This is a genomic window from Streptosporangium jomthongense (assembly GCF_042650425.1).
Lineage (GTDB): Bacteria > Actinomycetota > Actinomycetes > Streptosporangiales > Streptosporangiaceae > Streptosporangium.
The window spans coordinates 1-54,392 of record NZ_JBHSBC010000058.1 but is presented as its reverse complement, the minus strand read 5'-3'; the positions used below and the strand labels follow the sequence as shown (position 1 = coordinate 54,392).

57 protein-coding genes (1 of these 57 running past the window's edge) are annotated in these 54,392 nt (G+C 69.3%); 27 read left to right on the top strand and 30 right to left on the bottom strand.

Going from position 1 to position 54,392, the window contains the following annotated elements:
* On the bottom strand, window positions 1–504 hold the start of the coding sequence (locus ACFOYY_RS41010; protein WP_386196890.1) for a ferric iron reductase. 783 nt of this gene lie to the left of the window's left edge; only the first 504 of its 1,287 coding nucleotides appear in the window; the start codon lies at window positions 502–504; the stop codon falls past the left edge of the window.
* On the bottom strand, window positions 501–1,649 hold the full coding sequence (locus ACFOYY_RS41005; RefSeq protein WP_386196888.1) for an alanine racemase: 1,149 nt from the start codon (window positions 1,647–1,649) through the stop codon (window positions 501–503). The genes ACFOYY_RS41010 and ACFOYY_RS41005 overlap by 4 nt, the downstream gene beginning before the upstream one ends.
* A gap of 406 nt (window positions 1,650–2,055) precedes the next feature.
* Between ACFOYY_RS41005 and ACFOYY_RS41000 the strand changes: the two genes are divergently transcribed.
* The 3 genes from ACFOYY_RS41000 to ACFOYY_RS40990 all read left to right on the top strand — a co-directional run bounded on the left by ACFOYY_RS41000 (window position 2,056) and on the right by ACFOYY_RS40990 (window position 4,515).
* Window positions 2,056–2,268, top strand: a complete 213-nt coding sequence (locus ACFOYY_RS41000) for a hypothetical protein (RefSeq protein ID WP_386196886.1) — start codon at window positions 2,056–2,058, stop codon at window positions 2,266–2,268.
* Between the two features lie 302 nt (window positions 2,269–2,570).
* Window positions 2,571–3,155, top strand: a complete 585-nt coding sequence (locus tag ACFOYY_RS40995; RefSeq protein ID WP_386196884.1) for an RICIN domain-containing protein — start codon at window positions 2,571–2,573, stop codon at window positions 3,153–3,155.
* Between the two features lie 475 nt (window positions 3,156–3,630).
* A complete protein-coding gene (locus ACFOYY_RS40990) occupies window positions 3,631–4,515 on the top strand; it encodes an esterase-like activity of phytase family protein (protein ID WP_362785272.1) in 885 nt (294 codons plus the stop codon).
* A 119-nt stretch (window positions 4,516–4,634) separates the two neighbouring features.
* Here the strand turns inward: ACFOYY_RS40990 and ACFOYY_RS40985 are convergent, their stop codons facing one another.
* The 4 genes from ACFOYY_RS40985 to ACFOYY_RS40970 are packed head-to-tail and all read right to left on the bottom strand — an operon-like array spanning window position 4,635 to window position 8,549.
* A complete protein-coding gene (locus ACFOYY_RS40985; RefSeq protein ID WP_352012166.1) occupies window positions 4,635–5,927 on the bottom strand; it encodes an FAD-dependent monooxygenase in 1,293 nt (430 codons plus the stop codon).
* On the bottom strand, window positions 5,918–6,565 hold the full coding sequence (locus ACFOYY_RS40980; protein ID WP_352012167.1) for a maleylpyruvate isomerase family mycothiol-dependent enzyme: 648 nt from the start codon (window positions 6,563–6,565) through the stop codon (window positions 5,918–5,920). Before ACFOYY_RS40980 ends, ACFOYY_RS40985 begins: the two co-directional genes overlap by 10 nt.
* Window positions 6,565–7,398, bottom strand: a complete 834-nt coding sequence (locus tag ACFOYY_RS40975; RefSeq protein ID WP_352012168.1) for a fumarylacetoacetate hydrolase family protein — start codon at window positions 7,396–7,398, stop codon at window positions 6,565–6,567. The genes ACFOYY_RS40980 and ACFOYY_RS40975 overlap by 1 nt, the downstream gene beginning before the upstream one ends.
* Entirely contained in the window at window positions 7,395–8,549 is a 1,155-nt protein-coding gene (locus ACFOYY_RS40970; protein WP_352012169.1) for a cupin domain-containing protein, read from the bottom strand. The genes ACFOYY_RS40975 and ACFOYY_RS40970 overlap by 4 nt, the downstream gene beginning before the upstream one ends.
* Window positions 8,550–8,640: 91 nt before the next feature.
* Between ACFOYY_RS40970 and ACFOYY_RS40965 the strand changes: the two genes are divergently transcribed.
* Window positions 8,641–9,393 (top strand): IclR family transcriptional regulator, encoded by a 753-nt coding sequence (locus ACFOYY_RS40965; RefSeq protein ID WP_386196880.1) that lies wholly within the window; start codon window positions 8,641–8,643, stop codon window positions 9,391–9,393.
* Window positions 9,394–9,396: 3 nt separating this feature from the next.
* On the opposite strand, the gene ACFOYY_RS40960 is transcribed toward ACFOYY_RS40965, so the two are convergent.
* Window positions 9,397–10,047 (bottom strand): TetR/AcrR family transcriptional regulator, encoded by a 651-nt coding sequence (locus ACFOYY_RS40960; RefSeq protein ID WP_352012171.1) that lies wholly within the window; start codon window positions 10,045–10,047, stop codon window positions 9,397–9,399.
* A 138-nt stretch (window positions 10,048–10,185) separates the two neighbouring features.
* Here ACFOYY_RS40960 and ACFOYY_RS40955 point away from each other — a divergent pair, with 138 nt between their 5' ends.
* From ACFOYY_RS40955 to ACFOYY_RS40945, 3 genes are all read left to right on the top strand, one after another.
* Window positions 10,186–11,745, top strand: coding sequence for a bifunctional 3-(3-hydroxy-phenyl)propionate/3-hydroxycinnamic acid hydroxylase (locus tag ACFOYY_RS40955; protein WP_386196878.1), 1,560 nt, complete (start codon window positions 10,186–10,188; stop codon window positions 11,743–11,745).
* Between the two features lie 62 nt (window positions 11,746–11,807).
* The gene (locus tag ACFOYY_RS40950) at window positions 11,808–12,740 is read left to right on the top strand and encodes a VOC family protein (RefSeq protein ID WP_386196876.1); all 933 of its coding nucleotides are present in this window, start codon (window positions 11,808–11,810) and stop codon (window positions 12,738–12,740) included.
* Entirely contained in the window at window positions 12,740–13,585 is an 846-nt protein-coding gene (locus ACFOYY_RS40945) for an alpha/beta fold hydrolase (RefSeq protein ID WP_352012174.1), read from the top strand. The genes ACFOYY_RS40950 and ACFOYY_RS40945 overlap by 1 nt, the downstream gene beginning before the upstream one ends.
* Before the next feature lie 111 nt (window positions 13,586–13,696).
* Here ACFOYY_RS40945 and ACFOYY_RS40940 read toward each other — a convergent pair whose 3' ends face one another.
* The gene (locus tag ACFOYY_RS40940; RefSeq protein ID WP_386196874.1) at window positions 13,697–13,981 is read right to left on the bottom strand and encodes a pyridoxamine 5'-phosphate oxidase family protein; all 285 of its coding nucleotides are present in this window, start codon (window positions 13,979–13,981) and stop codon (window positions 13,697–13,699) included.
* Window positions 13,982–14,141: 160 nt separating this feature from the next.
* Window positions 14,142–14,918: an HAD family hydrolase gene (locus tag ACFOYY_RS40935; RefSeq protein ID WP_386196872.1), complete on the bottom strand. Its 777-nt coding sequence runs from the start codon at window positions 14,916–14,918 to the stop codon at window positions 14,142–14,144.
* A 341-nt stretch (window positions 14,919–15,259) separates the two neighbouring features.
* Here ACFOYY_RS40935 and ACFOYY_RS40930 point away from each other — a divergent pair, with 341 nt between their 5' ends.
* Window positions 15,260–15,799 carry a DUF1062 domain-containing protein gene (locus tag ACFOYY_RS40930; protein WP_386196870.1) on the top strand — a complete coding sequence of 180 codons (540 nt, stop codon included), beginning with the start codon at window positions 15,260–15,262 and terminating at the stop codon, window positions 15,797–15,799.
* A gap of 44 nt (window positions 15,800–15,843) precedes the next feature.
* Here the strand turns inward: ACFOYY_RS40930 and ACFOYY_RS40925 are convergent, their stop codons facing one another.
* Genes ACFOYY_RS40925 through ACFOYY_RS40915 form a run of 3 tightly spaced genes read right to left on the bottom strand, consistent with a single transcriptional unit; the run spans window position 15,844 to window position 18,096 of the window.
* Window positions 15,844–16,509, bottom strand: a complete 666-nt coding sequence (locus ACFOYY_RS40925) for a response regulator transcription factor (RefSeq protein WP_362784968.1) — start codon at window positions 16,507–16,509, stop codon at window positions 15,844–15,846.
* Window positions 16,506–17,654, bottom strand: a complete 1,149-nt coding sequence (locus ACFOYY_RS40920; RefSeq protein ID WP_362784966.1) for a sensor histidine kinase — start codon at window positions 17,652–17,654, stop codon at window positions 16,506–16,508. Before ACFOYY_RS40920 ends, ACFOYY_RS40925 begins: the two co-directional genes overlap by 4 nt.
* A 19-nt stretch (window positions 17,655–17,673) precedes the next feature.
* Window positions 17,674–18,096, bottom strand: a complete 423-nt coding sequence (locus ACFOYY_RS40915) for a hypothetical protein (protein WP_352012180.1) — start codon at window positions 18,094–18,096, stop codon at window positions 17,674–17,676.
* Between the two features lie 315 nt (window positions 18,097–18,411).
* Between ACFOYY_RS40915 and ACFOYY_RS40910 the strand changes: the two genes are divergently transcribed.
* The gene (locus tag ACFOYY_RS40910) at window positions 18,412–19,536 is read left to right on the top strand and encodes an alpha/beta hydrolase family protein (RefSeq protein ID WP_386196868.1); all 1,125 of its coding nucleotides are present in this window, start codon (window positions 18,412–18,414) and stop codon (window positions 19,534–19,536) included.
* On the opposite strand, the gene ACFOYY_RS40905 is transcribed toward ACFOYY_RS40910, so the two are convergent.
* Window positions 19,501–20,217: a response regulator gene (locus ACFOYY_RS40905; RefSeq protein ID WP_386196866.1), complete on the bottom strand. Its 717-nt coding sequence runs from the start codon at window positions 20,215–20,217 to the stop codon at window positions 19,501–19,503. The two genes, ACFOYY_RS40910 and ACFOYY_RS40905, sit on opposite strands and share 36 nt — an antisense overlap.
* Window positions 20,214–21,362, bottom strand: a complete 1,149-nt coding sequence (locus tag ACFOYY_RS40900) for a sensor histidine kinase (RefSeq protein ID WP_386196865.1) — start codon at window positions 21,360–21,362, stop codon at window positions 20,214–20,216. Before ACFOYY_RS40900 ends, ACFOYY_RS40905 begins: the two co-directional genes overlap by 4 nt.
* A 185-nt stretch (window positions 21,363–21,547) precedes the next feature.
* Between ACFOYY_RS40900 and ACFOYY_RS40895 the strand changes: the two genes are divergently transcribed.
* The gene (locus ACFOYY_RS40895; protein WP_362912909.1) at window positions 21,548–22,060 is read left to right on the top strand and encodes a GtrA family protein; all 513 of its coding nucleotides are present in this window, start codon (window positions 21,548–21,550) and stop codon (window positions 22,058–22,060) included.
* 347 nt (window positions 22,061–22,407) lie between these two features.
* Here ACFOYY_RS40895 and ACFOYY_RS40890 read toward each other — a convergent pair whose 3' ends face one another.
* The 3 genes from ACFOYY_RS40890 to ACFOYY_RS40880 all read right to left on the bottom strand — a co-directional run bounded on the left by ACFOYY_RS40890 (window position 22,408) and on the right by ACFOYY_RS40880 (window position 25,708).
* Window positions 22,408–22,833, bottom strand: coding sequence for a nuclear transport factor 2 family protein (locus tag ACFOYY_RS40890; RefSeq protein WP_362912911.1), 426 nt, complete (start codon window positions 22,831–22,833; stop codon window positions 22,408–22,410).
* A 445-nt stretch (window positions 22,834–23,278) separates the two neighbouring features.
* A complete protein-coding gene (locus ACFOYY_RS40885) occupies window positions 23,279–24,622 on the bottom strand; it encodes an MFS transporter (protein WP_386196862.1) in 1,344 nt (447 codons plus the stop codon).
* A gap of 336 nt (window positions 24,623–24,958) precedes the next feature.
* Window positions 24,959–25,708, bottom strand: a complete 750-nt coding sequence (locus tag ACFOYY_RS40880) for a TetR/AcrR family transcriptional regulator (RefSeq protein WP_386196860.1) — start codon at window positions 25,706–25,708, stop codon at window positions 24,959–24,961.
* Window positions 25,709–26,033: 325 nt separating this feature from the next.
* Between ACFOYY_RS40880 and ACFOYY_RS40875 the strand changes: the two genes are divergently transcribed.
* From ACFOYY_RS40875 to ACFOYY_RS40850, 6 genes are all read left to right on the top strand, one after another.
* A complete protein-coding gene (locus tag ACFOYY_RS40875; protein ID WP_386196858.1) occupies window positions 26,034–27,632 on the top strand; it encodes an MFS transporter in 1,599 nt (532 codons plus the stop codon).
* A gap of 292 nt (window positions 27,633–27,924) precedes the next feature.
* Entirely contained in the window at window positions 27,925–28,323 is a 399-nt protein-coding gene (locus ACFOYY_RS40870; protein WP_386196856.1) for a hypothetical protein, read from the top strand.
* Window positions 28,324–28,445: 122 nt separating this feature from the next.
* Entirely contained in the window at window positions 28,446–29,060 is a 615-nt protein-coding gene (locus tag ACFOYY_RS40865) for a TetR/AcrR family transcriptional regulator (RefSeq protein WP_352012190.1), read from the top strand.
* Window positions 29,061–29,219: 159 nt separating this feature from the next.
* Window positions 29,220–30,083, top strand: coding sequence for an alpha/beta fold hydrolase (locus ACFOYY_RS40860; protein WP_386196854.1), 864 nt, complete (start codon window positions 29,220–29,222; stop codon window positions 30,081–30,083).
* A gap of 444 nt (window positions 30,084–30,527) precedes the next feature.
* Entirely contained in the window at window positions 30,528–31,163 is a 636-nt protein-coding gene (locus tag ACFOYY_RS40855; protein ID WP_386196852.1) for a PadR family transcriptional regulator, read from the top strand.
* Entirely contained in the window at window positions 31,160–32,644 is a 1,485-nt protein-coding gene (locus ACFOYY_RS40850) for an FAD-dependent monooxygenase (protein WP_362784934.1), read from the top strand. Before ACFOYY_RS40855 ends, ACFOYY_RS40850 begins: the two co-directional genes overlap by 4 nt.
* A gap of 185 nt (window positions 32,645–32,829) precedes the next feature.
* Here the strand turns inward: ACFOYY_RS40850 and ACFOYY_RS40845 are convergent, their stop codons facing one another.
* Entirely contained in the window at window positions 32,830–33,270 is a 441-nt protein-coding gene (locus tag ACFOYY_RS40845) for a nitroreductase family deazaflavin-dependent oxidoreductase (RefSeq protein WP_386196850.1), read from the bottom strand.
* Between the two features lie 263 nt (window positions 33,271–33,533).
* On the opposite strand from ACFOYY_RS40845, the gene ACFOYY_RS40840 reads away from it, so the two are divergent.
* Window positions 33,534–34,340 (top strand): GNAT family N-acetyltransferase, encoded by an 807-nt coding sequence (locus ACFOYY_RS40840; RefSeq protein WP_386196848.1) that lies wholly within the window; start codon window positions 33,534–33,536, stop codon window positions 34,338–34,340.
* A gap of 46 nt (window positions 34,341–34,386) precedes the next feature.
* On the opposite strand, the gene ACFOYY_RS40835 is transcribed toward ACFOYY_RS40840, so the two are convergent.
* Window positions 34,387–35,262: an IS5 family transposase gene (locus ACFOYY_RS40835; RefSeq protein ID WP_386196846.1), complete on the bottom strand. Its 876-nt coding sequence runs from the start codon at window positions 35,260–35,262 to the stop codon at window positions 34,387–34,389.
* A 120-nt stretch (window positions 35,263–35,382) separates the two neighbouring features.
* Here ACFOYY_RS40835 and ACFOYY_RS40830 point away from each other — a divergent pair, with 120 nt between their 5' ends.
* Window positions 35,383–35,943 carry a DUF4158 domain-containing protein gene (locus tag ACFOYY_RS40830; RefSeq protein ID WP_386196844.1) on the top strand — a complete coding sequence of 187 codons (561 nt, stop codon included), beginning with the start codon at window positions 35,383–35,385 and terminating at the stop codon, window positions 35,941–35,943.
* 80 nt (window positions 35,944–36,023) lie between these two features.
* On the opposite strand, the gene ACFOYY_RS40825 is transcribed toward ACFOYY_RS40830, so the two are convergent.
* Entirely contained in the window at window positions 36,024–36,467 is a 444-nt protein-coding gene (locus tag ACFOYY_RS40825) for a MarR family winged helix-turn-helix transcriptional regulator (RefSeq protein WP_386196842.1), read from the bottom strand.
* 89 nt (window positions 36,468–36,556) lie between these two features.
* Between ACFOYY_RS40825 and ACFOYY_RS40820 the strand changes: the two genes are divergently transcribed.
* Both ACFOYY_RS40820 and ACFOYY_RS40815 read left to right on the top strand, forming a co-directional pair.
* Entirely contained in the window at window positions 36,557–37,588 is a 1,032-nt protein-coding gene (locus ACFOYY_RS40820) for an NADP-dependent oxidoreductase (RefSeq protein WP_386196840.1), read from the top strand.
* Complete coding sequence (locus tag ACFOYY_RS40815) at window positions 37,585–38,439, top strand: NAD-dependent epimerase/dehydratase family protein (RefSeq protein WP_386196838.1); 855 nt, start codon at window positions 37,585–37,587, stop codon at window positions 38,437–38,439. The genes ACFOYY_RS40820 and ACFOYY_RS40815 overlap by 4 nt, the downstream gene beginning before the upstream one ends.
* Before the next feature lie 96 nt (window positions 38,440–38,535).
* Here ACFOYY_RS40815 and ACFOYY_RS40810 read toward each other — a convergent pair whose 3' ends face one another.
* A complete protein-coding gene (locus ACFOYY_RS40810; protein ID WP_386196835.1) occupies window positions 38,536–39,513 on the bottom strand; it encodes an oxidoreductase in 978 nt (325 codons plus the stop codon).
* A gap of 100 nt (window positions 39,514–39,613) precedes the next feature.
* On the opposite strand from ACFOYY_RS40810, the gene ACFOYY_RS40805 reads away from it, so the two are divergent.
* The 5 genes from ACFOYY_RS40805 to ACFOYY_RS40785 all read left to right on the top strand — a co-directional run bounded on the left by ACFOYY_RS40805 (window position 39,614) and on the right by ACFOYY_RS40785 (window position 41,989).
* Entirely contained in the window at window positions 39,614–40,243 is a 630-nt protein-coding gene (locus ACFOYY_RS40805) for a TetR/AcrR family transcriptional regulator (protein ID WP_386196833.1), read from the top strand.
* A 215-nt stretch (window positions 40,244–40,458) separates the two neighbouring features.
* A complete protein-coding gene (locus ACFOYY_RS40800) occupies window positions 40,459–40,716 on the top strand; it encodes a hypothetical protein (RefSeq protein WP_386196831.1) in 258 nt (85 codons plus the stop codon).
* 262 nt (window positions 40,717–40,978) lie between these two features.
* Window positions 40,979–41,308, top strand: a complete 330-nt coding sequence (locus tag ACFOYY_RS40795; protein WP_352012203.1) for a PadR family transcriptional regulator — start codon at window positions 40,979–40,981, stop codon at window positions 41,306–41,308.
* Window positions 41,305–41,661, top strand: a complete 357-nt coding sequence (locus ACFOYY_RS40790) for a DUF1048 domain-containing protein (protein ID WP_386196829.1) — start codon at window positions 41,305–41,307, stop codon at window positions 41,659–41,661. The genes ACFOYY_RS40795 and ACFOYY_RS40790 overlap by 4 nt, the downstream gene beginning before the upstream one ends.
* 1 nt (window position 41,662) lies before the next feature.
* Entirely contained in the window at window positions 41,663–41,989 is a 327-nt protein-coding gene (locus ACFOYY_RS40785) for a DUF1048 domain-containing protein (protein ID WP_352012205.1), read from the top strand.
* 399 nt (window positions 41,990–42,388) lie between these two features.
* Here the strand turns inward: ACFOYY_RS40785 and ACFOYY_RS40780 are convergent, their stop codons facing one another.
* Both ACFOYY_RS40780 and ACFOYY_RS40775 read right to left on the bottom strand, forming a co-directional pair.
* Window positions 42,389–43,105: a hypothetical protein gene (locus tag ACFOYY_RS40780; RefSeq protein ID WP_352012206.1), complete on the bottom strand. Its 717-nt coding sequence runs from the start codon at window positions 43,103–43,105 to the stop codon at window positions 42,389–42,391.
* Window positions 43,106–43,125: 20 nt separating this feature from the next.
* Complete coding sequence (locus tag ACFOYY_RS40775; protein WP_386196826.1) at window positions 43,126–44,343, bottom strand: MFS transporter; 1,218 nt, start codon at window positions 44,341–44,343, stop codon at window positions 43,126–43,128.
* 99 nt (window positions 44,344–44,442) lie between these two features.
* On the opposite strand from ACFOYY_RS40775, the gene ACFOYY_RS40770 reads away from it, so the two are divergent.
* Window positions 44,443–45,528: a DUF5937 family protein gene (locus ACFOYY_RS40770; RefSeq protein WP_386196824.1), complete on the top strand. Its 1,086-nt coding sequence runs from the start codon at window positions 44,443–44,445 to the stop codon at window positions 45,526–45,528.
* Between the two features lie 101 nt (window positions 45,529–45,629).
* Here ACFOYY_RS40770 and ACFOYY_RS40765 read toward each other — a convergent pair whose 3' ends face one another.
* The 5 genes from ACFOYY_RS40765 to ACFOYY_RS40745 all read right to left on the bottom strand — a co-directional run bounded on the left by ACFOYY_RS40765 (window position 45,630) and on the right by ACFOYY_RS40745 (window position 49,606).
* Entirely contained in the window at window positions 45,630–46,487 is an 858-nt protein-coding gene (locus tag ACFOYY_RS40765) for a phosphotransferase (protein WP_386196822.1), read from the bottom strand.
* On the bottom strand, window positions 46,484–46,864 hold the full coding sequence (locus ACFOYY_RS40760; RefSeq protein WP_386196820.1) for a hypothetical protein: 381 nt from the start codon (window positions 46,862–46,864) through the stop codon (window positions 46,484–46,486). Before ACFOYY_RS40760 ends, ACFOYY_RS40765 begins: the two co-directional genes overlap by 4 nt.
* A gap of 38 nt (window positions 46,865–46,902) precedes the next feature.
* Window positions 46,903–47,562: a class I SAM-dependent methyltransferase gene (locus ACFOYY_RS40755; RefSeq protein ID WP_386196819.1), complete on the bottom strand. Its 660-nt coding sequence runs from the start codon at window positions 47,560–47,562 to the stop codon at window positions 46,903–46,905.
* 591 nt (window positions 47,563–48,153) lie between these two features.
* Window positions 48,154–48,654, bottom strand: a complete 501-nt coding sequence (locus ACFOYY_RS40750; protein ID WP_352012210.1) for a hypothetical protein — start codon at window positions 48,652–48,654, stop codon at window positions 48,154–48,156.
* A gap of 58 nt (window positions 48,655–48,712) precedes the next feature.
* Complete coding sequence (locus ACFOYY_RS40745; RefSeq protein ID WP_386196816.1) at window positions 48,713–49,606, bottom strand: hypothetical protein; 894 nt, start codon at window positions 49,604–49,606, stop codon at window positions 48,713–48,715.
* A 471-nt stretch (window positions 49,607–50,077) separates the two neighbouring features.
* Here ACFOYY_RS40745 and ACFOYY_RS40740 point away from each other — a divergent pair, with 471 nt between their 5' ends.
* Window positions 50,078–51,430: a serine hydrolase domain-containing protein gene (locus tag ACFOYY_RS40740; RefSeq protein WP_362784905.1), complete on the top strand. Its 1,353-nt coding sequence runs from the start codon at window positions 50,078–50,080 to the stop codon at window positions 51,428–51,430.
* A gap of 80 nt (window positions 51,431–51,510) precedes the next feature.
* Here ACFOYY_RS40740 and ACFOYY_RS40735 read toward each other — a convergent pair whose 3' ends face one another.
* The gene (locus ACFOYY_RS40735) at window positions 51,511–52,929 is read right to left on the bottom strand and encodes an amidase (RefSeq protein ID WP_386196814.1); all 1,419 of its coding nucleotides are present in this window, start codon (window positions 52,927–52,929) and stop codon (window positions 51,511–51,513) included.
* A 432-nt stretch (window positions 52,930–53,361) separates the two neighbouring features.
* Window positions 53,362–53,991: a LysE family translocator gene (locus ACFOYY_RS40730; RefSeq protein ID WP_386196812.1), complete on the bottom strand. Its 630-nt coding sequence runs from the start codon at window positions 53,989–53,991 to the stop codon at window positions 53,362–53,364.
* Window positions 53,992–54,392: the final 401 nt, after the last annotated feature.

Below are 54,392 nucleotides of genomic sequence, written 5' to 3'. Positions count from 1 at the left end.
GGTCAGTTCCGCGGCCGTCCACAGTTCAAGGGTGATGATCGGTTGCCGCAGGCGGCGGGTGAAGCGTGACAGCCGTTTGGGGTAGTGCAGTTTGACGAAGTGCGGCTCGGTGGACGCGCCGCCGACGCGTTCGACGAACACGGTGCGGGCGTTCGCGGAGGGCACCACGGTCAGCTCGGGGCCGCGTCGCAGGCGACGCAGTGTCCGGCGTTCGGGAAGGTCCGGATAGGCGAGCGTCTCCGGATGGACGGGCAGCAGGAATTCGTCCGCGTCGCCGTACAGGCCGCTCACCTTGCTCGGCAGGTCTCCGGCCAGGAACGTGCCCATCTCGGGCGGCACCCGGAAGGTGGGCACCTGGAAGCGTGGCAGTCCCCGTTGCGGGTGGTAGCGGTCGCCGATGTCCAGGTGCGCCGAGTAGGCGCTGTAGTCACGGGTGCCGCCGCCCAGGTATCGCTCCGCGTACTGCCAGGTCTGCTGCGGGTCTCCGGACTCGTCGATGATCACGATGCGCCTTCCCGGTCGAGGTAGTGAAAGGTGGGTTCGGGATGCATGAGGAACTGGTGGTGGGACAGGTTCCAGGCGTAGGCGCCGGCCAGACCGAAGACGATCAGATCGCCGGGGCTCAGCCCGGTGACGGACACGTCCCGGGCGAAGACGTCCTTGGGGGTGCAGAGCTGGCCGACCAGGGTGATCGTGCCGCTGTAGGCGGGTGTCCGGCCGGTGGGGCGGATGACGGTGAACGGCTGGTCGTGCCCTCTGGCGACCGGGGTGCGCAGGTGCTGGGTGCCGCCGCGCAGCACCGCGAAACATTGTCCGTGGCTGGTCTTGATGTCCAGGACATCGGTGACGTACCAGCCTTGGTAGGCGGACAGTGAGCGTCCGGGCTCGATGCGCAGCGGCCCGGGGGAGCGCAGGGCCGCCAGGGCGGCACCGTAGGCCGCCCAGTCGAAACGACTGTCCGGATCGGCGTAGTCGACCAGCATCCCCCCGCCGAGATCGATCTCGGGATGCTCGACGCCCGGCAGGTGCCGGTTCAGCCAGGACGAGGCCCAGGTGACGACGTAGGCGGCCACCTCGGCCATGGCGGGGGCGGGCAGGCCCCATGCCAGGTGGCTGTGGATGCCGCGCACGCGGATCCGGGGAGCCGCGCGCAGGATCGGCAGGCACGCCTCCAGCGTGGGCTCGTCCATGCCGAAGGGTGTGACGGTCGTGGTCTGCCCGTTCACGGCGGGCGGACGCAGATTGGCCCGCAACAGGATGTCCACCGGCCGCCCTCGGGCGATCCGGGCGATTCTGGTGAGTTCGCCGGGGCTCTCCACGTGCACCCGTTCGACGCCGAGTTCGAGCGCGAGCCTCAGGTCGGCGTCGGTCTTGCCGGGACCGCTGAAGGCGACCCATGCCTGCGGCAGGAGCTTTCGCACGAAGGCCAGCTCACCGCCCGAGGCCACCTCGAACCCGTCAACGAAGGGTGCGAGGGCGCGCAGAACCCGTGCGTCGGGATTGGCCTTGACGGCGTACAACACCTGAGCGGCGCCGTTCACGGCGCCGATGACCACGCCGGCGTGGCGGCGAAGATCGTCCAGATCGTAGATGTACGCGGGCAGCATGCCGGCTGCCGCGAGTCGCAGAGCCTTCTCCTGCGGGAGCATCGCACCTCCAAGGTCGGGTTTCGCGCATGGCTGTGACACGACACCTCAGGGCGGGTCACGTCGAGGGGACGTCGTTTTCCGTGACGACCGAAGTCCCCGGTGAGGGGCTCAGCCCATCCCGTTCCGGCAGGCGGGGACGGGCTTGGCGCGGGCAGGCGTACGGGCGAGGCCGCGTTCAGGGCTTCGGCCTTGTGACACCGGGCCGGGGGAGCGGGTCAGGGGGAGAGACGGGGTCGTGGCGGTGACCGGCAGAGCGCGTCGTGAGGGCATGGAACTCCAACCGTGGTCACGCAAGGTGTGAGGATAAATACGAAAGGTAGTTGTTTGTGATCAGAGGTGTACTACCGGCGCGGTGACATTGATCTTTCGCCCGGAGTCCGGGCGTTGAGAAGCATCGTGCCAAGTCTTGATCGCGGCTGGGAGGGCGCTGACGGCCTGGAAATTCCTGGCGCTGTTTTTCGCCTTTCCGGCCGGCGCCGCGGCGAGCCGTAATACGGTCCCGAAATCGCTCATCCCATTTCATCCGGCGCTCGGTGAACATTCGGTGGGTGAACGCCATCGCCGTCCGCGGCACGCCTGTTTAACATTGGTGTCGGCGAAAAGCGAATGCGGCACCTGAGAAATCGGAGGCGTGCCGAGCGTCGCGAATCACCGATCACCCCTACGCCGGGTTCGTCCTCCTGATCACCAGAGCCGACCACGCTCAACTGCCGAAGGGAGCGGCCCATTTTTCCGGCATGGCCGTTACCGGTGCCGGAGACCACCGAAACCGTGCCACGACAGGACCACGGTGAACCCGCCCGCGCGGCCCTCATTGTCCAGACCAGACGAGGAGAAATCATGAGATTTTCCCGTGCCAAGATCGGCTTTCTGCCGCGAAAAGGCAGAAGGTCAACCTCGTTGAATCCCGGGGAGAGGCGGTTGACGTTCAGCGCCCTGGTCATGGCGCTGGTCCTGGTGGCCGTGTCCTTCGCGGCAGGCACGTCCACGCCAGCGTACGCGGACACGCGTTACGCGGAGATCGTGAACCGGATCAGCGGACTGCGCGCCGACGTGATGTGGGCGTCCACCAATCCGAGGCAGGGCGTCTTCCTGTGGCCGGACAATGCCAGCCACTCGCAGGAGTTCGAGTTCCTCGACAACGGAAATGGATACTTCCGCATAAAGGCCCGTCACTCCGGTCAGTGCCTGCAACTCTTGGACGGTGACCCCCGGGAGGGTGTGTCCATCGTTCAGGACACCTACTGCGAGTCCGGGTACGCGCCGGCCGAGTGGCGAACCGATTACATCATCCCGCCGCACGAGCCCTGCGTGTGCTTTCCCGAGACCTACATGATCATCAGGAACCGCGCGAACGGCAGGTGCCTGGACGCCTCCTCCAGCGGTATACCCGGCCAGCAGGCACGCCTGCAGGCATGGAGCTGCATCAGGACGGGTACGGAAGGGAACCGCTGGAACCAGGTGTGGGGCTTCCAGTACCCCGGGGGCAACCCTCCGGTCCGCTGAGGCCATCACGTCGGGGGCTCCGCCCGCCGCCGTCCGGGCGGCCCTTCGAACGGCGGCGGGCGGGGCGGGAGACGTCCCCTCGGGGTTGCGGGGCGGGCCCACCGGGAACGTCGGCGTTGCCTCACGCTGCGGACGGCGTGACGACGTATGCGATTCATTCGGCATTCATGCCGAATGATCAGAATTTTGTCGTTTATGCCTGTTCCGGCTGCTGCCGGCAGCCGTTCGCTCGTTGAAAGGCAGTTCGCCTGTGAATGGCAGTACCTTTCGGACCCCCCGCCCGTTATCCGGCCGACCGGCCCGCGGAATCCTGATCGCCGGCGCGATGGCGCTCGGCATGACGGCCACACCGACGATCGCCAACGCGACATCCGTCGCGCCCGTCACACAAGTCGAAGAAGCCACAAAAGCCACAGAAAACGGGGTCGCCCCGGCGAGTTCCCTGGCATCGGTCGCCTGGCCGGGCGGTTCCTCGGTGTCCACCGCCGACGGGTCGAACGTTTTCGGTGAGGACCTCAGCGGCCTCCACCAGACCGGCGGGGTACTGTGGGGCGCGCAGAACAGCGGCAGGCTGTGGCGCCTGGTCCCGAACGGCTCCGGCGGCTGGAAGCCCGACACCACCGGCGGCTGGACCTCCGGCAAGGCGCTTCGCTTCCCCGGCGGCTCCGGCGCCCCCGACAGCGAGGGCGTCACCGTCACCGGCTCCGGCGCGGCCGGAGGGGTGTTCGTCTCCAGCGAGCGCAACGGTTCCGGCAGCAGCAGGCTCTCCGTCCTGCGCTACGACGTCTCCGGCAGCGGCACGACGCTGACCGCGACCAAGGAGTGGAACCTCACCGCGAGCCTGCCGTCCGTGGGCTCCAACCTCGGCTTCGAGGGCGTCACCTGGATCCCCGACGGCTACCTCACCGGCGCCGGGTTCAAGGACGCCTCGACCGGCGCGGCCTACGACCCCGGCGGCTACGGCGCCCACACCGGAGGTGTTTTCTTCCTCGGCGTCGAGGGCACCGGCATGATCCACGGCTACGTCCTTGAGGACTCCGGGGCCTTCACCCGGATCTCCTCGACCAGCAGCGGCATGGCCGGTGTCATGGAACTGCAGTGGGAACCGCAGGCCCTCCGGCTGTGGGCCGTCTGCGACGACAACTGCGGCGGCCAGCACCGCACCCTGAAGGTCGACGCCTCGGGGGCCTTCGCCGTCACCGCCGTCCACGACCGGCCCACCGGCATGCCCGACTACAACAACGAGGGCTTCTCCCTCGCCGGAGCCGACGAATGCGTCAACGGGTCCAAGCCCGTCTACTGGGCCGACGACGACAACGACGGCGGCCACGCCATCCGTAGGGGCACCGTCACCTGCTGACCGGCCGTCGAGAACACGTTCCCGGGCGACCCGGCGCCAACGTGTCCGGTGCCGCCGGTCGTCGCCCGGGGCGGTACCGCCCGCCTCGGGCGGAAGCGAAGCGGTCAAAAGTGGCACGGTCAGAGCGGCACGGTGTCCAGGGGGATCGGCTGGAACATCTCCGGTTCGTCCTCGGGGACCAGCGCCGTGGGGCCGTAGATCCAGTCGACGAACGAGTAGTCGTAGACGTCACGGCCACGCAGGAGGGCGTTGCGCCGCAGCCTCAGGACGCCTTCGAGGTGCCACAGCTCGCCCCACGCCCGGGCGGTGGTGACGACGCGGCGGCAGTGCTCGGGCCGTACGGCCTCATAGGCGGCGAGCGCCGCGTCCCAGTCGACGCCGGAGCCGTCACCGGTCCGCCGCGCGCGCTGGGCGGCGACGTGCTCCCCGAGCACCCAGCCGTCCTCGATCGCCATGATCGCGCCCTGCGCCATGTACTGCAGGGGCGGGTGCGCCGCGTCACCGAGCAGCGCGATCCGGCCGGTCACCCAGGTCATGATCGGGTCACGGTCGTACATCCGCCACCACCGGTCGCGCCACATCAGCGGCAGCCCCTTCCGGACCCGCTCGCAGGTTCCCGCGAACGCCGCGTCCAGCTCGTCCGGTGTTCCCCAGTCGTCCTCACCGGCCAGCGCCTTCGGCGACTCGAACACGGCGACCTGGTTGAACATCTCGCCGCCCCGCAGCGGATACTGGACGAAGTGGCAGCGGGGGCCGACGTACACGACGACGTCCTTGTCGTGGATGCCGTTGTCGGCGACCTTCTCGAACGGCACGGCGCCGCGGTAGGCGACGTACGCCGAACTCACCGGCTCGTCCTTGACCAGCAGTTCGCGGGCGACCGAGTGCAGCCCGTCCGCGGCGATCACCACCTCCGCCTCGTCGGCGCCGCCGTCGGCGAAACGGACCCGGGCGCCACCGGCGACGTTCTCGTACGACGTGCAGTGGGCGTCGGTCAGGAGCTCGACACCCGCCCGCTCACAGGCGCGGAGCAGGATCCCGTGCAGGTCGCTGCGGTGGATCACCAGGTAGGGGTAGCCGTAACGGCGCTCCAGGTCGCGCAGGTCCAGCCGGGTCAGGTCGTCGTCGTCCACGGCGTCCTTCATGACCATGGCCTCGGGCAGCACGCCGAGGGAGGCCGCCTCCTCCAGCAGCCCGTAGCGGTCCAGGATGCGGGTGCAGTTCGGCGCCAGCTGGAGGCCCGCGCCGACCTCGCCGAACACCGACGACCGCTCGTGCACCCTGACCCGCAGCCCCTGACGGGTCAGGGCGAGCGCCGCGGACAGGCCGCCGATGCCGCCCCCGACGACGATCACGTCGGCACGGGTTGAGGGGAAGACGCCCATGGGATCGGTCCTTCTCGTCACAGCCACGGGGGCAGGGTCGGTGGGAGGCCGCCGCCGACGGCGGTCACCCCGGTCGTGGGACGTCCGGCCAGGTAGGCGGTGACGTCGGCCAGGGACCCTTCGACGCCGGGCACCGCGTCGAGACCCCGCTTGGCGAGGACGTCCTCCCGCAGCGCCAGCAGGAAGCCGTCGGGAAGGTCGGCGAAGGTGAGCCCGGTGGCGAGGTCCACGGCGTGCACCATGACCTCCCGGCTGCGCATCCACGGGACCTCGCTCGCCGGCACGGTACGGCCCTGCGCGGTCACCACCTGGGTCCGCCACGCCTCGTCGGGCAGCGCCGCCATCGCGGTGGCCAGAGTCGCGGCCGACTCCGTGAACCACCGTGACAGTTCGCCGGCGCCCAGCCGGGAACCCCGCTCGATCCCCTCGGCGCGTTCCTGCGGGGAGCCGTACATCGGGGTCCTCTCGCCGGTGCGCGCCCAGTGGATCAGGTTGCCGACCGCCTCGGCGTTCGCGGCCAGGTGCGCCACGAGGTGCTTGCGCGTCCAGCCGGGCAGGGCCGAGGCGGCGCCGTACTCCTCCTCGGACAGGCCGGTGATCGCCGACACGCACAGCCGGGTCCCCGTCTCGGCCCACGCGAGTGTGGTGGCGAGGTCGCGTGCCATCACGCGCCTTCGGGGACGACGCGGTTCTCAAGGCGGCCGAGACCCTCGATCTCGGTCACGACCAGCTCGCCGCCCTTCAGGAAGACCGGTGGCCTGCGGGCGTGACCGACCCCGCCGGGGGTGCCGGTCGCGATCACGTCGCCCGGGTTGAGGCGCACCATCGTCGAGACGTAACGGATCAGGTGGACCGGGTCGAAGAGCAGGTCGCCGGTGTTGTCGGACTGCGTCACCTGACCGTCGATCTCGCAGCGGATGTCGAGCGCCGGCCGCGGGCCGGTCTCGTCGGCGGTGACGAGGAACGGGCCGATCGGGGTGGTCGAGTCCCAGTTCTTGCCCTGCAGCCACTCCCGGGTCCGGAACTGCCAGTCACGGCACGTGATGTCGTTGAGCACGGTGAACCCCGCGATCGCGGCGACCGCCTGCTCCTCGTCCGCCCGGCGTACCTGCCGGCCGACGACGACGGCGAGTTCGGCCTCCCAGTCGAACTGCTCGGTCTCCTCGGGGCGCCGGATGTCGTCGGTGGCGCCGATGAGCGTGTCGGTGAACTTGGAGAAGAGGGTCGGGTACTCCGGGAGGTCGCGGCCCATCTCCTTGATGTGGTTCTGGTAGTTCAACCCGACGCAGATGACCTTGCCGGGCCGGGGCACGACCGGGGCGAGGTCGGCTCCGGCGAGCGGGTGCCTGGTGCCGTCGGCCGTCGCGGCGGTCGCGAGACCGCCGGGCGCGGCCAGCACGGCGCCGACGTCGGGCAGGCCCACCTCGACGAGCTGGTCGCCCTCGACGCGGACGGCGGCGGTGCGCTGGTCACCCAGGCGGATGGTGGCGAGCTTCATCGGCTGTCCCTTTCGGTGTGGCTGCGAAACAGGTTGAGCTTGGTGAAGATCGGGGCGTCGCCGAACTGGAACAGGTCGAGCGCGCCCGAGTCGGAGTCGGACGCCGACGCCTCCGAGCGGATCGACAGCGGCTGCCAGGACGGGACGACGAAGAGATCTCCGCGGGTCACCGTCCAGGTCCGGTCGCCGACGGTGACCCGGCCGGACCCGTCGAAGACCTGGTAGACCGACGAGCCGGTCTCCCGGTACGGCGCGGTCTCCGTGCCGGTGGTGATCCGGTGGAACTGCGCCCGGATCGTCGGCAGCACGTCGTCGGCGGTGGTCGGGTTGGTGTAGCGGACCAGGGCGTGACCCGGCTCGACCGTGGCCGGGTGGCCCTCCCGCTCCAGCGTGAGCTGGCCGGTCAGCGCGGCGTCGGTGTCGGTCCAGCGATAACGCAGAAGGGGTGTGCCCTCGCGGCGGCCGAGCTGTGAGACCGGTGCCAGGCCGGGGTGCCCCCAGAGCCGCTCGGCGCGGGAACGATCGGGGGTGGCGTGCTCCTCCTCGGTGAGGGTGTCCCGGCCGAAGTCGAAGAACTGCCCCTCGATGCCGTACTGGAACGGGATGTCGAGCCCGTCGATCCAGGCCATCGGCGTACTCGCCGAGTTGTGGTGGGCGTGCCAGTGCAGGCCGGGCTGGGGGAGGAAGTCGCCCCGGCGCATCGGCACCGGGTCGCGCTCGACCACGGTCCACACTCCCTCGCCCTCGACGACGAAGCGGAAGGCGTTCTGGGTGTGCCGGTGCTCGGGCGCGTCCTCGCCCGGCATGAGGTACTGGATCGCGGCCCACAGGGTCGGGGTCGCGTAGGGCTTGCCGCCCAGGCCCGGGTTGGCCAGCGCGATCGCGCGGCGCTCGCCGCCGCGGCCGACGGGGACCAGGTTCCCGGAACGGCCGGCGAGTTCGAGCAGTTCGCTCCAGTTCCAGCGGTGCGGCCGGGCCTTGGAACGCGGGTGCCGCGGCATCAGGTCGCCGATCTCCGTCCACAGCGGGACGAGCAGCGCCTTCTCGAACCCGCGGTAGAGGTCTTCGAGTTCGGGGCTGACGGGAGGCTGGTCGGGCCGGTCCTCAGCGGTGACGCTGACCGGCGACGTGATGGCGTGCGCGTCGGACATGGTCCTGACTATCCGCTGACGCGACGGATCAGGAACAGAGGATTCTGCACAGCAGAACAGGCTGTGTCAGGATCGGACCATGGTGAAGCCGATGAAGACTCCGCCGGCCTACGCCTCGAACAGCGTCGACCACGCCCTCAGGCTCGCGCAGATCCTCCAGCTCGACGGGGCGATCACGGTCTCCGCGGCGGCCGAACGGCTGGGCGTCGCCCGTTCCACGGCCCACCGGCTGCTGACCGCGCTGGTCTACCGCGACTTCGCGGTGCAGGACGAGGACCGGACCTACCGGGTGGGCCCCATCCTCGCCCTCGCCGAGCGTGCCCAGTCCGACGTCGGCACGCTCCGGGCGGCGGCCCTCGGGCCGATGCGGGCCCTGGTCGACCGGATCGACGAGACCGTGAACCTCAGCATCCGCACCGGCAGGAACGTCCGGTTCATCGCCTCGGTCGAGTGCGCCCAGGCCCTGCGGGTGGGCAGCCGCGAGGGCATGGTCTTCCCCGCCCACCAGGCGACCGGCGGCCTGGTGGCGCTGGCGGCGCTCCCGGACGAGGAACTCGTGACCCTGTACGCCGCCGACGACCGGCACGACCCCGCCGAGGAGCTGCCCGACCTGACGAGGCTTCGCCGTGAGCTCCGGTCCGTACGGCTCAGCGGTGTCGTGCTCAACCTTGAGCGCACCGAGCGGGGCGTGACCGCGATGGGGTGCGCGGTGAGGGATCGCTCCGGTGCGACCGTCGCGGCGCTGTCGATCTCGATGCCCAGCGTCCGTTACTCGCCGGAGCAGGTCAAGCCGCTCACCGCCGCCCTCACGGCCGCCGCCGACGCGATCACGCGCGCCCTCTGAGGCTCAGTGGCGGGCGATCAGTGCCTCGCCGATCGCCGTCATGGCGTCGGCGAGCTGCTCCATGAACTCCGAGATCGGCTTGCCGTCCTCCGACTGGAGCGAGACGAACGCGCCGTCGAATCCGGCCATGCCGAAGTGGGCGAGGGCGTCCGCGACCGTGTTCGCGGCCTCCTCGCCCTCGCTCAGGAACGAGGAGCGGATCATGTGCCGCATGTAGTCGCGGCCCTCGTCGCGGACCGCGATCACGGTTCGCAGCGCCTCCGGAGCCTCGGCCGCCTCGTTGCTCATGACCAGCACCAGCAGCAGGCGCAGGAACGCCTCCCGGTGCTCGAAGACCTCACCGGTCCTGCGCAGGTACCACCCGAGGCGCTCGCGCGGGGTGCCGCCCTCCGGCGGGTTGCGGTGGGCCTCGCGCATGGCGTCGAAGTAGTCGCTCGCACCCTGGGACATGACGGCCGACAGCAGCCCCGCCTTGGACTCGAAGTGGTGGTAGAAGGCACTCCTCGGCAGGCCCGTCTCCTTGATGAGGGTCGACATCGACGTGCCCGCGTAGCCGCGCACGGACATCACCCGGGCGGTCGCGTCGAGGATCTCCTGGCGTGACCGTCGGCCTCGGCGGTTCCCGGTCTGCGCCTTCGGCGCGGGCTTGTCCACTCGCCGAATTCTAGGGACTCGGAGGGCGGCTCTTGACACATCGCCGCTGGTCATTGTTACCCTCCTCACTATCGTACCGACCGATCGGTCCAAAACTGCCGCGCCGAGCACACGCGGCCAGGACAACGGAGTCAGCGCATGACCGAGAGCTACGACGCGGATGTCGCGATCATCGGATACGGCCCGACCGGTGTGATCGCCGCACTCACCCTCGCCAGGTACGGAGTCTCCGCCGTCGCCCTCGAACGGGACAGGGACATCTACCCCCGAGCCCGGGCCGTGACCGTCAACGACTGGACGATGCGGATCTTCCAGGATCTCGGCATCGACGAGCGGATCGAGAAGAAGATCGACCCCCAGCGGGCCCTGCGCTGGGTGACCTACGACGGCACGGAGATCATGCGGGTCGAGCACCCGCCCTCGACGCTGGGCCGCAAGCCGCGCTTCTACAACATCTACCAGCCGACGATGGAGACCGAACTGCGCGCCGCCGCGCTGGAGTACGGCGACCGCATCACCGTCCACTACGGCGCCGAGGTCACCGGGATCGACCAGCACGACGACGGCGTCACCGTCACCTCGACGGACACCGCGACCGGTGAGACCCGCACCGTCCGCGCCCGGTACGCGATCGGCGCCGACGGCGGCAGCAGCACGACCCGGGACGAGGTGGGCTGCCGGCTGCTGGGCGACACCAACGACGTCACATGGGTGGTCATCGACTGCCGCGTCAAGCGGTGGTGGCCCGACCGCGACTTCCTGACCTTCTGGTCCGACAAGGAACGCCCGGTCGTCGACATCGCGCTGTCCGCGGGCAACCACCGCTGGGAGATCCCGCTCAAGCCCGACGAGTCCCCGGCGGACTACCCGACCAGCGCCGAGGTATGGCCGCTGCTCCAGGCGCTCGGCGTCACGGAGGAGGACGTCGAGATCCACCAGCACGCCTTCTACCGGCACCACACCCGGATGGCCGACACCTGGCGCCGGGGCCGGGTCTTCCTGGCCGGCGACGCGGCCCACCTGATGCCGCCGTGGGCGGGCGCCGGAATGCAGACCGGAATGCGCGACGCCCACAACCTGTGCTGGAAACTCGCCCGCGTGATCAAAGGCGAGCTGCCCGAGAGCTGGCTGGAGACCTACGAGGCGGAACGGCGTCCGAACGCCGCCTTCTACACCGGCCTCGCGGTCCAGCTCGGACGGGTCATCAAGCAGGAGCTGTCCGAACAGGAGCAGGCCGCGATGAACACGGTGCCCCAGGACACGGTCACCCCGTTCGAGCCACCGCTCATCGCCCCGCCGGTGCTTGAGGGCGGCTGGATCAGGGGCCCGCTGGGCGATGCCAGCATCGTCGGCCGGATGGTCCCGCAGCCGATCGCCGGCGACGCGATCGGCCGGATGGTGCGCCTGGACGACCTCCTCGGCGACGGCTTCGTGCTGCTCGGCGGCGACGTCGATCCCTCGACCCTGCTGACGGCGGAGGAGAAGGCGGACTGGGACGCGCTCGGCGCGCGCTACGTCGCGGTGCGGCCGAAGACGGCGTACACGCAGGGGCCGGACGAACTGGTCGACCTGGACGAGGTCCTGCTGCCGTGGCTGCGCAGGTACGGCGCCCGCGCCGTGGCGCTGCGCCCCGACAGGTTCGTCGCCGCGTCCGACGTCGGCGGCCTCGCCGTACCCGCCCTCGCCGTGCCCGCCTGAGACCGGCAGGCCGGGCCACCGGCCTGAGAAATCTGAGAGGCCTGAGAAGAAGGAGAAGAGAGATGCCCCGAGTCAAGGAGCTCGGTTACGTCGTCTACGAGGTCAGCGACCTCGCCGACTGGGAGCACTTCGGCGTCGAGCTGCTGGGCATGCCGATCGGCGAGAGAACCGGCACCGGGTTCACCCTGCGCACCGACGAGAAGGCCCACCGCTGGATCGTCACCGAGGGCCCCGCCGACGACCTGGTGGCCACGGGCTACGAGGTCGTCGACGCGGCCGAGCTCGACGCGCTGGTCGAGAAGGTGCGCGCGGCCGGGATCGAGGTCGCCGAGGGCGACCCCGCCCTCGCCGCCGCCCGCAAGGTGGAGCGGATCTTCGTCACCGCGGACCCGATGGGCAACCGCATCGAGCTGGTCACCGGCCTGGCCGAGGCCGCCACTCCGTTCGAGTCCGCCAAGCTGCTCGGCGGCTTCGTGACGGGCGCGGGCGGCGCGGGCCACCAGGTCCTCCTGGCGCACGACGTCCCACGGGAGACCTACCTGGGCTTCTACATCGACCTGCTCGGCTTCAAGGTCAGCGACATCATCGTCGAGGAGGTGACCCCGGGTGTGGTCGCCGACCTGATCTTCCTGCACTGCAACGGCCGCCACCACACCGTGGCCTTCGGTGACCTGCCGTCGCCGAAGAGGACCCACCACTTCATGGTCGAGGTGACCGACATCCGCGACGTCGGCAGGGCCTACGACCGGTGCATGGACACCAAGCAGCCGTTCGAGATGACACTCGGCATGCACCCGAACGACCACATGTTCAGCTTCTACGTCTTCACGCCCTCGGGCTTCAGCGTCGAGTACGGCTGGGGCGGGCTGATCATCGACGACGAGACGTGGGAGGTCAGGACGCTCGACAAGCTGCACAGCTGGGGTCACCGCCCCTCGGCCGTCGTCGCCGAACTGCTCGCCGCCGCACCCGCACCGAACGGAGAAGACCACTGATGGCCCTCGACCCCAAGGACATCGCCCGCACGGTCCAGACGAACGACTGGAAGCTCCGCTACTACGAGGCGGGCTCCGGCCACCCGGTCGTCCTGCTGCACGGCAGCGGGCCGGGCGCGACCGGGTGGAGTAACTTCGCGGGCAACATCGAGGCGCTGGCCGAGCACTTCCACGTGTACGCCGTCGACATGCCCGGCTGGGGCGAGTCGGACCCCGCGACCGTCGACCGGCTCGACCACGTGGAGGCGGTGATCCAGTTCTTGGACGCCCTCGGCATCGAGAAGGCCGCGTTCGTCGGCAACTCGATGGGCGGTCAGACCTCGCTGCGTCTGGCCACCGAGCACCCGGACCGGATCTCGCACCTGGTCACCATGGGCCCGCCGGTCGGCCGGATGCCGACGCTCTTCGGTGCCGGCGGCGGCCCCTCCGAAGGCCTCAAGGTGCTGATCGAGGCCTACCACGACGCGAGCCCGGAGAACATGCGCAGGCTCGTCGAGATCATGGTCTACGACAAGGCCCGCTTCGCCACCCCCGAGTTGTGCCAGGCGCGTTCGGACGCCGCGCTCGCCCGTCCGGACCATCTGCGCAACTACGTGGACGGCCTGCCGAAGGGCGCGCCGCTGCCGAAGTGGGTCAAGCCGGAGGCACTGCCGGCGATCCAGGTGCCGACCCTGCTCATCCACGGCCGCGACGACCGCGTCGTCTCGTTCGAGACCTCGCTGTACCTGCTGGCGAACATCCCGAACAGCAGGCTGGTGCTGCTCAACCACTGCGGGCACTGGGCGATGATCGAGCACGCCGACGAGTTCAACCGGCTGGTCGTCGACTTCGTCGCGAACAACTGACCCGACCGGCGGGGCCGACCGGCCCCGCGCGGTTGAGCCGTACGACCGGGCTGCCAGTGCGGGAGCGCCCCGGCAGTGCTTGAGTTCTCCTCGCTGTGGGCGGGGCCGTTCTCAGGCGTTCTCGCGCTCGGCCCGCCCGCGGATCAGCAGGATCTTGGGCGGGTGCACCTCGGTGTCGATCGTCAGGGCGACCATCGGGTTCTCGCGCAGGGCCGGAGGCTTCGGGGCGTTCTTCGTGGTGCACATGACGATCTCCGAGCCGTTCCAGGTGAACGCGATCGGAATGTTCCTGGGCGTGCCGTCCTTGGCCACGTACGCCAGCCGGGCCACGTGACGGGCCGGCAGCTCCCGGCTGATCGGCCGGTCCGGAATCTCGGTGATCTCGTTCGCTCGCATGGCCGTTCCTCCAAGGTCGTCGTCGTGTTCCACCCCGGGGACGGAGCCGCCGGAGCGTTCTCGACGTCCGTCGGCTCCGAGTTTCGGATTATCTCCGGCCGCCACCGCCGGACCCGGCGGTCGTCTCTTCCCATGGGATCCCCGGGGATGAGCTGATCGATCATGCCGGTGGGGTTGTCACGCCGCTCGAAGACCTGTGCCGGCGTGTCGACTCCGTGAACGACAGGCGGCCGGGGAGGTCGGTGAGACGTTCGACGCGGAGCACGGTCTCCTCCGCCGCCGGTGACGGCTCACCGGTGACGAAGTCGATGCCGCGGTCCAGCCAGACGCCGGTGAGCCCGGCGAGGGAGGCCGCGTTCACGTCACTTTCCAGCATGTCGCCCACGTTGACCGCCCGGGCCGGGTCCGTCCGCATCCACCGGCAGGCGGCGGCGTAGGCGGCGGGCTTGGCCGTACCGAGCTCGGTCGGGGTCAGGACGGCCTCGAAGTACTCCAGGAGGCCGAAGCGGGCGAGCTTGGCGCGCTGCTGTCCGGGGTCGCCGTTGGTGAGGACGGCCAGGCGCGGTCCGTGGGGGAGTCGTTTCAGGGTCTCCAGACATGGCCGGACGTCGGGATAGCTCCGCCAGGACTTCTCGAACGCGGTGAGGTAGCGCTCGGTGATCCAGGCGTCCAGAAGAGCGGGGTCCTCCGGGACCGGCTCGCCGAGCATGGGCAGGAAGGAGCGGACCCTACGCCGGTGGTGTTCGGCGAAGGAACACTGACCGGCGAGGTACTCCCGCATGTGGCGTCCCTCCAGCGTCCACCACGACGTCACCAGCTCCTCCAATGGAGCCGTCGCGTTGGGCGCGGCCCGGACGACCTGGCCGATCGTTTCCAGGACCGCGCTTCGGTGATCCACCAGGGTGCCGTCCAGGTCGAAGAAAATCACATCCGCCATGGCAGGATCATCCCTTGGCACCCGTCCCCGGCACGCGGGGGGTGGAGCCGTCCGGCGGCTTCACCCGAGGGCCCGGCGAGCCGACACCGTCGGAAAACCGCTTGAGGCCTCCTGCCGCGTTCCCGTAGCTTGCCCCAAGCACCGTCGTCGTGAGGACAGAGGACAAGACCGCGTGACCCCGCCTGCTCTTTGACCTGACACGTTTCTTCGCTCACCTGTAGCCGACGCTCTCGTCGGTTCCGCCGGGCTGCCCTCGCGCGCCCGGTTCCGCGGCGTTTGAGGCCGCGCGCAATCGGCCTCGTGTCAGGTCTAGAGAGATCATGTCTTCACAACCTCATATCGTGCTGCCCTGGGTCATCCGTCGGACCAGGCTTCCCCTGCTGTCGTTGCGGTGCGTGGACTGCCGGTCGGAGTCGGCCACCACCGGCGAGGGCAGGTTCCGCGTCAACGCCAACGGCAAGCTGCTGGACGTGTGGCTGCTGGTCCGCTGCGTGTCCTGCGACCGGACGAGCAAGCTCACCGTGCACGAGCGGGCGCCGGTCAGATCCCTCGATCCGGCCCAACTCGACGGCTATCTCGTCAACGATCCGGGACTGGTGGCGTCCAGACTGCTGGACCCGCTGTTCGCCCAGCGCAACCACTTCACCCTCGACTGGACGGGGGCCTGGCGGCTGGAGACCCCGTCGGCATGGCTCGACGAGGCGTGGCCGGTCCAGGTGGAGGTCACCTTCGACGATCCGGTGCCGGTGCGTCCGGAACGGCTCATCGCGCGGGGGCTCGGCCTCAGCAGGAACGAGGTGTTGCGCCGGGTCAAGTGCGACGTCTCGCTGCGCCGTACGACGAGCACCGGATTCACCTTCACCGTGATGGCTGAGAACTAGAGGTGGTGAGGCCACCCGGCCTCACCACCTCCTCGGAGTCGTCGTCACGCGCCGGGCCGTACGAGGCCGCTCTCGTAGGCCAAAATGACCAGCTGGACCCTGTCGCGCACGTTCAGTTTGGCGATGGCCCTGGTGATGTGGGTCTTGGCGGTGAACGGGCTGATGACGAGGTGCTCGGCGATCTCGTTGTTGGAGAGTCCGAGCGCCACGAGCTTGACCGTCTCCAGTTCCCGGGAGGTGAGGGCGGCCATTCGCCGCCCCGCGTCAGGCGTGAAGTCCTGCCGGTGGGCGAACCGCTCGACGACACGGCGGGTGACGCCCGGCGACAGGAGCGCGTCCCCACCGGCGACGGCGGCGACCGCCCGGCGGAGTTCCGCGGGCTCGACCTCCTTGGTGAGGAAGCCGCTGGCTCCGGCGCGCAGGGCGGCGAAGACGTGTTCGTCGGTGTCGAACGTGGTGAGGATGATGACGCGGCAGCCCAGGATGGCCGGGTCGGTGACGATGCGGCGCGTGGCGGTGATCCCGTCGGTGCCCGGCATGCGGATGTCCATGAGAACCACGTCAGGGCGGGTGCTCACGGTCAGCCGTACGGCTTCGTCGCCGTCCTGGGCCTCGCCGACGACGGTGATGTCCCGGGAGCGGGCCAGCAGGCTGCGGAAGCCGGCCCGTACGAGCGCCTGGTCGTCGGCGAGGAGGACCTTGATCGTCATGCCATCGAGCCTGCCACAGGGATGTCGGCCCGTACGGCGAAGCCGCCACCGGGGACGGGGCCCGCGGTGAACTCGCCCCCGAGCGCGCTCACCCGTTCGCGCATGCCGGCCAGGCCGTGGCCCTCGGTGACATCGGCGCCACCCGGGACGCCGCGGCCGTCGTCGATGATCTCGACGGTGATCGAGTGCAGCCGGTAGCCGATCGTCACCTCGGCCTTGCTCGCCTCCCCGTGCTTGAGCGTGTTGGCCAGGGACTCCTGAACGACGCGGTAGACGGCGATGGCGGGAGTGGCGGAGACGGCCGCGCGGTCGCCGCGCTCATCGAGGATCACCTCAAGCCCGGCGGCGCGGATGTCCGCGATGAGAGCGTCCAGGGAGGCCAGGTCCGCCTGGGGCGCGATGTCGGCCGGGCTGTCACGCAGGGTCGCGATGAGCGAGCGAAGGTCGCTCATCGCCCGGTTCCTGACGTCCTTCGCCAGGCGTAGCGCGGCGGCGGCCTCGGCCGGGTCCTCCTGGAGGGTGTCGGCGGCGACGTTGAGCTGCACCCCGACGACGGCCAGGGTGTGCGCGATGATGTCGTGTACCTCGTGCGAGACGTGCAGCCGTTCCTCGGCGGCGCGGGCACGGTTGTCGGATTCGCGCAACCGCTCACGCCAGCGCGTCGTGGCGGCGTAGGTGAGGCCGGCGGCGATGAGGATCGCCAGGAGCAGTCCTTCCCCCACGACGTGGGTCAGATAGTGGGTCGGGTTCCTGTCCAGGACCCAGCGGGCGTCGACAGCGGAGTAGACCAGTTGGGCCAGGCCGATGACGGGCACCCAGCGCACACGTGGTGTGGTGGCCACGGTGAAGTAGGCGACCGCGACCGGCCAGATCCAACCGGGGGGAGACCAGTGTCCGGTGAGGTGGTAGACGAAGACACCGCCGATCGACAACAGCAGCACGGTCATCGGCCAGCGGCGTCTTACCAGCAGGAGCGCTCCGAGAAACAGACCGAGGGGGATCTGGCCCTGCCAGGGGCTGTGCACCCCGGTGGCGAGGGCCACGGCGACGAAGAAGACCAGGGTCAGGACGGCGAGCGTGATGTCGATGATCCGGGCGAAGTGCCGGACAGGAGTGGGTTCGCGCCGTGCGAACGACTCGGCCATGCGGAGGCCCCGGATCCGATCAGACGTGGGTGACCAGGAGGGTCACGCCCGCCTCACCGCCGCAGTCGACGAAGACAGGGCCGACGCCGTTACCGATCCTGGGGGAGAGGGTCGCCTTCGCCACGAATCCCTTCGGGTCGTCCTTCACGATGCGGATGTTCTGCAGCACCGGGTTCTTCAAGTCGATCCCGGCGACCACTGCCTTGAGCCCCTTGCCGCCGCCGCAGTGGCCAGTGATCGTCACCTCCTGGCCCCGTTCGGTGGTGGGGTTGGGGCTGACCTGAACCACGGCCCTGGCTCCCTTCGGCGGCTTCGGCGCGGCCGTCGCAACGGTGGCCTCACCGGCCGTGCCGGTCTGGGCGCCGGCCGGTGCCCAGGCCGATCCCAGCAGACCGGCCGTCAGGCTCAGCCCGGCGATCGCCGTCATCACTCGCTTGTTCATGGTGATTCCTCCAGCTTTCGTGTCGTTGTTTCAAGGGGAAACGTTAGGCCGGGCAGTGGCGGGAGCGCGTCGTCCGTCGATCGTCACCTGATCTTGCACCGTTCGCCGTACGCGTTACTCCAAAGGGAGTAGGCATCGAGCCTCAAGGACGGTGACCCGCGCCCTGAATCCGCAGGTCCGCCGCCTGACGGCCGGTTCCGGTCGCGAGCGTCATCCCTGAAAACGATCTCCGTCGAGCGCTACCTTCCTGGGTTGAGCCGGAGGTCCTCCTCACGCCAGAGGCGGCAGCCGTACACGACTGACACCGTGAACAGGGTGAAACGTGCACTCATCATCACCGCCATGGCCCTCACACTGGCCGGATGCGGCTCCACCCCACCGCAACGCCTGACGATCCCGAAGCCGACGGGCCCGCATCCGGTGGGGACCGTCTCGGTCCACCTGGTCGATCAGTCCCGTTCGGATCCCTGGAAGGGCTCCGGCAGGAAGCGGGAGCTGATGGTCAGCCTGTGGTACCCGGCCCGGGACACGCAGGCCCACCCGATCGCCCCCTGGATGCCGAAGGCGGCGGCGGAGCAGTACCTGAAGATGAACGACCTGGAGCCGGGCTCGTTGCTGACGGACAGAACCGACGGCCACGAGGGCGCGCCCGCCGACACGAGCCTGGGCGAACTGCCGGTCGTCCTGTACTCACCGGGCGCCAACGCCTCGCGCGCGTACGGGACCGGCGTCGTCGAGGAACTGGCCAGCCGGGGATACGCGGTGGTCACCGTCGATCACCCCTATGACGCGGCGGTGGTGGAGTTCCCCGGCGGCCGGGTTGAGACAGGTGACGAGGTGACCGACTTCGCCAAGGCGGTCGACATCCGGGTGGCCGACGTGCGGTTCGTCCTGGACAGCCTGCCCTCCCTGGAGGAGAAACTGCCCGGTCGTGACGGGAAGCCGCTCTTCGACCTCGCGCGCATCGGAATGTTCGGGCACTTGCTCGGTGGCGCGGCCACCTCCTCCGCCATGTACGCCGACCCCCGGATCAAGGCCGGGCTCGGCCTGGACGGCGCCATCCTCGGCAAGGTCGCGCAGTCCGGTCTCGACCGGCCGTACATGGTGGTCGACACCAACGGGAAGGGCGGCATGGCGACCAATCCGACGCTGCGCACCTTCTGGGACGGGCTGCGGGGCTGGCGGCTCAACGTGACCCTCAAGGGTGCGGCCCACAACTCCTTCGGCGACGACGTCCTGCTCATCCCCATGTCGGCCAAGCCACTGGGGCTGGGCAAGGCGCAGCTTGAGGAGGTCGTCGGCACGATCCCGGCCGAGCGGGCGCTGGCCTTCCAGCGCGCCTACCCGCTGGCCTTCTTCGAGCAGAACCTGCGCGGCCGTCCGCAGGCGTTGCTGCGGGGCCCGTCAGCCGCCTTCCCCGAGGTCTCCTACCGCCGCTGACGGCGCCTGCCCGCCGGCCGTGACCAGGCCGCCCTCGTAGGCGGCGATGACGAGCTGCGCCCGGTCGTGCGCGGCGAGCTTGGCCAGCAGGCTGCGGATATGGGTCTTGACCGTCGCCTGCCCGATGCCGAGCCGCTCGGCGATCTGCGGGTTGGTCAGCCCCTGAGCCACCAGCAGGAGCACCTCCCGCTCCCGGCCGGACAGCTGGGTCAGCCCCGCCGCGAGCCGGGCCGGGATCCCAGTGAACCCGCGCCGGGCGAACTCCCCGATCAGTCGCGTGGTGACCGACGGAGCCAGCAACGCCTGTCCTTCCCCCACGACGCGCAGCGCCTCCAGCAGGTCGCCCGGCCGGGTGTCCTTCAGCAGGAATCCGCTGGCTCCGGCCCGCAACGCCCCGTAGACGTACTCGTCGAGATCGAACGTGGTCAGCATCACCACCCGCGTCGCGGCGGTCACCGGGTCGGTCCGGATCAGCTCGGTGGCCTTGATCCCGTCGAGGCCGGGCATGCGGACGTCCATGAGCACCAGATCGGGCCGCAGGCCGCGGGCCAGCTCCACGGCCTGCTCTCCGGTCCCGGCCTCGCCGACGGTCTCCAGGTCGGGGGCGGTGTCGATCAGCCTGCACAGCCCCGCGCGCAGCAACGCCTGGTCCTCGGCGACCAGCACCGTGAACGTGCTCATCTCTCGTCCTTCCCGGAACCGCCCCGCGACAGCAGCCTTGCGCGGACGGCGAAGCCGCCTCCGGGCTCCGGCCCCGCCGAGAACGTCCCGCCGTACAGGGTCACCCGCTCCTCCAGCCCGGCCAGCCCGTGGCCCCCCTCCCGCGGCGCGCCCCCGCGGCCGTCGTCGACGACCTCGACCACCAGCTCATGCTCCGCCCGGGTGCCGACGGCCACCCGGCATCGGGCCGGTCCGGCGTGTTTGAGCACGTTGGTCAGCGACTCCTGCACGAGGCGATAGACGACGAGGGCCTCCTCGTCGCCGAGCGCGAGGCCGGGCTCGACGTCGAGTTCCACCCGTACGTCACCGGCCGGGATCGCCGCGACCAGCTCGCGCAACGAGTCCAACGTGTACGGCGGGCCGTCCCGGTCTGCTGAGTCGTCGCGGAGCAGACCGAGGAGCCTGCGCAGGTCCGCCAGCGCCTTCCGGCCGGTCTCCTCGATGATCGACAGGGCCTCGCCCGCCTCTTCTGGGTGCGTGGCGGCGATGTGGTTGGCGATGCCGGCCCGCATGGAGATCAGCCCCATGCTGTGGGCGACGACGTCGTGCACGTCACGAGCCATGCGCAGCCGTTCCGCCGTGGCCGCGGCCTGCGCCGACCGTGCGACGGCCTGCGCGGCGTACGCGCGCTGCTCCCGTACGGCAAGCCCGATCGTCCACGCCAGGCCGAGCGTCAGCCAGGCGAATCCGCACGCCGACGCGGCCTCTGCCCATGAGAGCGAGCCGATCGCGGAGCCGGCGGCGGTCACCGCCAGCGCGGCCACCAGCGCCGCCACCGCCGTCCGGCGCGCCTCCAGCAGCGCCACCGCGTGCAGCGCGACCGCCAAGGGCACGAACGGCTCCTCCCACCCGGTGAACGGCGCGAACACCGCCGCCACCAGGACCAGGACGCAGACCGTCACCGGCCACCGGCGCCGGACCGCCAGTGGCAGGCAGGCCAGCGCGATCACCGGCACGGCCGCGTACGTCGGCACTCGGGCAGACTCCGGCACCAGCACCGCCGACGCTGAGAACCCGGCGGCCAGGGCGAAGGCCGCGAACACGTCGACGGCGACCCAGTGTCCCGGTCGCAGCCTGCGCGCGATCAAGGGACGCCGTTCGGCCATGCGCCCACCCTAGAGGGACGGGCCTCACCAGGCACCGCGGCACCGTGTCAAAGCTCATGATCACGCGGCTTCGCCGTCGGGTACGGTTCCAGCCGGGCAAATCGTGTTCGTCAAACTTGTCATGGAACGTCTGACTGGTGAGAAGATCGGGGGTGCTCCGAATAGCAAAAGCGGTACTCGCAAGGTTGCCGGAACCGCTGCACGCGCTTGCGCTGAAGCACCGCGAACTACTGAAGTTCACAGCGGTCGGTGGGACGGCGTTCCTCGTGGACAACGCGATGTTCTATGGGCTGAAGCTGACCGTTCTGGAACCGAAGCCCGTGACCGCGAAGATCATCGCAGTGCTCGTGGCGACGATCGTGTCCTACGTGCTGAACCGCGAATGGTCGTTCCGGGCCAGGGGCGGTCGCGAGCGCCGTCACGAGGCGGCGCTGTTCTTCCTGGTCAGCGGGATCGGCCTGGTGCTCAACTCCGCACCGCTGTGGGTCTCGCGATACGCGTTCGGCATGGAGACGCCGGATGTGAGCCTGGTGGCCCAGGAGATCGCCGACTTCGTGAGCGCGCAGGTCGTCGGCACGCTGATCGCCATGGTCTTCCGCTTCTGGGCGTTCCGGAAGTGGGTCTTCCCCGAGGAGAGGATCCGGCCCGGCCGTGTACGGCTGGCCCCCGCCTCCGATGCCACGGACAAGGCGGCCTGACGGCGGCGAATCCAGAAGCCGGCCCTCAAGGGGCCCCGCAAGCTGCGTCGGCGATTCCCTGGGCTCCTTCAGGGGTCATCCCTGGAGGGGGTGGGTTCTTCACCTTCGATTTCACCACGGGCAGCCGGGTGCGGCAGGACGACAAGGTCGTTCACATCACCCCGCCCGGCGGCCGACCGTCGAGAGCGCACCTCCTGTCGTATCCGGACCTGTCGTATCCGGACCGCGAAGAAACGCTTCACCCCGCACCCAGAACGGTGCCGCCCGCGACCCACAGCGGGCGGCACCGTTCCCCTTCCGGGAGGCCGGCTCAGCATCCAGACGTGCCCTGACCGGGAACGGCTCGGTCAGCCGCGCTTGGCGGACGGCCAGCCGTGACCCCAGCCGCCCTGGACCATGGTCTGGAACGCCCACCCGTTCTCCGCCCGCACCAGCAGGTCGACGTAGTGCATGCGGTGCTCCTGGCCTTCGATCGTCATCGTCGCCTCGGTCTCCACGACCACCAGGTTCGGGGTGAGAAAGCGCGGGGTGCGCGTCGAACGCAGGTCAAGCCCGGCGGTGCCGCCGCCCATGGACTCCTTCATCGCCTCGACATACTCGGCTCGCGTCCACTGGCGGACGCTCGCGTAGCCGCCCGGCGTGTCGGTGGCCACGTTCATCGGGAAGACCGCCAGGTCAGCCAGTTGCTCGATGGAGCCCCGCTCGGCCAGCGCATCGTAGTCGGCGAACCATTCCTCGACGCTCTTCAGTTCTTCGGCACTCGGCTGGTACATGCTGCTCCTCCTTGTAACGTACGTCGTACCGTACACCATACGGAACACTGGTTCTCACATAGGGGTGCCACCGGAAAACACAGAAGAAGGATCGGACCGGACTTCGGCGACAGCGGGTGACGACCTGATGGAAAGCACCTCTGTCTGAAACTCACCGGCACCGAACCGGACGGCGAGCAACTGACGCTGTTCGGCACCGACGAGCAGGACACGCCCAGAGGCGATGAGGATGGTACGGCGGACGCCGCGGCCTGATCCTCCAATGACCGGCTCGCAGCCCACATCGCCGCCCTGAGCTGAGCTTCTTTCCGATCGCTTAATCGTTGATCTGGGCATGCCCTTGGCTGACGCGCAGCGGGCGCGGATCGAGCCACTGTTCCCGAGTCGAACACATGGCCGCGCCGCCACGCCGCTGCCTGACGGCAGAGCGTGGCGGCGCGGTCTCCTACTCGGTCTGCGGTCGCACCTCCGTGATGGCCGAGGAACGGCTGACGACCACGGCACCGACGGCCAGCCCGGCGATGGCGAGGACCGCTGCGATCAGGAACGGGTCTGCGGCGTGCACGGCGGGGGCGAACCCGATGCCCACGTAGACTGCTACGCCGCTTGCCCCGCCGAGCTGGTCGGCTGCTCGCTGGACGCCGGAGGCGATCCCGGCGTCCTCGTCGGTCGTTCCGCTGACCGCGATGTACTGCAGCCCCACCAGCCCGAAGCCCATCCCGGCGGCGATCAGCAGCATCGCCGGAAGCAGCCACGTCGCCCCGGCACCCAGGGCTGCCACAAGCGCGATCACCGTCATCGCGCCCGCAGCGGCTCCGAGACCTGCCAGCACGCACGCGCGTGCTCCCCAACGGCCCAGCTGCCTCGGCACGAGAACCGAGGCCGCGATCAGCGCAACAGCCAGCGGGAGCATCGTGAGGCCGGCTCCCAGCGGACCGATTCCGAGACGGTTCTGCAGGTAGAACGTGAACAGCAGGAATGAGGTCGACAACGCCCCGCTGAGCAGCATCGTTGTCAGGTTCGCCCTCACCCGGGCACGGTTGGCGAAGAAGGCCGGCGGCACCAGCGGGTTCGAGGACCGCGACTCGACCCGCACGAACCCGGCGGCGGCCAGCACCGCACCTGCCAGCGCTGCCAGGCTCACCCACGGGCTCGTTCCGGATTCTCCTGCTTCGACCGCGGCGTAGGTGAACGACAGCGGGCACGCAGTCAGCAGGAGCGCGCCCGGCAGGTCCAGCCGGGCCCGTTTACGTGAAGCGGGACGGTCGGCCTTGACGAGCACGAGCGCGGCCATGATCACGACCAGGACGAACGGCACCGAGATCAGGAAGACCCAGCGCCAACCCAGATGGGCGGTGATGATTCCGGAGAGGGCGAATCCCAGCACCAGCCCGCAGCTGGCGACTGCGGCCCACACGCTCAGGGCCCGCGACCGGCGTGGGCCCTCGGGGAACATCAGCACGATGGTGGCCATCGCCGCCGGCAGTGCGATAGCCTCGCCGGCCCCCTGGAAGAGGCGCGCGGCCACCAGGACCGCGAACGAGGGGGCCAGCCCCGCCAGCAGCGATGCCGCACCGAACAGGGTCGTGCCGGCCAACAGCGTGCGACGGCGGCCTAGCAGGTCGCTGAGGCGACCGCCGAGCATGAGCAGCCCGCCGCCGGTGATGGTGTAGCCAACCACTATCCAGGTCAGCGACTGGCCGTCGACGCCGAGATCCGCGCCGATTGAGGGCAGCGCGATGTTGACCACGGTCACGTCGACCGCGATGAAGAACTGCAGCATGGCCATCGCGCACAGTACGAGCCATGCGCGTGCGGGAGACGGGCTTTGCCCGCGGGAAGAAGTAGTGCCTGAAAGCATCGAGTGCTCCGTCGCTCTGAAGAGTTTCCGAGCAGCACAAACGGCCGCTCCGGACTGATCACGAAGCGACTGGACGTTCCAGGATGGGTGGTGCTGAGAGTCGAACGTCCCGCCGCTAGCGGGACGTCCTGGTCACTGCCGCACAAGCGGCCGAGCACGATGCGCCTGACATGCCGATCAGCCTAGCAGCAGCGCCTGTCACCCCCCCCCGGCGCGTCAGGATCACCTGTCCGCGCGACCTCTGAGCCGAGTCCACTGAGCCGTTTAGCGTGACTTCTCGTTCCGATGGCCGCCAGACCTCGAATCGATGCCCCGTCTGGCCAGATCGGCCGCGATGCCGTCCAGGATGCCGGCAAGTCCTGAGGCGAACAGGGCGTCGAGGTCCCAGGGAGTGGCGCCTGCGCGCATCGCGCGGGCGAGCCGGGGATATGCCCCGGGTGCGAAAAGCGGATTCTGTGCTTCATTCGAGGCTTTCACCCCCTGAGCTGGGGCGATTCGCGCCTGCCGTTCCGCCTCCATGTCGCTGACGTAGGTCAGCGCCACGCCCTGCACGTACGAGGCGAACATGAACATGTACCGGAAAGCCTCGGCGGGTTCGAGGTCGAGTCCGTCGAACGCGGAGAAAGCGCTTTCACTGTCCGCCGCGAGAGCCGGGCTGAAGTACGCGCGGGTTGTCACCATGACTCTCGGCAGGATCCACGGGTGGCGGTGGTAAAGGTCCCAGTCACGGTATGCGGCGCGTTCGAGACCGTGACGCCAGTCCCGCGGCGCCGAGTCGGGCAGGGGCACATCGGCCATCGCGGCCTCCACCATCAGGGCCACCAGGTCGTCCTTGGACGCCACGTGCCGGTACAAGGACATGGTGCCGGTGCCGAGGTCCATGGCGACCCGGCGCATCGACAGCGCGTCGAGTCCCTCCGCGTCCGCGATGACGATCCCGGCTCGCACGATGCGTTCAACGGTGAGATGCGGCGCGCCGTCGTTGTCTTCCGGGGTGCCGGTCGGTGCCTCCACTCTGCGTGCCCGGTACGCCTTCGCTTGGCACGCGCGGGAGCAGTAGAGCCTCGGTCGGCCCCGATCGGCGGGTTCCAGCGACTTTCCGCATGACGCGCATGCCGGTTGCACCGACATCACCACACTCCTTTTCGTCACACACTCCGGGTTGTGTCGAAATCCTAGACCATCGAGGATTCCAGCGTGCGGTGCAGGCGAACCAGCAGCTCAAAAAGATGCTGTACGAATTCAACGTTCATGCGTATCGTGTACGCTCCAGTGCGTACAAAGTACCCACCGGGGCGATTTACCCCGACCTGGCCAACGCGACTCAGGAACCGAGGAAATGACTGAAGTAGACAGAACAGCCGGAGCCAGGGAGTGGGTCGGGCTCGCGGTCCTGGTATTGCCCTGCGTACTGGCGTCCATGGATATGTCCGTCATGTTCGTCGCGCTCCCGTCCCTGACGGCCGACCTCAAGCCGAGCAGCTCCGAACTGTTGTGGATCATGGATGCTTACGGCTTCCTCCTCGCCGGCCTGCTCATCACGATGGGTACGCTCGGCGACCGGATCGGACGGCGGCGGGTGCTGCTGGCGGGCGCCGCGGCCTTCGGTGCCGCCTCCGTTCTGGCGGCCTACTCGACCGGCTCCGGGTCGCTCATCGCGGCCCGCGCGCTCCTGGGCATCGCCGGATCCACGCTGGCGCCGTCCACGCTTTCCCTGATCCGCAACATGTTCCACGACGCCAAACAGCGGGCTGCCGCGGTCGGTGTCTGGACGGCGGGCTTCGCGGGCGGCGCCGTACTCGGCCCGATCATCGGCGGACTGCTGCTGGAGCACTTCTGGTGGGGGTCGGTCTTCCTGATCAACGTGCCGGTGATGGCCCTGCTCCTGGTCCTCGGCCCGCTGCTGCTCCCCGAATATCGCGACCCCAGGCCGGGCCGTTTCGACCTGCTCGGCGCCGCCCTGTCCCTTCTGGCCGTACTCGGCGTCATCTACGGCGTCAAACTGCTGGCGGAGCGCGGTCTTGAGTGGGTTCCCCTGTTGTACTGCGCCGCCGGACTCGCCGTAGGGGCGGCCTTCGTCCACCGTCAGCGCGTGACCGCGAACCCCATGATCGACCTTGCGCTGTTCCGCACACGCCGGTTCAACGTGCCCTTGCTCATCGGCGCGCTGGCGACATTCGGACTGGTCGGCTTCTCCCTGTTCAACTGGCAGTTCATGCAGCTCGTTCTGGGCATGGGACCGTTCGAGTCGGCTCTGTGGTCCCTGCCCACCTTCCTCGTGATGCCGCTGGGCATCGCACTGGCCACCGCGATCGCGCCCCGCATCGGTAAACCCAACGTGATCGCCGCCGGGCTGCTCGTGGCAGCCGTCGGCTACGCCATGCTGACCCTGATCCAAGCCGGTTCGGGAATCGGCTACCTCGTCAGCGGCCTGACAATCGTCGCGATCGGTATCGGCGGAGTCTCCGCCGTGGTCACCGAGGTAATCCTGTCCGCCGCACCACCGGAGCGGGCCGGGGCGGCCTCCGCCATGGCCGAGACCTCGGCCGAGTTCGGCGGGGCGCTGGGCATCGCGATCCTGGGCAGCGTCGGCACCGCCGTCTACCGTTCGGAACTGGCGGCCAAGGCTCCTGACACCCTCACGCCCAAGGAACTGGAGGCCGCGCGGAACACCCTCGGCGGTGCCGTCGACACAGCCGCGACCCTTCCGGAGGGCACCGCCGAAATGCTACGCAGCGTGGCATTCAACGCTTTCGCCCAGGAGATGCGGATCGCCTCGGTGGTCTGCGTCGTTCTGATGATGGGCGCGGCCGTCCTCATCGCCCTCCTGCTCCGCACCGCACGCACCCGGCCCGGATCCGAGGCCCCGGAATCCGCAGCAGGACACAACGGCCGGGACCAAGCAGGTGACCTGGACTTCACGGCGACCCCATCGTGAGCAAAGGTCTCGCAGGCCGTACCGGCGCCCGCCCGGCTGCCCGGGCCCTGGCGCCCAGGGGATCCGTAGTACTCGCGGAAAATCGGGCGGATACGAACCTGATCTGATGCGCTGTACGCGTTACCGGCGCCGTGCCGCCGGGTCTCGGTTGTTCCGCCGGCGGGCCAGGGCCTTGGGGGGCAGGCGGGCGTAGTGGGCCAGGAGGGTGGAGGTGCTGGCGCTGTCCTCGGCAGCGTGAGTGAGGGCGGAGCGGCGTGGCCGGTGAGGTGTCCAGGGCCCGCCAGGGCAACCGGTGGCGCGATCGAGTGGGTGTACTGGGACAGCGCACCGCCCACCTGCCGCCCCAGGTACTCCGGCTTCCGGATGGCAGGACCCGCACGAAACGACCGGTGTTCCTGTCCGAGCGTCGCCCGCCGCCCGCCGCCCGGCCGACATCTGCCCGTACACCGGGCGCGCCCGCCTCGGCTACGACCGCGCCCGCGTCCTGCTGGACAAGTACGCCGGGTTCGATCTGCACCAGCTGCGCCACAGCGCCGCCACCCACCTCGGCGAGACTGAAGTGCCGCTGCAGCTCATCATGGGCAAGACCCGGCGCAAGAGCCCCCGCACCGCAATCCGCTACGTCAAACCCGGACCTGAGGCCATCGTCACGGCCACCGAGGTCCTCGCGCCCCGTCGCCGTGCCCACTGACCAACTGAGTGGACGTGGTGGGCGCTCACCTCGCTGCGGTCGCGGACGAGAAGCGGTGTGCCTGGTCAGCCCTTATCCAATATGTTAACCGTGGTTCCCGTTTCTTTCAGAGAGGTACGTACGTGGCCGAGTCCGACGAGCTGGAGTCCCTCATCTCGCAGGGGCGCAAACATGGGGTGCGCAAGCGGGTCATCCTGTTGCAGGCGGCCCGGCTCTTCGTGGAGCGTGGTTACGCCGACACGGGGATCGACGACATCGGGGTCGCGGTGGGCATCTCCGGACCCGCGGTCTACCGGCATTTTCCCGGCAAGCAGGCCATCCTTCTCGCCCTGATCGAGTTGTCGCTGGAACGCCTTCGGGAGGGGACGCAAGCCGCGCTGGCCAACCGGGACCGGGACCCGCAGGAGGCGCTGATCGCCCTGGTGGACTGGTTCTCCCGGTCGTCCGTCGAGAACCGGAGCCTGACTCTGATCATGCAGGCCGAGCTTCTGTGGCTGCCGGAGCAGGATCGGCGGCGGCTCAACCGCCAGATGCGGCAGATACGTGAGGAGTGGGTCGGGCTGCTGATCGAGGTACGGCCGGAGTTGTCGGACCTCGCGGCGCGGATCGCCGTCACCTCCGTCATGGGGATGGTGACGGCGGTGCTCGCCGCCCGGCTGAGCGACGACATCCGGGCGCTGGGCGTGCACCTGCGAGCCCAGATGCTCGCCGTCCTGCATGCGCCGGCTGGATTGTGACGGTCCGGATCAAGCAAAAAGTTAACGTGTATATACTTTTTGCTTTGGGAGGGTGCTGTGGGAGCGGACTCGGCGCACGGTCCGTGAGCGCTCGTCCTCGTACGGGATGTCGTAGCGCCAGTCGTCGCCACTGGTGCGAGCCAGAACGAGGGGCAGAACATGATGGAACGCATCGTCGAGGCCAACGGAATCCGTCTGTGGTGCGAGACGTTCGGCGACTCGGCCGACCCCGCACTGTTGCTCGTGATGGGGCTCGGCGCCCGAGGTGCCACCTGGCCCGACGAGCTCTGCCGCCTTCTCCAGGAGGGAGGCCGGTACGTCATCCGCTATGACAACCGGGACACCGGGCTGTCCGGCCGCGTGGATTACGAGGCCAACCCGTACACCATGGTCGACCTCGCCCAGGACGCCGTCGGTCTGCTCGACGGCTTGGGCATCGCCACGGCGGATGTGGTCGGCGCCTCGATGGGCGGCATGATCGCCCAGGAGATCGCGCTCGAACACGCTGACCGGCTGCGCAGCCTGACCGTCATCATGTCGAGCGCCGAGCCCCTCGACCCCGCGACCAACACCTTCCGGGGCACGGTACGCGATCCACGGCTGGCCGCCTGGGACGCCGAACAGATCGCCAATCCGCCCAGCACCCGGGAGGAGCACGTCGAGTCGCACCTCAAACTGGCACGCATTCTCGCCGGACAGCTGACGCCGTTCGACGAGGCGGCCACGCGCGTGATCATCGAGCGGGAGATCGAGAACGCCACCGATGCGGGCCACGCCTCGAAGAACCACATCCTCGCGGCCTTCGCCTCCCGCGACCGTTCCGGGCTTGTCGGCTCGATCACCGCTCCGACTCTGGTGATTCACGGCTCGGACGATCCCATGGCGCCCTTCGCTCACGGCCAGGCACTGGCGGCGGCGATTCCCGGCAGCGAATTCCTGCCCATCGAGGGAATGGGGCACGGGTTCCCGCCACCGGTGATTCCCCGGATCTCCGCCGCGATCCTCCGGCACACCGGGCGATAGCCGACAACCGTCGATCGCGGGGAGCCGCCCGCGTACGGCAGGTCGTGCATTCTCGACGTTCCACGCCCGCACTGCCCGGTAGTTCGAGTTCGCCAGGCACTCGCCCGATCTGATCACGGAAGCCCAGCGGTTGCCGGGCGCGCTCCTGGAGCGCGGCGGGGAGCCCCTCGACTGGTGGCGTCGCACACATGGGAGGCAGCGGGGCCGCCTCGTGGGTTCGCGGGGCCTGGCGCCCGGGTGCGGCCGGCTGGGCCGGCGCACGTTCGGAGGCGGGGAAACCGCAGTTCGCCAACGAGCGGGAACCCGTTGACGCCGGGTTCCGTTCCACATCTCCCTGACCCCCGATCCGTGTTCGCCGTCGCCCTGCGCGCGAATCCGCAGGGGCTTGCCTCTGATAGTCGATACCGTATAGTCGGTTCCTACTATTAGAGATCGGTGATGAAGATGACGAAGCGGAAGATCTCCAACACCCTGGCGCTGGCCGTGCTGGGCCTGCTCCAGGAACAGCCAATGCACCCGTACGAGATGGCGGCCACCCTGCGGGAGCGGCACAAGGACAGCAGCTTCAAGGTCAACTCCGGGTCCCTGTACGACACGGTCGAGGCGTTGGTCCGGCATGACTGGATCGAGCCGGTGGAGACGGCGCGCGATGGCAGGCGGCCGGAGCGAACCGTGTACGCGACAACCGAGCTGGGCCAGAGCGAATTCGTGCGCTGGATCGACGAGCTTCTGCGTATGCCCGTCGCGGAATACCCGAAGTTCATGGCCGCGGTGTCCTACCTCGGCGCTCTCGGTCCGGACAGGGCGGCGGAGGCACTGGCCGAACGGGCGGGGCATCTGGCCCAACGGATCGAGGAGACGAACACGGTGCTGGCCGACACGGTCGGCTCCGGTAAGGTCCCCCGCTTGTTCATGATCGAAACCGAGTGCGCACTGCACGCCTGGGAGGCCGAACTGGCCTGGACGCGGCGGACCATCGCCGAGATCCGCGACGGCAGCCTGTTCTGGCCCAAGGTCGAACAAACCGAACAGGGATGGACCTGGTCCGCCCCCACGTCCCCGGAAGGAACCACCCGATGACCGAGGTGCTGATCGTCGGAGCCGGCCCGGCCGGACTGTTACTCGCGAGCGAACTCCGGCTCGCCGGCGTCGACACGGTCGTCGTCGAACGCCACGCGCAACGGCCGGACTTCTGCCGGGGCTTCAACCTCAACGCCCGCGCCCTGGACCTGCTGGCGCGGCGCGGCCTCGCCGAGAGGCTCATCGGCGAGGGCTGGCAAGTGCCGCACGCCGCGTTCTCCGGCCTGCCGGTGACACTCGCCCTCCCCGGCACGCACACCGACCACCCGTACTCGCTGGGCATCCCGCAGACCCGGGTCGAGGAGATATTAGAGGCGCACGCCCTCGACCTGGGAGCCGACATCCGGCGCGGACACGAACTGCGCGTGCTGGAACAGGATTCCGAATCCGTCACCGCCACCGTCACCACCGGCGACCGCGAGTACCGCGTCCGGGCCGCGTACCTGGTCGGCTGCGACGGCGGCCGCAGCACCGTCCGCAAACAGGCCGGCATCGACTTCCCCGGTACCGCGGCGACCCGCTTCTTCCTGCTCGGCGACGTCGAGCTCGCCGACCCCGAGGCATTGCCGTTCGGCGCGACCACCGGCCCTGACGGATCCGTGTTCGTCATCCCCCGCCCCGGCTACGTCAGGATCATCACCTCCGACCGGCAACCACCTGCGGACAAAGACACCCCGGTCACCCTGGACCTGCTCCAAACCGCCGTGGACGACGCGCTCGGCCGCCATGTCGGGCTACGCGCCGCACGCTGGCTGACCCGGTTCGGCAACGCGGCCCGGCAGGCGTCCGAGTACGTCCGAGGCAGGGTCATCCTGGCCGGAGACGCCGCACACATCCACCCGCCGGCCGGGGCGATCGGCGTCAACGTCGCCCTGGACGACGCGTTCAACCTCGGCTGGAAACTCGCCGCCACCGTGCGCGGCACCGCTCCGACGCACCTGCTCGCCAGCTACCACGCCGAACGCCACACCGCCGGTGCGCACGTGCTGGCCAACACGCGAGCCCAGGTGCTGCTCGGCGACGCCGACGACCGGCTCGCTCCGATCACCGACCTCCTCACCCGCCTCGCCCGCCACCCTGCGGGCAACCGCGCTCTCACCGAGACCATCACCGGGCTGGACACCCGCTACGAGATGCGCCCCGACTCCGGCCATCCCTGGCTGGGCCGCCTGGCGCCCGACCTCGCCCTGACCACAGGCGACGGCCGTACACGCCTGGCCGAGTTGCTCACCTCGGGACGCGGCGCGCTGCTCGACCTGACCGGAGCGGGCACCATCCGCGATTCGGCCGCAGGATGGGCAGACCGAGTGGACATCGTCACCGCGACCTGCCCCGACCATCCCGAACTCGCGGCCGTCCTCCTGCGGCCGGACGGGCACACCGCCTGGCTGCGCGCCGCCGGTCACGACCACGCCGACGGGCTCCACCAGGCACTGCAACACTGGCACGGCCCGGCCGCGCAATCGGGTCGTTGTCGGTGATGACGCTCTTGCCACAGAGCACCCCCTCGGGGAGGCCATACCGTACGCTACGGTGCGATGTGGCCTTCGTCGTTGAGGCGCGGCGTCGACCAGGCGGTGTCTGGAACATGATGTCGCTGTAGCACTCCGAAAGCGCCTTGGTCTCAAGTCATGCGTGGCTTCGACGCGGCGCGGGAGGCCTTTCGTCATTCTTTCCGGGGTATGAGGCGGAAGATGCGGATTTCCCGGCCTGATCTTTCGGCGTAGGCCGCATAACCCGACCAATGGCGCGTCATGAGACCCCAGGCGTGAGAGCGCGCTTGCTCGTCTATGACGGGCTCGGCGTCGACCGTGAAAGACCGGCCCTTCATCAGTACCGTTGCCGTGGGGTGAGCCATCAGGTTGGCTGACCAGGACGGATGGTTCCGCTGCCCGAAATTGGTGCCGACGATGATCAGCGCATCTTGGTCCCGGACGTAGACCAGCGGGCTGGAACGGGCCCTGCCGCTACGGCGTCCGACCGTCGTCAGAACAAGGGAGTTGTCGACCCGTCCGATCAGCGCCCAGCGTCCTTTGCTGACCTTCTGTACCCATCGGTCGATGTTGGCCAGGCGGCGCCAGACCAACGTTGGCCAAGAGAAACCCATCTGACCTACCAAAGAATTCGAGGAGAGGGACACAGCCGTTCGGGAGACCGATGCAAGTCTGCTGTCTCCGCGGGGCCGCTGCCGTTGCCGCTGGAATCGGAGAAGGTGGCGCGCGGGCCGGCTTCAGCCGGTGAACCGGACAATGAGATCACCTCTCAAACAGGAAGAGGACACTTAGGGCGTGTATCGAAAGTGCTGGTCGTCGGCGTGGCGCCGCCTAAAATGACATGCAGTCTTCGCCGGTCGTGCTGGGATCAGTCCCTATGAATGATTACCTTCTCGATATAGCCGACTTGACGGACAAGATGGAGCGGAACCTGGCGGAACACGCCTGCCATCTGCACCGGAGCATGTCCGGTGCGACCGTCACGGAGGCGGGTGACCTCTTGGTCGCGGACAGCGGCCTGGACGACGACACGTTCAACATCGTCGCAGCGGCTCGCTTCACCGCCGGCCACGCCGCGGCCCGCATCTCCGAGACCGTCGGGTCGCTGGCCGGCACCGGCCGCGGTTTCTCCTGGTGGGTGGGACCTGCCTCGACACCGACAGACCTCACCACCCGCCTGACCGCGGCTGGCCTGCCGGTGTCCGAGCGTGAGACGGCGATGTGGGCCGAGCTGGACGACACCCTGCCGATTCCCCATGTCCCGGGCCTGGACATCCGAACGGTGACCACGCCCGAGCAGCTCGACGATTACGCCACGGTCCTCGCCGCAAACTGGAATCCACCCGCTGAAACCGTCCGTGACTTCTTCGCCCGGGCTGCGTCCCAGGCTCTGGACGCTACCTGCCCGGCCCGCTACCTGGTGGGCTACGTGGAGAACCGCCCGGTCTGCTCCGCCGAGGTGTTCCACCACGCCGGAGTCGCCGGCGTCTACAACATCTCCACTTTGGCCGCCCACCGCCGGCGCGGCTACGGCGGAGCCATCACGCTCGCGGCCCTTCACGCTGCCCGCGAGCGAGACCACGGCATCGCGGTCCTGCAGGCGTCTGCCGACGGCGAGCCTGTATACCGCCGCCTGGGGTTCCGCGCCTGCGGTCAGTTCGTCGAACACGCCATCAACCCCTGAACCTCCACAACTCCACGGACATCCTTTGTCGTCCTGATCGAGCTGGTCACAGCCATTCATTGATAGCCCCTACGAGGACAGTGGCCTCGTAGCGGCCCGCAAGCTTGTCGTATCTCGTGGCCACGGCCCGATTCCTTTTCAGGCGGTTGATGCCGCACTCGACGGCATGCCGAGCCTCGTAGTCCTCGGCGTTGAATCCGGGCGGCCTGCCACCGAGGGAACCGAGCTTCTTGCGGTTGCGTGTCTGGTCGGCCTTGTCCGGAATGGTGCAGCGGATGCCGCGGCGGCGCAGGTAGCCCCGGTTCATGCGGGAGGCGTACGCCTTGTCCGCACGGACCCGGTTGGGGCGGACACGCGGCCGACCCGGCCCGAGGTGGGGCACACCTACCCGCTCCAACACGGGCTCGAACTGCGGCGAATCGCCGCGCTGCCCTGCCGTGATCACAATCGACATGGGCTTCTGTCCCTGCTCGACCGCCAGGTGCAACTTGGTGGTGAATCCGCCGCGCGACCTGCCCAGCCCGTGATCTCCGGGCTCGGTGAACACACCGCCAGGCGGTTCCTTCTGCAGGTCACCCCGTTTATGGACCCCGGCTGCATGCCGGTGAGCGCGGCAGACTGTGGAGTCGACACTCAGGTCCCAGACGATCGCTCCTCTCGCGTCGGCCAGGGACTGAAGCCGAGTGAGGATCTGCTGCCAGGTGCCGTTCCGCTGCCACCGACGGAACAAGTCGTAGACCCGGCTCCACGGTCCGTACTCGACGGGCACGTCCCTCCACGGCACACCGGTCCGCACACGGAACCGTATGCCGTCGATCAACTGCCGGCGCGACCAGACATGGGGCCGTCCCACTCTCGCGCCCTTCGGCAGCAACGGTTCCAGCACTGCCCACTGCTCGTCCGTGAGATCTCCTCCTCCCATGAACGGTGATCATTCACAGCTCAAGATCCGTTTCGATACACGTCCTAGCACTCTTAACGCAATGAGCTGGGGCGGCGCCAGCGGATCAGAGCACAACCGAGGCTGAGGAAGGCCTCGTGGATGTCAGCGCGGGTGCTGTACGTCTTCTTCACGCCGTCGCCGGAGGAGGTGGCCTGGGCCGAACAGTGCACCGGCAGCTCCGAGTCGTGCTTAGCGCTGGTGCCGGCGTTGAAGTGCTTTCAGAAGATGGCGCGCTTCCCGTCCCCGGACGAGATCCCCGACGTGGTGATCGACCACGACCGGCGCTGCCTGGAGTTGGCCAAGAACATCTTGCCGGACCACGGGTCCTCCCCGAGCGCGAAGGCGCATCGCAAGCTGGTGCGCCAGCGTCAGGGTGTGAAGTACGACGCGGGCCAGGCCTGGGCGATCGCCGCGACGGCGGTCCGGAAGGCGGCCCACGCCAAGAACAACCCGGCGGATCTGATCAACGTGGCGATCGAGGAGTTACTCCGGCTCCGGCTGGAACTGCTCGGGTACACGACGCTGGAGGACCTGGCCACCAGCATCCGCGCCGAGGTGAACGCCACCATCTTCGCCACGATCCTGCAGCGGTCGGGCCCGAACAGAGGGTCTGCTCGTCGTCGGTCCGGACGGCAAGTCGACGTTCAACCGGCATGGTGACGATGCCCGAGGCATCGCCCATGTGGGACTGCTCCATCGCGTCTCCTGCCAGGTCGGACCGCTTACCACGCCCCGAAGGGTCAGCTGTTCGGTTCCCGTGTTCCGTTGAGGGCCTTGCGGAGCAGGGTGGCCAGTTGGGCTTGTTCGCGGGCGCTGAGGTTGGCGGTGGCGGACCGGGCGAATTCGAAGGACTCCTCGAAGGCGGCGTAGAGGGCGGCTCCATCGGAGGTCCGGACGATCTGCCGGGAGCGGCCGTCGCCGGGGTGAGGTCGACGGTGGACGAGATCGCGAGCCTCGAGCCTGCTGATGATCTGGGTGATATTGGACGCGTCGCAGTTGAGTTCGTCGGCCAGTTCCCGCATCCCGATCTGCCGGGTGAGCCGCCCGAGCACACAGGCCTGCGCCACGCTCAGCCCGTGCTCCAGAGCGGCGGTTTCGTATGCGCGGTCGTAGGCATCGACGAAGTCGAACATCGCCCGTTCGGCATCGGTCGACGCGGCGACGGGCCCCGAAGGTGCAGCCATGGAGCCGATTCTACCAAGAACTTGATGGACTCAAGTATATGTGCCAAGGTAGATACTTAATTGGGTCAAGTATCTACGGGGGCATTCTGATGACGGTCACCAGCAAGGGACGGGCCCGGGAGTGGCACCTGGCGCGACGGCCGCAAGGGCAGGTGTCGGCCGACGACTTCGCGCTGGTCGAAACCGAGATTCCCGAATTGCGGCCCGGTCAGGTCCTGGTTCGTAACACGCACTTGTCGGTGGACCCGTACATGCGTGGCCGGATGGACGACCGCCCGTCCTACATCCCGCCATTCCCGCTGAGGGCGCCACTGGAGGGAGGAGCGATCGGCGTGGTCGTCGAGTCCCGTGCGGACGGTGTCAAGCCGGGCCAGGTGGTTGAGCACTTCCTGGGCCTGCGCGAGGCCACCGTGATCGATGCGGCCGGGGTCGTACCCATCGACACCGACGATCTGCCCGCCGAAACCTATCTCGGCGTGCTCGGCGCGACGGGCCTGACCGCATGGCTGGGCATCACCCAAGTGGCGTCGGTGCGACCCGGCGACACGGTGTTCGTCACGGGAGCGGCCGGGGCAGTCGGGAGCATCGCCGGTCAGATCGCCCGGCTGCGGGGAGCCAAGCAGGTGATCGGCAGCGCGGGATCGTCCGCCAAGGTGCGCCATCTGGTCGATGACCTCGGTTTCGACACCGCCTTCGACTACAACGACGGTGCGGCTGGTGAGCACCTTGCACAGGCCGCCCCGGACGGCATCGACGTGGTCTTCGACAACGTTGGCGGCGCCCAGTTGGAGGCCGCGATCGACCATCTCCGGGTCGGTGCCCGGCTGGCCCTGTGCGGGATGGCCAGCCAGTACGACGGCCGGAAGCCATACGGCCTGCGGAACCTCTACCAGTTGGTCACCAAGCGGGTGACCGCGCGCGGCTTCCTGGTCACCGACCACCAGGACCAGATGCCCGCCTTCCGCGCCGAGGTGGGTTCCCGGGTACGCTCGGGCGAGATCGTCCACCGGCAGACGGTGGTGGACGGCATCGAACGGATGCCCGAAGCCCTGCTGGGCCTGCTGCGCAGTGGGGCGCCCACGATCGGTAAGGCCGTCGTCCGGCTCCAGGAGCAGGCATGATCCGCACGGTGCTGGTGACTGGAGCCCGAGGCAAGACAGGACGCGAGGTGGCCGCCCGGCTGCGCCGTTTCGGGATCCTCGTCCACGCGGGGTCGTCGCAGCCCGCCAGGACGTCAGACACCAGAACCGATCCGGTCCGTTTCGACTGGCACAACCGGGCGACCTGGCGCGAGGCGGCCGCGGCCGTGGACGCGATCTACCTGATGCGCCCCGACTATCCCACCGCCCCCGAACTCGTCGCCGATCTGGTCGAGGTGAACCCGGACGCGCATGTCGTCCTGCTGTCCGAGCAGGGAGCCGAAACCCTCTCGCCGGACCACTGGGCGCGCCGGGTTGAGGACGCGGTCGTCACTCGGGCCGCTTCCTGGACCCTGCTCCGTCCGTCCTGGTTCCACCAGGTCCTGACCGACTCTCGGTTCTACCGCGACGCCATCCGGGACGACCGTGTCCTGAGCCTGCCCTCGGGCGGCGCCCCGATCGCGTGGGTGGACGCACGCGACATCGCCGACGTCGCTGTGGCCGCGCTCCGCGCGCCGGAGGATCACCACGGCCGAGCGCACACGATCACCGGTCCGGACCCGGTTCCCGTCGCGAACGTCGCGCAGGAGCTCTCCGCGCGTCTCGGCCACCGGATCCGCGCCGAGGACCCGTCCCCGCGGGAAACCCTCGACGGCCTCGACCCCTGGATGGCGGACATCCTCGACGACCTCTACCACCGCGTCCGACACGGCGGTTTCAGCCGGCTCTCCCCGGCCGTGAAGCAGATCACCGGGCACGAGCCCATATCAATAGGCGAGTTCATCAACGCCCACCTCGACCAATGGAGGAGAAGCCCGACGTCGGCCCCGTAGCGGCCCACCGGCCGGGCCGGTGATCCGTCAGGGTGCCGGGCCTGCGCGAGCTCGAACAAGCCCAAGGGCCCGGCGCGGATCTATGGGCATGGTTCCTCAGCTCGTGGGCGATGAACGCCAGTGCAGGCCAGCCGCCGTACACGCCGGTAAGGCGTAGGTGACTCCGGTCAGGCGTTCGGACAGTTGCCACAGGTGTGTGGCCGTATCGGTGTCGCGGATGGCGCGTTCGCGGGTGCGGCGTACGGGCTCGCCGCGCAGTTGCAGTGGCCCGTCGGGAACGATGTAGCTGCCGCCGGACAGGTCCGGTACCGTCGCCGCGTACAGTGAGGTCTTCGCCCCTTCCGGCGTCGGGCGGAAGGCCGCGCGCACCACCAGGCGCGTGAGGGTCGCGTACAGTCGTCCTCTGTCGCTGTTGGCGCCGCCGGTGAGCACGTTGGTGCGGGTGAGCCCGGGGGCGACGGCCATGCTGCGCAGCCGCAGCCCGGCGGCGTCGGCCCGGCGCTGCATCTCCATGGCGAAGTAGAGGTTGGCCCGCTTGGACTGCACGTAGGCGAACGCCGTGCGATATCTGCGCTCGGCGTTGAGGTTGCGCAGGTCGAAGCGGGCGAAGCGCTGGCCTTCGCTGCTGACGGTTATCACCCGCGGGTCGGGCGCGGCGAGCAGGTGCGGCAGCAGTAGGCCGGTCAGGGCGAAGGCGCCCAGATGGTTGACGCCGAACTGCGACTCGAACCCGTCGGCGGTCCGGGCGTACGGCACCATCGCCACCCCGGCGTTATTCACCAGCAGATCGAGCCGTCCACGGTCCCACCCGGCGGCGAACTCACGGATGGAGGCCAGGCTGCCCAGGTCCACCCGGCGCAGTTCCAGGCGGGCGCCAGGCACCTCGCCTTGCATGCGGGTCAGCGCGAGCCGGCCCCGTTCGGGGTCGCGGCAGGCCAGGACGACCTGCGCGCCGTGGCGGGCCAGTTCGCGGGCGGTGATGTAGCCGATACCGCTGTTGGCTCCGGTCAACACCACGACACGACCGGTCTGGTCGGGGATGTCGTTGAAGGTCCAGGCGGGAGGGCTGTGCATGATGTGCCACCTCAGAGGAATGGGACCAACACATCGCAAATTTGAGTTGCGATAAATTGATCCTGTCATTCACCTTCGAATATCGCAACTTGGAGTTGCAATGCGGTCTGGTCAACCCCCTGCCCGGCCGGTCGGCCGCGGCGCCAAAGTACGCGTCGCCGTCCACGCCGCCACCCTCGCCGAGCTCGTCGACAAGGGCTACGCCGCGTTGACCGTCGAGAACGTCGCCCAGCGCGCCGGGGTCCACAAGACGACGGTGTACCGCCGGTGGAAAGATCGCGAGAGCCTGCTCATCGACGCTCTGGCCGAACACATGGCGACGGACATCCCCGTGCCCGACACCGGCGCGATCGAGACCGACCTGCGGGCGCTGGCGCGCTCGATCGTCCAGGCGTTCACCAGCCCGGCCGGGCAGGCCATCCTGGCCGCCATGTTCACGGGGGCGGCCCACCTTCCGGAGATCGCCGCAGCCCGCCGGCAGGTGTTCGACGACCGGCTGGCCAGGGCTGAGCCGGTGCTGAGGCGTGCCATCGAGCGCGGCCAGCTTCCCGGGGACACCGATCCCGCCGAGGTGCTGAAGACCCTGGCCGCGCCGATCTACCTGCGCCTGCTCATCACCGCCGAACCCGTCGACGAGACGATCGCCGACCAGGCGGTGCGCGTCACGCTCGCCGCCGTGCACGCGGGCGCCCTACGGCCGGGGCGCGACGATGAGCCGGTCGGCGAATGAGGACGCCGGTCTGGTGCGGTTGCGGCCACTGCCCGTCTCCCTCGGCGCCGGCAGACCTTCGGCAGCACCCTTCGGCAAGGCCTTGATGAACCTGCCTCCACTCGCAGCCGAGCTCGGCCTGATCACCGTCGCAGACCATCAGCGACCGGCCCTTGTTGAGCTTGTCGTACACCGTGGCCGCAAACGAGGCAGGAGCGGGGTGATGGGCGTTCGCGGTGATCACGGTGGAGGTACCCGTCGGCAACGGCACCGGCCACCTCACCTCGGACTTCAACAAGGTCAAGCCCAACGGCGGGTACGGCCCGCGGTCGGGCGCTCCATCGTCGGTGAGCGTCCAGCGACAGGGCTCCAACGCCTTCCAGGCCACCGCCACTGACGGCACAACACGTTTCGCCCCCAGCGCCGGGCCGGCCGTGCCGAAGGTGGCCGAGAAGGGTCGCCGGGGTCCTGGCGTCCGTCGCCGTACCCACTGATCAACTGAGTGGCGACTGGCCGGAACTGTGGGAGTCCGGGCCATCGCGGAGCACTGACGGGCAAAGAAACCCCAGGTCACTACCGCCAATTCCCACACCCAGCCTTCTCGGGGGCCTACCCGTTTCCCCGGCACCCAGCGTTGGACGGCCGCCCACCCGCCCTTGCGCGCTCGCGTTCCCAGCTACTCGGTGTTGCTGAATAGCGGTACTCGGTGCTACTTTGTACCGGTAGTCAGTGACACCGAGTAGTCGAAGGGGGTCCATGGACAAGCAGATGACGGAGATGCTCAAAGGCACACTTGAGGGCTGCGTGCTAGAGATCATCGGTGGCGAGGAGGCCTACGGGTACGCCATCACGCGCCGGCTGAACGAACTCGGCTTCGCCGACGTCGTCGAGGGGACGGTGTACACCATCCTGCTGCGGTTGGAGCGGAACGAGCTCGTCCAGGTGACGAAACGGCCCTCCGAGGTCGGTCCGCCGCGCAAGTTCTACACGCTCAACGACGCCGGACGCGAGGAACTCGCGAAGTTCTGGGCGAGATGGCAATACGTCTCATCACGTATCAACAGCCTCAAGGAGGGCCGGAGATGAACTTCTGGGAGACCGTCACAGGCAGCGATCTCACCCGGGAATGGAAGGCGTTCGAAGCCCGGGCCAAGGCCCTGCCGGACGACCACCGGGCGGCGTGGGAGCAGATCAAAGGGCAGCTGTTCCCCTACGGAAGCTTCACGAGCCGCAACCTGACACCGATCTTCGACGCCGCGCTGGGGCTGCTGGAGGAGACGGCTGCGGACGGGCAGAGTGCCCAGGAGGTGCTCGGCGACGACATCGCAGGCTTCTGCGCGGCGCTGACCGGCGGGGAAGAGGCCCGCACCTATCGCGACCGGTGGCGCGAGCAGTTGAACAGGAACGTCGCAAGAAAACTGAGCCGGCTGGGAGGCTGACGTGGGAATCCAAGACATCATCGAGGGCAAGAAGCAGTGGCGGGCGCACACGGCACGCGTCAAGGCGCTCCCGCCCGACTACCAGATCGTCTACAAGGAGATGCAGAAGTACCTGTTCAAAGTCGGGCCGGTCGATCTGCCCGACGGGCCCCTGCTCCCCGGGATCGTCGACTTCTTCGAGGAAGGCGCCGCCGCGGGCAAGGGGGTCCTGGAGCTCATCGGCAGTGACGTCGCCGCGTTCTGCGACGACCTGATCAAGGGCTCTCCCACCTACGCGGAGATCTACCAGGAATCCATCAGCGGGGAGGCCGGCGCGACCGAGAAGTAGTCCGCTCGCCCAGTGTCGGCGGAGTTCTCCGGCCGATGAACCGCCCCCTGACCACCGCACCGGCAGTCCTTTTTGCCACTACGCGCGCCAAGCCGCGCCAGTCCTCCCGCCGAAGTCATCACGGACGTTCACGCCGATCGCCGGCAGCCGCCCGCTCGCGCCTCCCACGAATGGCCGACCCACCACTAAGCAGCCGGAACGCCAAGATCCTAACGATCAGCGATCAAGCCCCCGGCCCGTTTCTGCCGTATTTCGGGGGCGCCCCAGGCCGGGCACCAGAGAGAAGGGTCCCGGCCTTGCCGGGACAGCCCGTGCGCCGCCCGTACGGTGACGGTCCCCGATCTGACTCCCGCGCCCCGGTACCGCCCGCGGGGCAGGAGAGCGCCGACTCGACCAACGTCATTCGGTGACAGGACGGCGTTTCCTCCCCTCCGGGCTGAAGATGAAAGTGTCTCTGAACCGTCCTCTCCCGTGGCGGACGGCGAGGAGGACGGGCTCACTGTGGAGCGGCGGCCAGGTCGACACGGCGTCCGAGTCGGTCCCGTTCCAGAGATGGAAGAAGATCATCGGTTCGTTCACCTGCTCGGTCAGGTAACCCAGAGTCTTCCCGTAGAAGGGGTTGCTGCCGCCGAAGAGCACCGAAGGCGGGCCAAAGGTCTCCACTACCTCGCTGAACAGGCGGTCTTGTCCAACCCAGGTGCGTGATTCCTGACGTACGGACTCATGTTCCTCGGCCGTGAGCACCCGGTCCGCTCGCAGCCATCCGTGAACGTGGGCGAACTCCGCGTAGACCGAGGCCGGGCCGTGTTCTTCACTGTTCGGTAGCAGGGTCCTGAACGCCCCCGTCACACCGATCGAGGTGAAGGCACCTCGAGACTCCATCGCCCGGCGCTCCTGCTCCCAGGCATCGTCTTGGTTCTCGGCGTAGGCGAGGTGGTCGAGCAGTAGCAGCAGAGCCGTCTCCCCGCCGAACATCCCGGGACGGCGAAGCGCCGAATTGAGCCGGTCAGTCAGGTAGTCGCGAATCTCGGCGGCGGAACGTGGCCCGGAGGGAGCGATCATCACGCCATCTTCACCTAAGCCTTGACGCGCTTCCGAGGCGGTCGCCGGGCTCACGAGCCTGCTCGTGCCCGGCGTCAGCGATCGCTGAGCCGCGTTCCTTGATCCTTCTCGGTGGCGACGGCGGAGGCGGAAAGGAGCGTCGCGGCGGCGAGGCCGCCCCAGAGGGCGGCCGAGCCTCGGGTGGCGAGAGCGGTGATGACCGCCGGAGAGACCGCGAGGCCGAAGCCCGTGGAGAGCTGGAAACGGGCGAGGGCCCGTCCCAGGAGATGGGCCGGAGCGAGAGCGGTGACGAGCGCGGTGGCGCTACCGGCATAGATGATCTCGCCGATGGTGCAGACCACGGACACCGTGGCGACCGCCGGGGCGCCCCAGCCGCTTCCCAGTGAGGTGGCCGCGAGAAAGCCGAGGTAGGACGCGGCGAGCACCACACCGGCGAGAGCCAGTACGGTCCGGCGGGAGAAGCGGGACATCAGGACGGTGACCGGAACCTGCAGGCTGACCACCAGCACCGTGTTCGCCACGAAGATGGCCGCCGACCACACCGGGGACGCGTGCAGCTGCGTCACCAGGATCAGGGGGAGTGCGATTTCGGGGACGTTGAGGCAGAAGACGTAGATCACGTTGGCGGCCAGCAGCGCGCGCATCCGAGGCGCGGGCTCACCGGCCCCGTCCGCGGCCGGAGGGGTGGCCGGATACGTGCGCAGGTGAACCGACCATGCCAGGGCGGCCGCGGCGAGATAGGCGAGCCCGGTGACGGCTGCCAGCGCCTGCAGTGCGGCGGTGCCGCCCGCCAGGCATGCGGTGGCGAGGAGGGCGCCCACGCCCAGGCCGGCGTTACGCAGGGCGCGGCCTCCCGCGAGAGCGGCGTCACGTTCGCGGCCGTGGGCGACCGTGGCCACGAGGGCCGCGTGGGCGGCCGGCCATGCCTGGTTGCCGATGCCGAGGAAGAGCGCCGCCGTCGCGAACAGCCAGACGTGCCCCGCCGGGGCGGCCAGCAGTAACACCACGCCCAGCACCCGCACCAGCATCGACGCCGCCACGACCGTGCTGCGGGCGCCCCGGTCAAGCCACCGGCCGACCACGGGCATGCACACCAGGCCCACGACGACACCGGCCGTCATGGCGATTCCGGTGACCGGCGCGGACAGCCTCAGCACCGTCACCCCGTAGAGCAGCAGAAAGGGCCGTAGCAAGCCGGTGCCGAGCGCGTCCACGACCAGGGCGACGGCATAGCGGGGGCCTCCGGAGGCACGGACGAGGGCGCGCGGCTGAAACTCGGTGGTGGTTGCCATGGCGTCAACGATGTGCTCGGCCGCCGGGCGGGCTACGTCGGTTGACGAACACCGTCAACCGACGCGGTCGTCGGCCGTCCGACCAGCGATGATGAGGAGATGACGTTGAGGATCGACATCGGCGGCCTGCCGTCCGGGCGGCTGCGGTTCGCTGTCTCACCGCTGGCCGAGCTGACCGCGATGCTGCACGTGCTGGCCGAACCCGGGCACCACCCGCAACTCGCCGGCTGGGCCGGGGACGTCTGGGCCGGGCTGCGGCCGGAGCTGGCCGAGCGGCTCAGGGAGGCGGAGTTCCTCTGGCGATCCTCACGAGCCGACTTTCTGGTTCCCGCCTGTCCCCGGCCCACCCTCGCCGAGGAACTGGACGATGTGGACCAGATCGACGATGAAACCTATGTCACCGCCGCGCTCATCACCACGTGCGGCAGCAACCGGGTCCACTTCTCCGCACCGTCGCCGCTCGCCGACGCGACGGCGCGCGAGCGGGCCCTCAACCTGGCCCAGGCCCGCGGCGCGACCCAGGAGGCCTTCGCGGAACGGCTGCTCGCGGACCCGGCCGCCGTGCGGGCGCGGGTGCGCCACACCCTCGAACAGTGCGCCGAAGCCTTCTTCGACGCCACCTGGACGAGCGTCGCCGTACAGCTCGCCACCGACCTGCGCCTGAAGAACGACCTGCTGAAGCGCCAGGGCATCGGGGCGGCGCTCGCATCGGTCTCCGGCGCCGTGACCCTGACACCGGACGGCGACTGCATCATCGTGGACAAACTGCAGGACAACGCGACCGCCGCCCACGGCACCGGGGTCACCTTCCTCCCCAGCGTCTTCGGCCGCCCGCACCTGGTGGTGGTCCACACGCCCGGGTGGCAGCCGGTGGTGCAGTACCCCGTGGCCGAGGCGAGTCCGTCGGAGCCGGTGTCGCTGGAAACGGTGACGCTCCGGCTGGAGGCACTCGCGCATCCGGTACGGCTGCGGCTGCTGCGCACTCTCGCCCGCGGTCCGCACACCACCGGTGAGCTGGCCCACGCCTGGGAACTCTCACCCCCGGAGGTTTCCCGCCACCTCGCTGTCCTGCGCCGCGCGGGTCTGCTCACGGCCCGGCGACACGGTCGTTACGTCCGTTACACCGTCAACCTGCCCGATCTGACGGCGCTGGGCGCCGATCTGCTGACGGCCGTACTGCGCTGAGCCGACGCCTCGTAGGCCGTGGAGCGGCCGATCTTGAGGGTGCGGGCGGCCTCGGTGATCGAGACGCCGTCGTCGACCGGACGGCGCAGGCGGGGCGCCGCTCAGTGACCGCCACCGGCGGCGTGCTCCCGGCGGTCGAGGTCGGCCTGCATCTGGGCGAGCCACTCCCTGCCCCTTCTGCGCCCGTCGGGGAGCTGGTCGTCGCGGTCCCAACGCCAGGAGACCGCGAGGGCGAGGCTGAGGATCCGGCAGTCGGCGAGCAGCCCGGAGTCGGCGCCTGGGTAGTGCGCGGCGACGTCCTCCGGGGCATGCGCGAGGTCGAACTCGACGGGTCCGCGGCAGGCGGTCTCCAGGTCGATGAAGAGCAGCCCGTCCGCGGTGGCGAGCAGGTTGCCGGGGTGCGGCTCGCCGTGCAGGAGCTGTTGCCGCGTGCCGCGGTCCAGGATCGCGCGGCTGATTCCGTGGAGGGTGCCGGTCAGCAGGGCGCGTTCCGCGGCGCCGAGGTCCGGGCTGGCGGCAGGGTCCTCGACCACCCGGAGCGCGTCGGCGACGCGGTCGGTGAAGTGTGGTGCGGCGAAGTCGACGCGGCGCAGGCCGGCGTGCAGCCGGGCCAGGGCGTCGGCGTAGGCGGCGGGCGGGTGCTTCTCGGGTGCGGCGGTGGGCTCGTGGTAGGTCCAGAGGGTGACGGCGAAGCCGTCGCGGACATGGACGCGGGGCTCGGCCCTCGGATCGAGCCCCGCCACCGGGCTGCCGGTCCCGGCGAGGCGCCGGGCGATCTCGACCTCGGAGTCGAGGCGGTGCGCGAGGGGCGCGACCCGGGCGAGCACACCGCTGGGCCGCAGCAGGACGACGATCCGGTTCGAGTTGTGCAGCACAGCGGCGTCGTCGGCGCCCAGACCGTACTGGGCGGCCGTGTCGACGGCCGCGGCCACCGCCCGCGGGATCTCGGTGTCCTTCACGTGTTCGGTGCCTCTCCCTGCTGGAGTCGATGTATGCGGCGCAGGCCCTTGGCCCGCCCTGGCTTCCCCGCCCGGACAGCGGCCCGGCGTAGCCGTACCGCGATCACGCCGATCCTGCCGTGGAAGACCTTTCCCGCTGGCGCAGGACGGGATTCTTGCGGGCTGCGCACGCCCTTGATGCCGCGCCGGTAGGGCTCCTCCACAGCGTAGGCGAGGAAAGGGGAGACCCTTGAGGATCCGATCGTGGTGGGCGGCAGCCCCCAGAGCGGGGTTGGGTCGCCGTCCCTCCCATCCTGCCCTGCCCGACCCGCGACATCGTTGAGCGCCAGCGAGTGCTTGGCCGACTTCGGATCCGTGTCGGTGCGCGGCCACGTCACTCCGCCCTTCCTCAGGGCTCGGCACAGGAAGCGGACCTCTACGCGAAGGCGACGATGGCGTAGCGCTCGTCTTGGACGGACCGCCCCCACAAAGCGGGATCGAGGAGTGGCTCGACGCTCAAGGTCTTCACCAGCGGGCGCAGAGCCCGCACAAGCTGCTCGGCCTCGACTCCGCCCATCCACGGCATCGCCCCGGATCCGACCTCGTAGGACTGGTCTTCTCCCGGCTCGCTGCTCGCCCATCGCCCCTCGATGAGCACCAACCGCCCGCCAGGGCGCAGCAGGCCGATCCAGCGGCGCAACGCCTGATCAGGGGCGGGCAAGGTCCACAGCAGGTGACGAGAGAGGATCACGTCGAAGGACATCCCAGCCCGCGCGGGTGGGTTGCTCGCGTCGCCCACCGTCATCAGCGCGTCGAAGCCGGCCGCAGTGAGCTTGCGCCGGGCCTGCTCGACCATCAGCGGAGCCAGATCCACTCCGACCGGCCGGTGCCCCTGCTCAGCGAGCACCAAGGACAACGAGCCGGTGCCGCACCCCAAATCCAGGACATCGGCAGGCGACGGAGGCATCCACGAGCGCAGACGTCCCGCCCACGCGGCCCTGACGTGAGGATCGCGAAGACCGTGATCGGCCTCCTCGTCGAAGGAGGCAGCGAAGGCATCCCAGAAAGACGCGATCGAAGCACTGTTTTCTGGCATCGGTCGATCATGTCATCGAGCACCGACAAGAACGCGGGCCAGGCCGAACGTCGGTTCGGAGAGGGCTCGGGAGCGGCCCCTCCCGATCAGGGGCCGGTCACCTGCCGCCGACGCCTGAAACTCCTCACGCGGATTAGCGGAGGCACACGGAACAGCGCATGTGGATCATGCTGTGCACCGTCGGAGTGCGGCATCCGCGGCACGCGCGGGTAGACGCGGATGGCGTGAACGGGTTCCGAGCGCGAGGCTCCCGTCACGGTGATGTCGCATGTGTCCGATGGCCGTTGGTGTCCTGCCCAGAAGTGCCTTGGGCGGGGTCACTCATGGCTGTGCGCGCCAGGCTCGCGCCTTTGACAGGGCACGGGCCTGGCTTTGCTCAAGGTCCTGGCCGGGAGTCCAGCTCGGCGCTCACCCGTCGGCGCCGGGATGGAAGTCGTCCTTCATCGGGGGACCCTGCCGCTGTGGGGCCGGTGGCCGTCACCCATCGGGCGAGGGCCGCGACGACGTGGGCGGATTCGGAAACGGCTCGCGTGACCGTCACCGGATTGTTCAGCGTGGGAGCCGCCATCCGATGGCGGCGTCGCTCGCCCGTTACAGGCCGATCCAGCTGTTGGCCGAGCAGGCGCTGCGGGTGACCCACCGATGCGAGGAGATCTGACGAGCCATGGGGCCCTTGGTGTTGCCGTTGGAGTCGACGAACCTGAACTTGCTCAGGTCGGACTCCCAGTCGCCCACACCCAGGCATCGGTACCCGGCGGCGTAGTCGTAGTTCTCGTAGTCGTACAGGGCGACGACCTCGTACTTCCCAGGTATGCCGGTGTTGAGGACGGACATGGCGTTGTTGCCGGCACTGTCGCGGAACCCACCCGAGTTGTCGGCCCAGTTGGGGTCGTCACCCGAGTCGTAGCCGATTTCGCCCCCGTAGCAGAAGGTGTCCGCGTAGGCGTTGATATCGCCGTCCTGCCCGTAGATTTTCTTCATCGTGAGGCAGTGCGACTCCATGGCGGTACCGGCCGCCGAGGAGGGGGAGGACACGGGAACTACGGAGACCGCCAGACCCACGGCTACAGCCGCGAGACGGATCTTGCGCATGGTTCTCTCCTTCGTGAGCCCTGGTTGAAGGGCGATCCGCGACCTTGCGCCGCGGAGGTCAGGGGGTGGAGTGGTTGATCTCTTTCGCACGCTCAAGCGCCTCGCGCAGCAGCCGGGCATGGGTCCGGAGACCGGCCGCGTTGGGGCCCTCCACCTTGGGCCGGTACTCGGCTTGCAGCGCACGCAAGGTCGAGGTGAGCGAGGTGGCGCGTGCGCAGGTGGCCTCCGCCACCGCCAGCTTCACCTCGACGGCATGAGCCTGGGCGGGAGCCAGCCCTTTGGTCAGGCCGGGAAGAGCCGCCCGGATCTCCATTGGCGTGGTGTAGGTGTGGCCTTTCCCGCGCATGCATCGCGACCATGAGGACAGGGCCGTGGTGAAGCGCGCGTCCTTGGTGATCGCCCGCATGTACAGCGGCGCGATGTTGGAGGCGAGCGCGTCCAGGGGAAACCATCGCTCACGGTCGCCGTAGAGCTTTTCGTTGCTCGACAGCTGACACCCACCGAGGGCGTTGTTGATCGTTCCTCCGTCGGGCAGGTGCGCGGCGAGCACTTTGACGTCGTCGCCGCCGCCCATGGCGAGGGTGTACCGGGCTCGACGGGCCGCGGGCAGGCTGTCGCGGTAGGCGAGGTTGGGGTCGTCTCGCTTTTCCCGCATGACCTCCTGCTGATCGAGCCCCCCGTACCCGTGCTCACGCGCCCAGCCCGGATCGTCCAGGACGAGGCCGAACCCCCGCGACGGCTCCCACATCTTCGGCACCCAGTACCAGAAGCCCTGCTCACGCATGCAGTCGCGGATGAGCAGGAGTTCCGCGCGTTTCAGGACCACGTAGTCGGTCTGGGTGAGCGGAGCGGGCGGCGCGCTGGGGCCGGTGGCGCAACCGGCGAGCGACCCCAGGATCAGAGCGTGGCCTGCGATCACCGCTACGGCCCGTCCACGCCCCGTGAAGAGCATTCTCCTGCCCCGTTCTGCTCGGAATCCATGTCGATGCGGTACCTGCCGTCGCTCCTCTGGTGAGAAGCCCTGCCCTGTGACCGCTGGAGACGGTCCCGGGTGGCGGCAGGCAGGGCTCAGTCTGGGCGGCTGGTGAATTGTCTGAAATCCCGATTCGCCACCGAAACAAAACATGGTCACCTCGACGGCACTGGCACTATGCCCGTTTTGTCACATTTGGGAGGATGTGAAAGCCGTCCGGGACTCCATGGTTCCGGTCGGCCCGATGAGCCGGCCCGGACCGCGTGAGGCGATCACCGAACCGGCGGCGGTCGCCGGGCTGACCGTCACCGGCATCGAGAGGACGGCGGGCGATCCCGGTCTCCGCGGGACCTCGCTCACACGCGAAAGGCACCGAGGACAGAGCGGGGCGCTCCCGTTCCCCTCGCCGCCCGGCGCCGCGGAGAAGGGCTTGCGAGTACGGTCCTCGATATGACGCTTCTTCCGGATCTTCAGGGATGGATCGACCGGGCCGCCGAGCGGCATGGAGTACCGGGAGCCGCGGTGGCCGTCGGGATGGGGGATCAGCTGGCCGAGGCGGCCACCGGAGTGGTCAATCTGGACACCGGGGTTGAGGCCACCGTCGACAGCCTGTTCCAGATCGGGTCGGTCACCAAGGCCTGGACAGGCGCCCTGGTGATGCAGCTCGCCGGGGAAGGGCTGGTCGACCTCGATGAGCCGGTCCGAAGGTACCTTCCCGAGTTCGGGGTGCTGGACGCCGCCGCCTCGGAGAGCATCACCGTGCGGCAACTGCTGTCGCACACCGGTGGGTTCGACGGGGACCTGTTCGAGGACACCGGACGCGGGGACGACGCGGTTGCCAAGTTCGTCGCGTTCATGCGTGGCAACGCCCGGCAGGTCAGCGGGCCGGGGGAGCTGTTCTCGTACTGCAACGCCGGTTACTGCGCCCTCGGCGCCCTCGTCGCCAAGCTGCGCGGGCGCACGTGGGAGGCCGCCATGCGGGAGCTGCTGATCGATCCTCTCGGAGCGCGGCACATGGCGCTCTACGCCGAGGAGGCGATCATGTTCCGGGCCGCGGTCGGGCACGTCGGCGAGCCGCTGCGGGTGTCACCCCGGCGGCAGCTGCCGCAGTCGAACGCACCGGCCGGGTCCACGCCGAGCGCCGCGCCGCGCGACCTCGTACGGTTCGGGCGGATGCTGCTGGCCGACGGCGTGGCGGCCGACGGGACACGGGTACTGCCCCCGGGAACCTTCGCCGAGATGCGCAGGCCACAGGTCACACTGCCGCGGCTGGGAGAGCGGTACCCGGCCGCCTGGGGCCTCGGGCTGATGCTCTTCGACTGGGACGGCGAGGCCGTGGTCGGCCACGACGGCAGCACCCCGGGGCAGTCAGCGATCTGGCGCATCGTGCCCGGCCGAGGCCTGGTGCTCGCCGTCCACGCGAACGGCGGCCACACCTCGGCCTTCATCGACGAGGTGCTGGCGGAGATCCTCTCGGCCACCGCCGGGATCCGCCTGCCGTCGCGGGTGCTGCCGCCGGACACCCCGGTGCCGTTCCTGCCGGAGGCCTGCACCGGCAGGTACTCCGCGCCGTCGGTCACCTACGAGGTGAGGGCCGATGCCGACGGGCTGGAGATCACCGACATCCCGCACGGCCTCGCGGCGCAGTTCGGGGAGAGCGGCACGACCGCCCGCTACGTCCACGCCGGCGACAACCGCTTCGTCGGCGTCGAGCCGGACCGAGGGCTGCACCCGTTGATCTCCTTCCTCCAGGACGGGCGCTTCCTCTACAACCTGCGCGCCGTGCCACGGGTCACGAGTTAGAGCTCGGATCGTCCCTGCGGGGCCGGCGGCGCCGTCGCCGGCCTGGGTCACGGGCGGCCCTCGTACGGCGGCCACGGCTGTCAGCGCCTCCCGATGGAGAACCGGGGGATCCGGCGGTTCCAGGGCATCGCCTGCTCCAGCTGGTGCGCGATGCGCAACAGCAGGTCCTCACGGCCGTAGGGCGCGATGATCTGCACCCCGATCGGCAGCCCGTCGTCGCTCTGACCGAGCGGCAGGCTGATCGCAGGCTGTCCGGAGACGTTGAAGACCATGGTGAACGGGCCGTAGTCGAAGATCGATCGCAGCCAGCTCGTCAGGGTGTGGTCGGGGTCGTCGTAGCGAAGGGTGCCGTGACGGGCTGGAAGCCCGCCCAACGTGGGCGTGACGAGCAGGTCGTGTTCGGTGAAGAAGGCGCCCACCGATCGGGTCACCCGGTTCTGCGCGCCGAAGGCGGCCATCATGTCCAGCGCGCTGTAATCCTTCGCGACTTCCAGAAGCCGTCTGGAGACGGCTTCCATCTTGGCCGGGTCAGGGCTGCGCGGGGCCAGGAGCAGCGTGGAGGCGATCGCCACGGATGTCGCCGTCGCGCAGTGCAGGACGTCGTCCCAGTCGAGGGCCGGGCGGGCGTCGGTGACGGCGTGTCCCATCTCCTCCAGTGTCCGGCCGACCAGGAGCGTCGCCGTCGCCACCTGGGGATCCACCCGGGCCCCCGACCAGGCGGCCGTGGTCACCGCCACCCGCAGCGGCCCCGGTTCCGCTCCCAGGACGTCGGCGTACCGGCCCCGTGGCGGTGGCGCGGTGTACTTGTCGCCGACGCCGGGCCCCTGAACGGCGTCCAGCAGGTGAGCGGCGTCGCGGACGGTCCGGGTCAGCCCGAACTCGTAGACCATCCCGAGCATCGCCTCTCCCATGTCGGGTCCGCACGGGACACGGCCTCTGCTCGGTTTGAGGCCGACGAGGCCGCAGCAGGCGGCCGGGATCCTGATGGACCCCGCTCCGTCACCGCCGTGGGCCACGGGTACGGCACCGGCCGCGACCAGGGCCGCCGCGCCACCGCTCGAACCGCCGACGCCCCGCTCCAGGTTCCACGGATTGCGCGTCGGCCCGTACCTGACGGACTCCGTGGCGAAGCTGATCGCCATCTCCGGCACGGTGGTCAGGCCCAGGGTGACCAGGCCCGCGGCCCGGAAACGGGTCATCAGGTCGCTGTCGTGCCGGGCGACGACGCCCCGCAGGGCCCGGCTCCCCATGGAGAACGGGATTCCCCGAGCCACCGGCCCGTGGTCCTTGATGAGAAACGGGACCCCGGCGAGGGGCCCGGCCCCGTCACGTTCGAGCGCCGGGGTGAACAGCGGCAGCGCCAGGCCGTTCACCTGGTCGTTCGCCACGGACAGGGCCTCGCGCGCCGCGGTTTCCACCTCTTCGGCGGTGACCTCTCCCGCCCCGATCAGTTTCCGGAGCCCGATCGCGTCGTACCGCGCGTACTCGTGAAGTTCCATAAGACTCAGTCCCTCTTGGCGTCCTGGACGCCCACATCGATCACAGGAGGGTTCCGTGTCGCCGGAACCCTCATCGCTCACATGGGTCGGCGGCGCGCCCGGCGAACCGAACGGCTGCGACGACGGGCAGCGCCGACGGGGTGGCGGCCTCAACCGGGCCGTCACCTGTCGGTGATCGAGGTGTTTCTACGCTCGGGACATCAAGGGAGAGCCTCGCAGAGCCCGGCTTTCGGCATCAACTGAAATATCCCGACTCCGCAGGCGTCGGCCCGCGGGTTGGCGCCGTGTGTCCGGGCCCGCCGCCGGACCCGGTCACACGGCCAAAGCCTCCTCATCCCGGTCCGCGGCCTGTCCCACGGCCCGGGCGCTGAGCATCGGCTACGCGCCGGTGGCCAAGGCGGGCGCACCGGCGTTCGCTCTGGCCGCGAAGGGTCAGTTCGGAGCAGACGCGAGAGTCACGCCCAAGCCGATGAACAGGGTCCCGGTCGCGGCGTCGAGACGGCGGCGCACCACCTGCCGGTCGCGCAGCCAGCCGCCGATCCGCCCCGCCAGCACGCCGACCGTCGCGTCGGCCAGGAACTCCAAGATGATCAGGATCGCACCCAGGATGGCGAACTGCAGCCAGACGGGCCCCGCCCCGGGGTCGATGAACTGGGGCAGAAAAGCGACCATGAAGGTGAACGTCTGCGGGTTGGCCATGGAGGACACCACACCGTTGAGGAAGGCACGCCGACCGGTCATGCCGCTGCCGGTCCCGCCGGCCCGGCCCTTCCTGAGGTTGCGGAGCATCTGGACGCCGAGGTAGACCAGGTACGCGGCGCCGCCGAGCCGCAGCGCCGTGAACACGACGGGAAGCGTCGTCAGCAGCACGGAGAGTCCGGCCGCCGCCGCGGCGATGTACAACGCGTCCCCCGTGACCACGCCGAGCGTGGCCAGCAGCCCGGCGCGGGCGCCACCCCGCACACCGCAGCCCAGGACGAACAACATGTCCGGGCCCGGGGTGATCAGAGCGACGACGGTGGTCACCGTGAACACGGCGAGCAGGTGTGAATCAATCGGCATTCAGATCATCCTGTCATTCCGGTCAAACACCTTGAGCATGTGTGGATCGCGGCGGACGTCATGTTGTGCGCGACCTGGCCGTCCGTAACCGGGAAAACCTGCGGTGCGTACAGCTGGGCGCTGGCGCGTAGGGGAGGGCACGGACTGTTCGTGGCGGTCAGCGGCCGATCCGTCCCGTACATGCCGGACATCCGGCGTATGAACGGCCGGGGGCACGGCGCCGCGTTCGCCGAGGAAGGTCCTGAACACCTCCGCGGGCAACGGCGCGGCGGATCGTCCGGGTGCGACCGAAGGCGCTGCGCGCCGCGGGAGGCCGTGGTGGTGGCCGACGCCGAAAGCTCCGAGCACCCGGCCTAATACTACAACAACATTTCGTTGTTGATTAAGTGTCGTCGCTGGTA

What these genes read in the sequence shown, in the direction of transcription:
- ACFOYY_RS40850 (WP_362784934.1), top strand. Translation starts at nt 31,160, where the DNA reads ATGACCGAGGTGCTGATCGTCGGAGCCGGCCCGGCCGGACTGTTACTC.
- ACFOYY_RS40900 (WP_386196865.1), bottom strand. Translation starts at nt 21,362, where the DNA reads ATGGCCGAACGGCGTCCCTTGATCGCGCGCAGGCTGCGACCGGGACAC.
- ACFOYY_RS40730 (WP_386196812.1), bottom strand. Translation starts at nt 53,991, where the DNA reads ATGCCGATTGATTCACACCTGCTCGCCGTGTTCACGGTGACCACCGTC.
- ACFOYY_RS40905 (WP_386196866.1), bottom strand. Translation starts at nt 20,217, where the DNA reads ATGAGCACGTTCACGGTGCTGGTCGCCGAGGACCAGGCGTTGCTGCGC.
- ACFOYY_RS40835 (WP_386196846.1), bottom strand. Translation starts at nt 35,262, where the DNA reads ATGGGAGGAGGAGATCTCACGGACGAGCAGTGGGCAGTGCTGGAACCG.
- ACFOYY_RS40770 (WP_386196824.1), top strand. Translation starts at nt 44,443, where the DNA reads ATGACGTTGAGGATCGACATCGGCGGCCTGCCGTCCGGGCGGCTGCGG.
- ACFOYY_RS40840 (WP_386196848.1), top strand. Translation starts at nt 33,534, where the DNA reads ATGAATGATTACCTTCTCGATATAGCCGACTTGACGGACAAGATGGAG.
- ACFOYY_RS40885 (WP_386196862.1), bottom strand. Translation starts at nt 24,622, where the DNA reads ATGGCCATGCTGCAGTTCTTCATCGCGGTCGACGTGACCGTGGTCAAC.
- ACFOYY_RS40740 (WP_362784905.1), top strand. Translation starts at nt 50,078, where the DNA reads ATGACGCTTCTTCCGGATCTTCAGGGATGGATCGACCGGGCCGCCGAG.
- ACFOYY_RS40875 (WP_386196858.1), top strand. Translation starts at nt 26,034, where the DNA reads ATGACTGAAGTAGACAGAACAGCCGGAGCCAGGGAGTGGGTCGGGCTC.
- ACFOYY_RS40915 (WP_352012180.1), bottom strand. Translation starts at nt 18,096, where the DNA reads ATGAACAAGCGAGTGATGACGGCGATCGCCGGGCTGAGCCTGACGGCC.
- ACFOYY_RS40940 (WP_386196874.1), bottom strand. Translation starts at nt 13,981, where the DNA reads ATGCGAGCGAACGAGATCACCGAGATTCCGGACCGGCCGATCAGCCGG.
- ACFOYY_RS40750 (WP_352012210.1), bottom strand. Translation starts at nt 48,654, where the DNA reads ATGCGCAAGATCCGTCTCGCGGCTGTAGCCGTGGGTCTGGCGGTCTCC.
- ACFOYY_RS40920 (WP_362784966.1), bottom strand. Translation starts at nt 17,654, where the DNA reads ATGGCCGAGTCGTTCGCACGGCGCGAACCCACTCCTGTCCGGCACTTC.
- ACFOYY_RS40965 (WP_386196880.1), top strand. Translation starts at nt 8,641, where the DNA reads ATGAAGACTCCGCCGGCCTACGCCTCGAACAGCGTCGACCACGCCCTC.
- ACFOYY_RS40855 (WP_386196852.1), top strand. Translation starts at nt 30,528, where the DNA reads ATGACGAAGCGGAAGATCTCCAACACCCTGGCGCTGGCCGTGCTGGGC.
- ACFOYY_RS40790 (WP_386196829.1), top strand. Translation starts at nt 41,305, where the DNA reads ATGAACTTCTGGGAGACCGTCACAGGCAGCGATCTCACCCGGGAATGG.
- ACFOYY_RS40860 (WP_386196854.1), top strand. Translation starts at nt 29,220, where the DNA reads ATGATGGAACGCATCGTCGAGGCCAACGGAATCCGTCTGTGGTGCGAG.
- ACFOYY_RS40795 (WP_352012203.1), top strand. Translation starts at nt 40,979, where the DNA reads ATGGACAAGCAGATGACGGAGATGCTCAAAGGCACACTTGAGGGCTGC.
- ACFOYY_RS40845 (WP_386196850.1), bottom strand. Translation starts at nt 33,270, where the DNA reads ATGGGTTTCTCTTGGCCAACGTTGGTCTGGCGCCGCCTGGCCAACATC.
- ACFOYY_RS40945 (WP_352012174.1), top strand. Translation starts at nt 12,740, where the DNA reads ATGGCCCTCGACCCCAAGGACATCGCCCGCACGGTCCAGACGAACGAC.
- ACFOYY_RS40825 (WP_386196842.1), bottom strand. Translation starts at nt 36,467, where the DNA reads ATGGCTGCACCTTCGGGGCCCGTCGCCGCGTCGACCGATGCCGAACGG.
- ACFOYY_RS40820 (WP_386196840.1), top strand. Translation starts at nt 36,557, where the DNA reads ATGACGGTCACCAGCAAGGGACGGGCCCGGGAGTGGCACCTGGCGCGA.
- ACFOYY_RS40935 (WP_386196872.1), bottom strand. Translation starts at nt 14,918, where the DNA reads ATGGCGGATGTGATTTTCTTCGACCTGGACGGCACCCTGGTGGATCAC.
- ACFOYY_RS40775 (WP_386196826.1), bottom strand. Translation starts at nt 44,343, where the DNA reads ATGGCAACCACCACCGAGTTTCAGCCGCGCGCCCTCGTCCGTGCCTCC.
- ACFOYY_RS40975 (WP_352012168.1), bottom strand. Translation starts at nt 7,398, where the DNA reads ATGAAGCTCGCCACCATCCGCCTGGGTGACCAGCGCACCGCCGCCGTC.
- ACFOYY_RS40735 (WP_386196814.1), bottom strand. Translation starts at nt 52,929, where the DNA reads ATGGAACTTCACGAGTACGCGCGGTACGACGCGATCGGGCTCCGGAAA.
- ACFOYY_RS40925 (WP_362784968.1), bottom strand. Translation starts at nt 16,509, where the DNA reads ATGACGATCAAGGTCCTCCTCGCCGACGACCAGGCGCTCGTACGGGCC.
- ACFOYY_RS40810 (WP_386196835.1), bottom strand. Translation starts at nt 39,513, where the DNA reads ATGCACAGCCCTCCCGCCTGGACCTTCAACGACATCCCCGACCAGACC.
- ACFOYY_RS40815 (WP_386196838.1), top strand. Translation starts at nt 37,585, where the DNA reads ATGATCCGCACGGTGCTGGTGACTGGAGCCCGAGGCAAGACAGGACGC.
- ACFOYY_RS40805 (WP_386196833.1), top strand. Translation starts at nt 39,614, where the DNA reads ATGCGGTCTGGTCAACCCCCTGCCCGGCCGGTCGGCCGCGGCGCCAAA.
- ACFOYY_RS40950 (WP_386196876.1), top strand. Translation starts at nt 11,808, where the DNA reads ATGCCCCGAGTCAAGGAGCTCGGTTACGTCGTCTACGAGGTCAGCGAC.
- ACFOYY_RS40970 (WP_352012169.1), bottom strand. Translation starts at nt 8,549, where the DNA reads ATGTCCGACGCGCACGCCATCACGTCGCCGGTCAGCGTCACCGCTGAG.
- ACFOYY_RS40955 (WP_386196878.1), top strand. Translation starts at nt 10,186, where the DNA reads ATGACCGAGAGCTACGACGCGGATGTCGCGATCATCGGATACGGCCCG.
- ACFOYY_RS40755 (WP_386196819.1), bottom strand. Translation starts at nt 47,562, where the DNA reads ATGCCAGAAAACAGTGCTTCGATCGCGTCTTTCTGGGATGCCTTCGCT.
- ACFOYY_RS40830 (WP_386196844.1), top strand. Translation starts at nt 35,383, where the DNA reads ATGTCAGCGCGGGTGCTGTACGTCTTCTTCACGCCGTCGCCGGAGGAG.
- ACFOYY_RS41005 (WP_386196888.1), bottom strand. Translation starts at nt 1,649, where the DNA reads ATGCTCCCGCAGGAGAAGGCTCTGCGACTCGCGGCAGCCGGCATGCTG.
- ACFOYY_RS40745 (WP_386196816.1), bottom strand. Translation starts at nt 49,606, where the DNA reads ATGCTCTTCACGGGGCGTGGACGGGCCGTAGCGGTGATCGCAGGCCAC.
- ACFOYY_RS40890 (WP_362912911.1), bottom strand. Translation starts at nt 22,833, where the DNA reads ATGTACCAGCCGAGTGCCGAAGAACTGAAGAGCGTCGAGGAATGGTTC.
- ACFOYY_RS40980 (WP_352012167.1), bottom strand. Translation starts at nt 6,565, where the DNA reads ATGGCACGCGACCTCGCCACCACACTCGCGTGGGCCGAGACGGGGACC.